We start from the raw sequence: 53,951 nt of genomic DNA on the forward strand, positions 1-53,951 counted from the left end.
GCGACCACCCCTTTGATCAACTCTGCCGACAGTGCGGCATCCAGCATCGCCTGACCAAGCCCTACCATCCGCAGACCAACGGACTCGTCGAACGTTTCAACCGGCGCATCGCCGAAGCCATTGGCCGCGAAACAAAGCGTGGCAGCGCCCGGCGGACCTTCATCGATCACGCCGATCGAGACACCTTCATCGCCAAATTCGTCCACGACTACAATCGAACCAGGCTCAAATGCCTCCGCTACCAGGCCCCAATGCGGGCCCTCGCCAATCATACGGGACCAAACACGAAAGCAGGGACGACAGCGCGTTTTCCGGAGACGACGTCGTGATTGGACGCGCAGGGACGGTGGCGGTGAAACCGTCCTACGCCGCCCGCCGCCGTTCGCGCAGCGCGTCGCCGAAGGCTTCGAACAAGGCGCGGTTGATCGGATTGCGCTGCGGATCGTATTCGGCGTGCCATTGGACACCCAGCGCAAAACCCGGCGCATCGGCGATGCGGATCGCCTCGATGGTGCCGTCCTCGGCGATGCCCTCGATCACGACGCGCTTGCCGGGCTCGAGGATGCCCTGGCCGTGCAGCGAATTGACTCGAATGGTCTCCCGGCCGAGGATTTTTGCGAACGCGCCGCCCGGCGTCAGCGCGACGTCATGACGGTCGGCGAACACAACGGTCGGGTCAGGATGGATCTCGCCGTTCTCCAGCCGCGGCATCCGGTGGTTCATGCGGCCCGGAATCTCGCGGATCTCCGGATGCAGCGAGCCGCCGAAGGCGACGTTCATCTCCTGCAGGCCGCGGCAGATACCGAAGATCGGCACACCGCGCGCGACGCAGGCTTCCGACAGCGCCAGCGCAACGTCGTCGCGGTGGATGTCGTAGGGCTCGTGGGCGGCGCAAGGTTCGGTATTGAAGCGGGTCGGATGAACATTGGCGCGGGCCCCGGTCAGCACCACGCCGTCGACCACGTCGAGCAAGGCACTGACCTCGGTGATTTCGGGGCTGCCGGCGAACATCAGCGGCACCGCGCCCGACACCTCGGCAACCGCGCGAAGGTTGCGCTCCCCGACCATCTGGACTGTGAAACGATTTTCGATGCGATGGGCGTTTCCGATCACGCCGACCACGGGCCGTCTCATTATTGAAGTCTCGCGCAATGATTCTTCTAAGTTTGCGACGTTGCGGAGACGATCATGCCTTCGAGTTCCCGCCGGATCAACTGTCTATATCTGCACAGGGGGGCTTGCAGTCCTGCACAGATTCGCGCCCCTCGGGACCCAAAGCCGGCCAGATGCCACCGATCGCGCCCGGCCCCGCACCCCGCCAGCGGCGAACCGGCACGGCCCCGCCAGCTTGATCCCGGCGGGGTTTTCGCCAAAGACTGCTCGAAACACCGTCGCGAAGGGGGAATCACCCGTGACAGACTCGGCTGACAATCGCCTGCAAGCCCGTAACGACTTGGCATGGGCGATCGCCGCCGGCGGCATCGGCGTGGTGCTGTTCGCCGCCCTGCTGACCTTCGCCTGGCATTTTGCCGCGACCCTGTTCCTGCTGTTCGCCGGCATGCTGCTCGGGGTCGCCCTCAATGCCATGACCACCCTGCTCGGCCGGCTGACCAAGCTGCCCCACGCGTTGCGGCTTGCGATCGTCTGCCTGGCGATGGCCGGGCTGCTGTCCGGCATCGTGTTCCTCGGCGGCACCACGATCGCGCAGCAGGCCACGGTGCTGAGCAACACGATCAAATCGCAGCTCGGCAGCGTCAAGGACTTCCTCGAACAGCACGGGGTCGACACCAGCTATCTCGATTTCACCAATGCCGCGGGCGAGGCGAAGGGCGAAGGCAGCGCCGTGACGACGACGACGCCGCCCCCATCGTCGCAGTCCCATGGCATCCCCGGCGCCGGCGCGCTGGCCTCAAGCGGCGGTGCCATCATCAGCCAGACGCTGAAGGTGCTGCTCGGCACCGTCAGCGTCGTCGGCAACTTCTTCATCGTGCTCTTCCTCGGGCTCGCCTTTGCGGCCCAGCCCAGCATCTACCGCGCCGGGCTGTTGTTCATCGCGCCGGCGAAGTACCGCGCGCAGGCGACCGTCATCGTCGACCGCATCGGCGAGACGCTCGAGCGCTGGCTGATCGCGCAGATCATCACGATGACGGCGGTGTTCCTCGTCACCTGGATCGGGCTTGCCATCATCGGCATTCCGAGCTCGTTCATCCTCGGCATCCAGGCCGGCCTGCTCGCCTTCATCCCGACGGTCGGCGCGATCCTCGGCGGGCTGATCGTCGTGCTGGCGAGCCTGGCGACCGGATGGATCGCGGCGCTGTCGGCCTTCATCCTGTTCCTCGGCGTCCACGCGCTGGAAAGCTACGTGCTGACGCCGATCATCCAGCGCCAGGCGCTCGACATCCCGCCGGCCACGCTGTTCGCGTTCCAGATCCTGCTCGGCGTCGTGTTCGGCATCTGGGGGCTGGCGCTGGCGCTGCCGCTGATGGCGATCGCCAAGGTGATGATCGACCACTTCAAGACGGAGGATCCGGCGCGGGCCGCGTGACCGCACGTCAGGAGAGCAGCAGCACCGTTCCCGCGACCATCAGCATCACGCCGGCCAGCATCACCATCGGCCAGCGACTCTTCGGCGGCTGGTATCGCCCCTGCGCGCGTCGTTCGGCGATCAGCGCGGTCTCGTATTCATGCGAGTCCGAGAACAGGCAGGCGAAACCGCTGCGCGCCGAAACCGCGTCGGCTTCGAGCGACATCAGGGCTGACTGCGGATTGCGGGTGCGGATCGACTCCATGCCCGAAAGCATGGGATCGAATGGTTAACCACTCGTTACCGCACTCATGCCCGCACGCTCGCCGGCTTTTGCCGCGCCGAAGCCGGCAGGCCCGCGGTCTTGCGCCGCCAGTTCTCCAGCGAGAGCGGCAATTCCTCCGCCGCCTCGACGCGGTTGCGGCCGCCGCGCTTGGCCTGGTAGAGCGCGGTGTCTGCCGAGGCCAGCAGCACCTCGAGCTCGGTCCCGGCGGGGCCGCCGGCGACGCCGATGCTGACCGTGGTGTCGACCGCGCCTTCCTCGCAGGTGATGTTGCTGTTCTCGAAGGCTTCGCGCACGCGCTCGGCGACCAGCACACCCTCCTCCAGCGAGCACGGCAGCAGCGCCGCGAATTCCTCGCCGCCGATCCGGCCCGACAGATCGCTGATCCTGAGGCTGTTGACGACGACGGCGGAGAACAGCTTCAGGATCTCGTCACCCGCGGGATGGCCGAAGCGATCGTTGATCGACTTGAAGTGATCGATGTCGAAGATCATCACGGTGACCGGCCGGCCGGCAATGGACTCGCGCTCGATCACCCGCGCGCAGGCCTCGGTGAAGCCGCGGCGGTTGAGCATGCCGCTCAGGGGGTCGATCGACGCGGCCGTCTTGTGCACGGCCACCGCGCGGTCCGACACCATCATGAAGATCACGAACACCGTGCCGATCGCGTACAGCACGAGTTCGATCGAAAACAGCGTGACCCAAAAGCTGGAGACGAAATTCTGGCCGTTCAATCGCAGCAGGTCGCCGACCAGGATCGGCAGCATCAGGACGCAACCGTGCGCGACCGGGATGACGATCGCAAGCCAGCGCCGTTGCATCGCGCGGCGGCGCTCGCTCCACAGTTCTGATGCGGTCAACGCGGCGTAGATCGCGACGATCCCGGCGCCGATCGTCAGGCGCATCGCGGGATCCTCAACCGTCGTCACCGCCCCGATCCATGCGATCGGGCCGAGCACGAGGCCCAGCAAATTGGCCTTGCGGCCGTGGAAAATGCGCGCGGCATTCCAGACCAGGCCGCAGGCGGCGAAGCCGATCGCATTGAGACCCAGCAGAACCATCGGATCGAGCGTCGAACTACCGACCGTCCAGACCGCAACCGAGGCCGCGCCGAGCAGATAGGCGGTGCCCCACCATTTCAGCGCGGAAATGTTCTCCTGCCTGCCGAACAACCACAGCATGGCGCCGAGCATGCCCGCGACCATGGTGGCGAACAAATAAAGTGTCGATGGATCGAACGACATAAACTCACCCCAGCCCGGTGTGATGCAACGTTCGCAGGCGCAAATAAATACGGTGATGCAGCGCCATTGCGAGCCCGCAAGCTAGAAGGTGCGAGTTCCAATTTCGTTTGCACGCACACGCAAGTTTTCATGAAAAACTGCGCTAATTCGCGCCGAAGCATCGCCGGTCGGACGCAGCAAAAAGGGCGCCTCGCGGCGCCCTCTGCAACTCGATGCCCGCGGCAATTGCCGCGAATTTTAGAACTCGAATTAGCGCTTCGAGAACTGGAAGGACTTGCGGGCCTTCGCCTTGCCGTACTTCTTGCGCTCGACCGAACGGCTGTCGCGGGTCAGGAAGCCGCCCTTCTTGAGGACGCCGCGCAGCTCAGGCTCGAAGTTGGTCAGCGCCTTCGAGATGCCGTGGCGGACAGCACCGGCCTGGCCGGAGAGACCGCCGCCGGCGACGGTGCAGATCACGTCGTACTGGCCGTTACGGGCGGCAGCGACCAGCGGCTGCTGGATCATCATGCGCAGCACCGGGCGGGCGAAGTAGACTTCGAACTCGCGGGTGTTGACCGAGATCTTGCCGGAGCCCGGCTTGACCCAGACGCGGGCGACCGCGTCCTTGCGCTTGCCGGTGGCGTAAGCGCGGTTGTACTTGTCGACCTTCTTGACGTATTTCGGCGCGTCGGGAGCGGCCGGCTTGACCTGCGAGAGCTGGTCGAGGGACTGCAACGTATCGGACATTATGCGGCCCTCGTGTTCTTGCGATTCAGGGAAGCGATATCGACCTTCTCGGGGCTCTGCGCTTCATGCGGATGATCGGCACCCGGATAGACGCGCAGATTGCCCATCTGCATACGGCCGAGCGGACCGCGCGGGATCATGCGCTCGATCGCCTTCTCGACGACGCGCTCCGGGAAGCGACCCTCAAGGATCTGCTTCGCGGTGCGCTCCTTGATGCCACCGATGAAGCCGGTGTGCTTGTAGTAGGTCTTCTGGTCGCGCTTGCGACCGGTCAGCACCACATGCGCGGCGTTGACGATGATGACGTTGTCGCCGCAATCGACATGCGGGGTGTAGGTGGGCAGGTGTTTGCCGCGCAGGCGCATCGCGACGAGCGTGGCGAGACGACCGACGACCAGACCTTTGGCGTCGATCACGACCCACTTCTTCGTCACTTCGGCGGGCTTGGCCGAGAACGTGCTCATGTGTGAAATCCGTGAAAAAGAAATCGGCGCCGTATGCGCCGAACTGGCAGCTTTCTAGAGAAGCCACGATCGCGCGTCAACGCCCACGCGCTCAAATTACATCAGAAAAAACAATGGTTTGCAAATATGGTGTAATAATACCATAGAAAAGCCTATTGATTTGGAATGGAATAGGTCGCCGTGACATGGGCAATGGGATCGGGAGACGAGCCGGACAGCAGGTTGACCTCGCCGACCGCGAGCCGCTTGCCGAGCTTGAGCAGCCTCGCCACCGCGAGCACGTCCTGCCCCGGCTGGCCCTTGCGCAGGAAATTGATGTTGAGGTTGGTGGTCACGGCAAGGCCGACCGGCCCGATCGCCGACAGCAGCACCACGTACATCGCGAAATCCGCCAGGCCCATCAGGGTCGGCCCGGACACCGTACCGCCCGGCCGCAGCATGCGCTCGCTGAAGCGCTGGCGCAGCAGGGCCGTCTCGCCGTCGGCGCTTTCGATCCGGACATCGTCATGGACGAACGCCTGCGGGAATTCCCTCCGCAGGAACTCCTCCACGTCAGCCACGCTCATTTTCGCAGTCGCCATGCCGTCCCTGCCCTCGCTTCAGCCTGCCTGTTACATTAAGTTGTCACAGAGACCAAAGTGGAATTTCACCATGTCCGCCCAAGCCGCCCGCGCCGAAGCGCCGCAACACCAGCCGATCCTGCTGCGCGAGACCGTCGGCAGTATCGCGCTACTGACGCTCAATCGCCCCGGAGCGCGCAACAGCCTCTCCGAGGGCCTGATCGGCGAACTGCACGCCGCCCTGAACGAGATCAGTGGTGACAAGGGCATCCGCGCCGTCGTGCTCGCCGCCAACGGCCCGGCGTTCTGCGCCGGCCACGACCTCAAGGAGCTTACCGCGCGCCGTAGCGATGCCGACCGCGGCCGCGCCTATTTCGCGCAAATCATGAACGCCTGCAGCGCGATGATGCAGGCCATCGTGCGCCTGCCGAAGCCGGTGGTCGCATCCGTCCAGGGCATCGCCACCGCGGCCGGCTGCCAGCTCGTCGCAAGTTGCGACCTCGCGGTCGCCTCCGAAGCGGCGGCGTTCGCGACGCCGGGCGTCGACATCGGGCTATTCTGCTCGACGCCGATGGTGGCGCTGTCGCGCAACGTGCCGCGCAAACAGGCCATGGAGATGCTGCTGACCGGAGAGCCGGTCTCGGCGGCAACGGCGCAGAGCATCGGCCTCGTCAACCGCGTGGTATCCGCGGGCACCGAACGCGACGCCGCGATCGCGCTGGCCGAGAAGGTCGCGCTGAAATCGGCCTACACCGTCAAGCTCGGCAAGGAAGCGTTCTATCGCCAGGCCGAGATGAACCTCGCCGAGGCCTATCGCTTCGCCGCCGAGGTGATGACCGAAAACATGATGGCGCGCGACGCCGAGGAAGGCATCGGTGCCTTCATCGAGAAGCGCGATCCGAAGTGGCAGGACAAGTGACGACCTGAGGTCGTCATTCCGGGATGGTGCGTTAGCACCAGACCCGGAATCTCGAGATTCCGGGTTCTCGCTGCGCGGGCCCCGGAATGACAAACCCGGAAGAAAAATGAATCACGACGCCTACGACGACAACTACATCCGCAGCATTCTGAACAACGTCAAGACCATCGCGATGGTCGGCGCTTCGCCGGTCAACGTGCGGCCGAGCTATTTCGCGTTCAAATATCTGGCGCAGCGCGGCTACGACATGATCCCGGTCAACCCCGGCCATGTCGGCAAGACGCTGATGGGCAAGCCGTTCGTCGCCTCGCTTGCGGACATCGATCGGCCGATCGACATGATCGACATCTTCCGCAACTCAAGCCACATCATGCCCGTGGTCGAGGAGGCGCTGAAATTGTCGACGCCGCCGAAGGTGATCTGGATGCAGCTTGGCGCGCGCGACGATGCCGCTGCCGAGAAGGCGGAAGCCGCGGGCCTCAAGGTGGTGATGAACCGCTGCCCGAAGATCGAGTATGGCCGGCTGTCATCGGAGATCTCGTGGATGGGCGTCAACTCGCGCACGCTGAGTTCCAAACGCGCGCCGGTCCCGACGCAGGGCATGCGGCTGTCGCTCAATCGCACGAGCTTCGGCGGCGGACAGACCGCGGCATCCGACCGCGCGGCAAAGAACAAGACCGAGACGACCTGACATCGCGGCGGAATAATCGCTGCGATCATCCGGTATAGCGCGGATGCCCCTCCAACCGGCGGTGTGCCCAACTCGCTTGACGGCGGGCGCCGTCGCCATCAGCATGCCGCGCGTTTCGACCAGGCCACAACAGGATACTAAAGAATGACCGATCGCCTTCCGGGATTTTCCACCCTCGCCGTGCACGCCGGCGCGCAGCCTGATCCCACCACCGGCGCGCGGGCGACGCCGATCTACCAGACCACGTCATTCGTCTTCAACGACGCCGACCATGCGGCCTCGCTGTTCGGCCTGCAGGCATTCGGCAACATCTATACCCGCATCGGCAACCCGACCAATGCCGTGCTCGAGGAACGTGTCGCAGCCCTCGAAGGCGGCACCGCGGCGCTCGCCGTCGCTTCCGGTCACGCGGCACAGGTCGTCGTGCTGCAGCAGCTGTTGAAGCCCGGCGATGAGATCATCGCGGCACGCAAGCTCTATGGCGGCTCGATCAACCAGTTCACGCACGCCTTCAAGGCGTTTGGCTGGAATGTGGCCTGGGCCGACCCCGATGAGATCGAAAGCTTCGAGCGCGCGGTAACGCCGCACACCAAGGCGATCTTCATCGAGTCGATCGCCAACCCTGCCGGCAGCATCACCGACATCGAGGCGATCGCGGCCGTTGCGCGCAAGGCCGGCGTGCCGCTGATCGTCGACAACACGCTGGCCTCGCCTTATCTGATCAAGCCGATCGATCACGGCGCCGACATCGTCGTGCACTCCCTGACCAAATTCCTCGGCGGTCACGGCAATTCGCTCGGCGGCATCATCGTCGATGCCGGCACCTTCGACTGGTCGAAGGACAACAAATACCCGATGCTGAGCGAGCCGCGCCCGGAATATCACGGCATCCGGATCCAGGAGACCTTCGGCAACTTCGCCTTCGCGATCGCCTGCCGCGTGCTCGGCCTGCGCGACCTCGGCCCCGCGCTGTCGCCGTTCAACGCCTTCATGATCCTGACCGGCATCGAGACGCTGCCGCTGCGCATGCAGAAGCACTGCGACAACGCCAAGGCGGTGGCGGAATTCCTCTCCACCCACCCCGCCGTGTCAGCGGTGAACTATGCCGGCCTGCCCGGCGACAGGTACAACGCCTTGCAGCGCAAATATGCGCCGAAGGGAGCCGGGGCGGTGTTCACGTTTAGCCTTAAGGGCGGCTATGACGCCGGCGTCAATCTGGTGTCGAACCTGAAGCTGTTTTCGCATCTCGCCAATGTCGGCGACACCCGCTCGCTGGTGATCCATCCGGCCTCCACCACCCACAGCCAGCTCGACGACGCCGCCAAGGTGAGGTCGGGCGCGGCGCCCGAGGTGGTGCGGCTTTCGATCGGCATCGAGGACAAGGAAGACCTGATCGCCGACCTCGACGAGGCCCTGCGCGCCTGATCCCGCAATTGTTCCGGAGCGGTGCGCCGCATCGCTCCGGCAACTTGCCCAAAGCGACCGACCTCCCGTTAACGCTTAATATCGACGGGCCTCTCGTTAACGTTCAATCCGGCTTAAAGTGGCAGTGATAGGCTCCGGATGATTCGGGAGACCATTGATGCTGCGCTGGACATTGCCGCTCGCGATCGCATTGTTTGCGATCCCGCCTGCTGACGCCGCCGACGGCCCGGCCGTCGCCAAGAGCACGACCGTCAAGGCCGCGCGCCAGCTGCCGGCGGGTCTGCCGCGCCGGCATTACGCCTACCGCACCACGATCACATCGCCGACCTATGTGCGGCGCGGACGCCAGCTCGTGGTCGTCGAGCAGCCCGTGGTGATCCCGCTCAATTCCGAGCCGTATATCCCGTTCGTGCCCGGCGAACCGCTGCTGCCGGGGTCGTCGTCGCTGCCCGGCTATTACGGCAACTGGCACTCCTACAACTATTTCGGCCCGTACTACGGCGGCGCCTATGTGACCTATTGGGATCGCCTGCCCTACGCCTGCGGCGTCTACGGCTACTGCTAGCGCGGAACGATCGGGTGGCCAGATCGCCGCAGAAATCCAGCGCACCGGCTTCGGGGAACGCGGTGACCGCCGATCTCGTCGCGGTGCTGGTTGCCGTCACCGAGGGCACGCCGAAGATCATGACCATCGCCGGCGGCTCCGCGCTGCCGAGCGGCCCGTTCGAGTTCACCCATCGCTCGCTGCAGACCGCGCTGCGGGCCTGGGTCGAAGCGCAGACCGGCCACCCGCTCGGCTATGTCGAGCAGCTCTACACCTTTGCCGACCCTGGCCGCTCCGGCGACGCCAAGGGGCCGCACAGCGTCTCGATCAGCTATCTCGGCCTGACCCGCGAGGATCGTGTCGGCGAAGGCTTTGAGGCGCACTGGTCCGGCTGGTACGACTACTTCCCCTGGGAGGATCATCGCGCCGGCGCGCCGGCCTTCCTGGCGAAGACGATCGCGCCGAAGCTGAAAACGTGGGCGAAGGCGGCGCCGTCACCGACGCTGCAGCGCGAGCGCTGGCAGCGCTGCGCCATCACCTTCGGTCTCGACGATCGCGACTGGAACGAGGAGCTGGTGCTGCAACGCTATGAGCTGCTCTACGAGGCCGCGCTGATCCCGGAAGCCGGACGCGGGCATGGCCGCGAGACGCCGGTCGTGCCGGGCAAGCCGATGACGGCGGATCATCGCCGCATTCTCGCGACCGGGATCGCGCGGCTGCGCGCCAAGATCAAATACCGTCCGGTGGTATTCGAGCTGATGCCGGCCGAGTTCACCCTGCTGCAACTGCAACGCAGTGTTGAGGCGCTCGCAGGCCGGCTGGTCCACAAGCAGAACTTCCGCCGGCTGATCGAGCAGCAGGAACTCGTTGAAGAGACTGGCGCAATGGCCGCCGATACCGTCGGCCGGCCGGCCAAGCTATTCCGCTTCCGCCATGCCGTGCTGGCCGAACGGGCCGTCGCCGGCACCAAGCTCCCGCTTTCGCGCACTTGACACGCCTTATGCTCAGGATAAGTATAAGCCATCTTATGCTCACGGAGAGTATAAATGGTTGCACTCGATACCGATCTGCTCACCCGCACCGCGCCGCTCTATGAGCGCGTCAAACGCGTCATCCCGCCGTTCGAATGGGCCACGTTCGCCGAGGACGTCGATGCGATCCTCGCGCTGAAACGCCGCCGCAATGCGGTGGTGCTGGCGCATAATTACCAGACGCCGGAGATCTTCCACGGCGTCGCCGATATCGTCGGCGACAGCCTGTTGCTCGCGCGCGAAGCAACCAAGGTCGATGCCGATGTCATCGTGCTCGCGGGCGTGCACTTCATGGCCGAGACCGCGAAGCTGCTCAATCCGGCCAAGACCGTGCTGATCCCCGACCTCAAGGCCGGCTGCTCGCTGGCGGATTCCATCACGGCGGAGGACGTGCGGCTGATGCGCGCGCGTTACCCGGACGCACCGGTCGTCGCCTATGTCAACACCTCGACCGCGGTGAAGGCCGAGTCCGACATCTGCTGCACCTCGGGCAATGCGCTGAAGGTGGTTGAATCGCTCGGCGCCGAGCGCGTCATCATGCTCCCTGATGAATATCTGGCGCAGAACATCGCCAAGCAAACCAGCAAGAAGATCATCGCCTGGAAGGGCCACTGCGAGGTGCACGAGCTGTTCACCGCCGATGACGTGCGCCAGCTGCGCGAGGATCATCCCGATGTCACCATCCTGGCGCATCCGGAATGCCCGCCCGAGGTGGTCGCCGAAGCGGACTTTGCCGGCTCGACGGCTGCGATGCAGTCGTTCGTCGAGACCAAACGTCCGCCGCGCGTCGTGCTGCTGACGGAATGCTCGATGAGCGACAACATCGCCGCGCTAAATCCCGGTGTCGACTTCGTCCGCCCCTGCAATCTCTGTCCGCATATGAAGCGGATCACGCTGAAGAACATCCGTCACGCGCTGGAGACCAACCAGCACGAGGTCACTATCGACCCTGCGATCGCCGATCGCGCGCGCAAGAGCGTCGAAAGGATGCTGGCGATATGAGTATTGATATCTCCGATCTCAACGGCCGGCCGGTGATCATCGGCGGCGGTGCCGCGGGGCTGATGACCGCGCTTCAGCTCGCACCCGAGCCGGTCGTGCTGCTGTCGAAGTCGCCGCTCGGCGCGGAAGCTTCCAGCATGTGGGCTCAGGGCGGCCTTGCGGCGCCGGTCGGCGCCGATGACAGCCCTGCCCTGCATCTCGCCGATACGCTCGCGGCCGGCGCCGGCCTTTGCGACGCGGCCGCTGCGAGCCGGATCGTCCACGCCGCGCCGGCCGCCGTCGAGCAGCTGGCGAGGCTCGGCGTCGCCTTCGACCGGCACGCCGACGGCAGCTGGCGCCTCGGGCTCGAGGCCGCACACCGCCGCAACCGCATCGTGCACGCCACCGGCGACGGCACCGGCCGGGAGATCATGCGCGCGCTGATCGCGGCGGCCCGCCAGACGCCGTCGATCACACTGTTGGAAGGCGTCGAGGCGCGCCGGCTGATCGTCGAGGACAATGCAGTCAGGGGCGTGCTTGCAGCGAGCGACCGTGGCGCGCTGACGATCACGACCAATCGCGTGGTGATCGCAACCGGCGGCATCGGCGGGCTGTTCGCCGACAGCACCAATCCCGGCGGATGTTTCGGCCAGGGGCTCGCGCTTGCCGCACATGCCGGTGCAAAACTGTCGGACATCGAGTTCGTGCAGTTTCATCCGACCGCGTTCGACGGGCCGTCGCGCCCGATGCCGCTGCTGACCGAGGCGATCCGCGGCGACGGCGCGGTCTTGATCGACGAGACCGGCGAGCGCTTCATGGCCGATCAGCCCGGCGCCGAGCTTGCGCCACGCGACATCGTCGCGCGCGCCGTCTGGCGCCACCGCGCCGCGGGGCATCGTACCTTCCTCGACGCGCGCCAACATCCGGGCGCGGAGTTTGCGCAGCGCTATCCCGTGATCAGCGCGTTCTGCAAGATGGCCGGCATCGATCCCGCCCATGATCCGATCCCGATCCGGCCGGCGGTTCACTACCACATGGGCGGCATCACGGTTGACGGTTTTGGCCGCAGCACGCTGCAGGGCCTGTGGGCCTGCGGCGAGGCCGCGCGCACCGGGTTGCACGGCGCCAACCGGCTCGCCAGCAACTCGCTGATGGAAGCGATCGTCTGCGCGCGCTGGGTCGCCGAAAGCATCGAAAGCGTGAGTGCGGGCCCGCGCACCATGCTGCGCGACGACGCGATGCCACAGGCTTCCGATCCCTCTGCCGTGCGACCGATCCTCACCCAGGGCCTCGGCGTCCTGCGCGACCGCGACGGGATCGCCCGCGCGATCCGCAGTCTCTATCCACTCGCATGCGGTCACAATGCGGCATCCGACGCAGCATTGGTCGGATTGATGGTCGCGGTTGCCGCCATCCGGCGTGAGGAAAGCCGCGGCGGCCACTTCCGCACCGATTTCCCGCACATTGCTGCGTCGGCCGTTACGTCGTCCCTTACCCGCGCCGATGCACTCGCCGCCGCGCGCGACATCGTCGAATCCACGCCATTTGCCAGGAGTGCCCTGTCATGACCCTCACCCCCCTGTTGCCGCTGATCTATGAGCCGATCGTGCACACCGCGCTGCGCGAGGATCTCGGCCGGGCCGGCGATATCACCGCAGATGCCATCGTGCCGGCCGGCCAGCAGGCGCGGCTGGTGATGCGGGCGCGGCAGCCCGGCGTGATCGCCGGGCTCGATGTCGCGCGGTCAGCTTTCCAGACGGTGTCGCCGGCCATCACGCTGCGCGCCGAACGGCCCGACGGCAGCGCGGTCGAACCCGACCAGGTCATCGCGATCATCGGCGGCCCGGCCCGCAGCCTGCTTACCGCCGAGCGGACCGCGCTCAACTTCCTCTGCCATCTGAGCGGTGTCGCCACCGCAACCGCCACGCTGGTCAAGGCCGTGGCGGGCACCCGCGCGCAGATCGTCTGCACCCGCAAGACCACGCCGGGACTGCGTGCGCTGGAGAAATATGCGGTGCGCGCCGGCGGCGGCGGCAATCACCGCTTCGGCCTCGACGATGCCGTGCTGATCAAGGACAACCACATCGCGCTCGCCGGTGGCATCCGCACCGCGATCGAGCGCGCCAAGGCCAATGCCGGCCATCTCGTCAAGATCGAGGTCGAGGTCGACACGCTGTCGCAACTCGAGGAGGCGCTGACGCTCGGCGTCGACGCGGTGCTGCTCGACAACATGACGACCGAGCAGCTCAGCCAGGCGGTCGACATGGCGCGCGGCAAGGCGATCACCGAAGCTTCGGGCCGCATCACCGCGACGACCGCCGCAGCGATTGCCGCAACCGGCGTCGACCTGATCTCGGTCGGCTGGGTAACCCACAGCTCGGCCGCGCTCGATATCGGGCTCGACTATCTGTCCTGATCGATCAACCGGGCTGGCCGACCGCAACGAGGGTCGGCTGGTCCCGCTCGGTCCGGCGCGCGGCGAAGCGCTCGGCCTGCAGCACCGCGAGCGTCAGCACGACGATGGCGACGGCCTGGTGCGTCAGCGCCAGATCGATCGGCACCTGATGCAGCAGCGTCAGGATGCCGAGCGTCGCCTGCAGCGTGATCGCCGCCACCAGCCACCAGGCACCCGCGATGACAGCGCCGCCGGCGCGCGCGCGCATGGCATCGATCGCATGTGCGATCGCCAGCGCGAACAGCAGATAGGCGGTCATCCGATGTTCGAACTGCACTGTCAGCGTGTTGTCGAACAGATTGCGCCACCACGGTGTCTCGAACCAAAGCCGGTCAGCCGACGGAATGAAGCCGCCATCGATGTCGGGCCAGGTATTATAAACCCTGCCCGCGCGCAGCCCCGCGACCAGCGCGCCGAAATAGAGCTGCACGAAGGTCAGCACGAGCAGCACCGCGCTCGTGATCTTCAGCCTGAGCGGCGCGATCACGCTTGGGCGGTCGGTCAGGCGCCGCAGCGTCCAGACGATCGCCGCAAAGATCAGCAGCGCCAGCACCAGATGCGTCGCCAGCCGATACTGCGATACCTCGATCCGTTCCGAGAGGCCGGACGCGACCATCCACCAGCCGACGCCGCCCTGCAGCGCGCCGAGGCCGAAAATCACCCACAGCCGCCGGCCGAGCTCGCCGCTCACTGCGCCGCGCCACAGGAAATACAGGAACGGCAGCAGATAGGCCGCGCCGATCACGCGACCAAGCAGCCGGTGGCCCCACTCCCACCAGAAGATCGTCTTGAATTGCTCGAGCGTCATCCCGGCGTTGAGCTCGCGATATTGCGGGATCCTCTTGTAGCCCTCGAAGGCCTGCGTCCACTGCGCATCGGTCAGCGGCGGCAGCGTGCCGGTCACCGGCTTCCATTCGACGATCGACAGGCCGGACTCGGTCAGCCGCGTGGCGCCGCCGACCAAGACCATCAGGGCGATCAGGGCGGCCACCGCGACCAGCCATACCCTGACGGCGCGGAGCTGCGATGTCTTTGCGGAAATACCGGCCATTTCGCCCTGACTTGATTGGATTTTCGGGCCCCTTATAGTCCGCCGCGCCCGCGGCGCAAGCGCCGCCCGGAGCCTCGTTCCGATCCAGCCGGAAGGAAGCTCCAGAATGTTGTTTTGACGCGTTTTCTTTGCGCGAACCGGTGACCGCTTCGCTCGAAAACGCCCTGGATCACGAGTTGCAAATATCCGCCATGGCCATACGCACCCGCAAACTGCTCGGAACCATCTTCCTGTTGATCCTGGTAGTGGTGTGGTCGCTGCTGGGCATGACGATCGCCCAGACGCCGTGGCTTGCCAATTCGGGGCTGCTGCAGGCGATCTTCTACGTCGTCGCCGGCCTCGGCTGGGTGCTGCCGGCGATGCCGATCGTCGCCTGGATGTCGCGGCCCGATCGCGCCTAAGTAACGTTCTGGTCGCGCGCGCTGCGCGTCGGCCGCACCGGCGCGAACATCACGCCCGACAGCAGCACCCGCATCATCCGCAGCGAACGCACGCGGCCGTCCCATGCGATGCGCGGCAGCGCGTGGAGGTTGGTGCGCCCCTGCGCCTCGACGACCCCTGGTATGGTCGACACCGCGCTGGCAAAGCCGGCCTCCTCGGCCATCACGACATGCGGACGGCCGAACGCATCGCGGTCCCCGAACGGGAATGCGAAATGCCTGACCTGCCGCCCAAGCGCGCTCTCGGCCACCGCCTTGCCCATCGCCATCTCGCGCTGCGCGTCGGCATCCCTGAGGCTCGACAGCGCCGGATAGTTCACGGTCGCGCTGCCGAACGTCACGTTCGGATCGGCGGCAAGCTTCGCCAGATCCTGCCAGTCGAGTGACGCATTGCGTGACAATTGGGCCGCGTCGGCCGAATAGCGCCTGGCGAGATCGTTCTGCGCGTAGGACAGGTCCGACGGCGGCAGCTTGCGCAGCCAGCCGGACAGGAAATCGAACAGCTCGTATTTGTCCGAGAGATTTGAAATCGCGAAGTGCCGCTCCCGGCCGTCGATCATCATGCTGATGCGGTTTTCGCGCGCGATGATGTCCTCCAGGACCAGCCACCACGCCACGCCGACGCCATCGGGAAAGGCTGTCGGGAGATAGAGCGCGAAGGGAACGCCGTGCCTAGCGAGCACCGGCCAGGCATGGGTGACGATGTCCTTGCTGGCGCCGTCAAAGGTCAGGCACGCAAAGCGCCGGCGCTCTGGCAAGGTCACCGCGCGGCGGCAAGCCTCGTCGATCCCGACGATGTCATACCGCCAGCGCCTCAACGCACGGATCGTGCGATCGAGGAAAGCCGGCGTGATCTCCTGGGACTTCAGCGGCTGAAACCGGCCGCGTCGCGCGGGACGAACGCGGGCGAAGCGCAGGATCACCCCGGCGCCGCCGCTCTCGCGTTCCCGCAGCCTGAAGGCGCCACTGAAATACGCGAGCTCCATTCGGGCCCGTCGCAAAATCCCGCTGTCCGGCGCCAAGATCCCCGTCCTTGTCAGGCGGTTCCCGCACACCGCCGCGGCATTGTTATTACTCTTTGTTGACATTTCCCTGCGAAGGTCGGCCCCAGCCGAGAACTGTAAATTGATACCCTAAAATTTCGGGTTCCGAGATGACCATGGCGGCGGCAATCGAAGGCCAGACGGCTGAGACGCGGGCGTGGCCGAACGCAATCCGCGTTGCCGGCGTCGACATCTTTCATGATCTCACCGCGGCCGAAGCGACCTGGCGCGGCTTCGAGACATCGCAGCACAGCTACACGCCCTATCAGCGGTTCGATTTCCTCGCCAGTTGGCAGCGCCAGGTCGGCGAGCGCGAGGGCCTACGGCCCTTCATCGTCGTCGCTCATGACAGCGAACGCCGGCCGCTGCTGCTGTTGCCGCTCGCAATCGAATCCCGCCTCGGCGCGAACTGCGCGAGCTTCATGGGCGGCAAGCATGCCACCTTCAACATGGCGCTGTGCGAGAAGGATTTCGCCGCCAACGCGACGGAAGCCGACATCGCGGCTCTGATCGGATCGATCGCCGAACGTTCCCGCACCGACGCGCTCGTGCTCTGCCAGCAGCCGCTGCGCTGGCGGGACCTGCCGAATCCGCTGGCGCTGCTGCCGCGTCAGCCTTCGGTCAACGACTGCCCGGTGCTGGCGATCGAGCCCAGCGCCGCGCCCGCGGCGCTGATCAGCAACTCGTTCCGCCGCCGCCTCAAGGGCAAGGAGCGCAAGCTGCAGGCGCTGCCCGGCTATCGCTATTACGTCGCGAGCGAGAGCGCCGATGTCTGCCGCCTGCTCGACTGGTTCTTCCGCGTCAAGCCGCAGCGCATGGCCGAGCAGAAGCTGCCGAACGTGTTCGCCGAGCCGGGCATCGAGCAGTTCATTCGTGCCGCCTGCCTCGCGCCGCGCGCCGACGGCAACGGCTATGCGATCGACATCCACGCGCTGGAGTGCGACGAGGAAGTGATCGCGATCTTCGCCGGCGTGTCCGACGGTCATCGCTTCTCGATGATGTTCAACACCTACACGATGTCGGCCAATTCCAAGTTCAGCCCCGGCCTGATCCTGATGCGCGACATCATCGATCGCCATGCCGGCCTGAACTACCGCGCTCTGGATCTCGGCATCGGCTCGGACGAGTACAAGCGGCTGTTCTGCAAGGACGATGAAGCCGTCGTCGACAGCTTCATTCCGCTCAGCTTGCGCGGCAAGCCGGCGGCCAGTGCGCTGTCGGCCATCAATCACGCCAAGCGCGCCGTGAAGCAGAATCCGGCGCTGTTCGAGATTGCCCAGAACCTGCGCGGCATGTTCCGCTGAGTGTTCAGCTCGCCGCGTCGCCCTGCTCTGCGCCGCCATTCGGTACGCCGAGCCGCTTCATCGCGTCGAACAGCAGTGCCGCGGCGGGTGACAGCGCACGCTTGCGCAACTTGATCAGGCCGTAATTCTCCAACAACAGCCTGTCGCGCAGGCGCAGCACCTTGAACCGCTGCGGATCGACCAGATCGAACACCAGCATGGGGACCGGCACGATCGCGTCGATGCCCGCGGCAATTCCGACCGAGGCGAAAAACGACTCGGTGTTGATGACCCGACGCGGCGGCGTCACGCCGCGGCTCATGAACAGCCTCTCGAGCGCTTGACGCATGAAGGATTCGCGCGGCTGGCAGATCCATTGCTGGTCGACCATGTCCTCCAGCTCGACCGTCTCGCGGCCGGCCAACGGATGCTCCGCGCGAACGAGCAGCACCGCCTCCTCCGCGCCGATTTCGTAATAGTCGAATTGCCGGGGGTCGATGCCGGCGGGAATCCTGGCGACGACGAAATCGAACTCGAGCGCCAGCAGTCGCGTGATCAATGGCGGGCTGGTGCTGACATCGAGCGAGATGTTCACCCGATGCAGCTTCTCGCCGAGATACTGGATGACGTCGACGACGAGGTCGATGCTGGGCTTGGCGACTGTTCCAACGGAGACCGTGCCGAGCTCACCGGATTTGTAGCCCGCGAACTCGTCGGTGACCTGGTCGAGATCGGCCAGCACGCTCTTGCCGCCACGGATCAGGATCGACCCATAGGCCGTCGGTTCGACGCCGCGCGCCGTGCGCTCGAACAAGGGAACCCGCGCCAGCGCCTCGATTTCGGCGAGCATCTTCGATGCCGCGGATTGGGTGATGTTCAACCGCTCGGCGGCGAGCTGCAACTTGCGCTCATTGTCGAGAGCGACCAGCAGGCGCAGCTGGCGCAGTTTCAGATTACTGATCACGGCCCGCCACCATCCTGCCCGGAAAGAGCCTCTTCCGCTCCGACTAAACCGGAACGGGGCTCCAGATTCTGCTTTGAGGCGTTTTCTTGACGCGAGCCGGCAGCCGCTTCGCCGGAAAACGCTCCAGGGTTCCCGCGTTTATACCGCGGTGCATCATGACAGTTTCGCCGTGGCTCCATTCCCAAATGCCATTAGTCACGCGGCAGTCGATTACACAACAATGAAGAAGACTTGCAAGAGCAACGCGACGAACCGCTGCGGGTGCGCCAGGTGCCGCCCCGAACAGCGCAGTGATCGTCTGCCGAATCGAAAAACAGGAAGGGATGGGAACGATGAGCGACGATGTCGAGAAGCGCGCGATCGGAAAGATGATGCGGCGGCTGATTCCGTTCCTCATCCTGTGTTACTTCGTGGCCTATCTCGATCGCGTCAATGTCGGCTTCGCCAAGCTGCATATGAACGCGGCGCTCGGCCTCAGCGAGGCCGCCTACGGGCTCGGCGCCGGCCTGTTCTTCATCGGCTACTTCTTCTTCGAGGTGCCCTCCAACATCCTGCTGGAGCGGTTCGGTGCGCGGCGTTGGATCGCCCGCATCATGATCAGCTGGGGCATCGTCTCGGCCGCATTTGCCTTCATCCCGCAGATGTCCGCGGCGAGCGGCCTGTCGAGCGAATGGATCTTCTACTTCCTGCGCCTCCTGCTCGGCGCCTGCGAAGCCGGCTTCTTCCCGGGCATCATCTTCTACCTGACGCTCTGGTTCCCGTCGGTGTACCGCGCGCGCGTCATCAGCCTGTTCATGCTCGCGATCCCGATCTCGAGCATCATCGGGGCGCCGATCTCGGGATTGCTGCTCAACCTGTCGGGCGCCGGCCTGACCGGATGGCAGTGGCTGTTCATTTGCGAGGCATTGCCGTCGGTCCTGGTCGGCTTCGCTGTCCTGACCTTCCTGCCGGACTTTCCGCGCCAGGCAAGCTGGCTGCAGCCGGACGAGGTCAAGTGGATCCAGACCACGCTTGAGCGCGAGCGGCAGCAAACCGAGGCCGTGGAGCATATTTCCGTCCTGCAGTCGCTCACCGACTCGCGGGTCCTTGCCTGCGCCTTCGTGTATTTCTGCCTCAACGCGGCAAGCTACGGCGTCGCATTCTTCCTGCCCACCATCATCAAGGCGTTTGGCGTCACCGACACCCAGACCGGCTTGATCGCGGCCCTGCCCTTCGTGTTCGGCGCGGTCGGCATGGTGCTGCTCGGCCGCCACTCCGACAAGACCGGCGAGCGGCGATACCATGTCGCCGGCGCGCTGACGCTCGCCGCCGTCGGTATCGGCCTTGCCGGACTGGTATCGAATCCGGTGCTGATCGTCGCCCTGCTCTGCCTTGCGCAGATCGGCGTGTCGGCGGTGCCGCCGATGTTCTGGCCGATGCCGGCCGGCATTCTGACCGGCGCCTCGGCGGCGGCAGGCATTGCCGCGATCAACTCGCTCGGCAACCTGTCAGGCTTCGCCGGCCCATTCGCCGTCGGCTATCTGAAGGACCTGACCGGCAGCTTTACGGCAGGGCTGCTGCTGCTCGCCGTGATGGGACTGATCGGCGCGCTGGTCACGATCAGGCTGCGGATCGATCCGGTGCTCGAGCGAACCGCGCGCGCGCCGATGATGGCGCACTAGACATCGGGCGCCTGCACCGGAAGGGAACGGCGCCTGTAATACCCGTCACCTGCCGGCGGCCGCCTTGCTTGCGGCCGCCTTGGCGACCTCGCGGATACAGGCGATGAAGATCTCGGCGGTCGGACCCAAGGTGCGGCCTTTCAACGTGACGATCGCAGCCGAGACGGCGGCCGCCCGCGGAAGCTGAACCGGAAGCACCTTCAGGCCGAGATCGCCGCCGGCAAACCGCGCGACCGAGCCCGGCAGCACGGTGATGAAGCGGCCGGTCGCGGCGAGCCGGCAGCACAAATGAAGCGACAGCGTCGTGATCGGCGCGCTTGGTGTCTGCATTCCGAATTCGCGAAACATCTCCGCCACCGCGGCGCCCGGAAACGTGTCCGGCGGAGGCAACACCCAGCGCTCGTGTGCGAGGTCGGCCAATTCGAGCCTGGATGCGCGCGCCCATTTGCTTCGCCTACCCGCGACCACGACGCGCCGATCATCGAGCAAGGGCTCGACCGCCAAGTCCGTCTCGTCAAACGGCGTCGGCGTCCATCCAAGCAACAGATCGATGTTACGTTCGCGCAGTTCGCGGTAGCGTAGATCGCTGAGAACGGTCTGCGCGATATTGATGCGGATGCCGGGATGCTGCCGCGTGAAGCGGTCGATCGCCACCGGAAGCAAGCCCGCTGCGATGCTCTCCGTGCTGCCGATGCGCAACTCTCCGATGCTCGGATCGGCCAGAAACTCGAGCTCCTGCAAGCCTTGGGTAAGCTCGTCGAAGATCGAGACCCCGCGTCGCACCAGAGCATGGCCATAGGCCGTCAGTTCGATGCCGTTACGGCAACGATCGAACAGCCGAAGGCCGAGCACTTGCTCCATGTCGCTGACCGCCCGCGATATCGCCGGCTGCGACACCGCGAGCTCCGCGGCAGCCTTCGCCATGCTGCCGCGCTGCGCGATGACGAGCAGGATGTGCAGGTCGCGCAGCTTGATCCGGCGTCGGGCACGCTCGATGTCCTGCATCAGCGATTCTTACCAAAACGGTTATGGACGCCTCAGACACTAGCATTGGACGTTTATCCCCGCCTCACGCATCCTCCGCGTGCGATGACGCAGATCGTCGCGCCCCGGACGGCGCGGCTCCACGACCATGGAGGCATGCATGTTGACCCGTCGCGACGTCCTGAGCGCGTCAGCGGCCGGTGCCGCACTCGCCGCCGCGGGTCTGGTCCGGCCAGTCGGCGCGCAGCCCCGCCTGAAGACCGCCCATATCCTGACCGGCTACACGCCCGGATTGCCGGACGCCGTAGCAAGGCTGGTTGCCGGGCAGATGAAGGATTATGCCGATTCCATCGTCGTTGAGACCCGGCCCGGCGCGAGCGGCCGGATTGCGATCGAGGCGGTGAAGAACGCCGAGGCCGATGGATCGGTCATGCTGCTCGCGCCGCTTGGGTTCATCGCGCTGTTTCCACACACCTACAAGTCGCTCGCATACGCACCGCAGGACTTCACGCCGGTATCGACCGTCGGCTCATTCGCGACGCTGCTGGCGGTCGGCCCGAAAGTCCCGAACGACGTCAGGAGCCTCGCCGACTTCGTCGCCTGGTGCCGCGCCAACCCGAGACAGGCGACCTACGGCACGCCGGGCGTCGGCACCACGCTGCATTTCATCGGTGCGATGCTCGGCCGAACCGCGGGCTTCGACTATCTCCACGTGCCCTATCAAGGCAGAGGGGCGGTCCAGGATCTCCTGAAGGGCGAGATCGCGTCGGCCGTGATGCCGATCGACAGCCTGCTGGGCCAGGTCCAGTCCGGACAGCTTCGCGCTCTGGCGACGACCGGTCCCAGCCGTCTCAAATCTCTCCCCAATGTGCCGACGGTGGCGGAAGCCGGTTACCCCGGGCTTCAGGACGTGACCTGGTTCGGCATCTTCCTGCCGGCAAAGACGCCCGCGGCAATCGTCGCGCAACTCAACAGCGCGATCCAGGCGTCGTTGCGCACCAACGAGGTCAAGTCCGGCATGGCCAAACTGTCGGTCGACGTCGACGCAATCGCGATGAATGACTTTGCGCAACTGCTCGCCACCGAATCCGATCGCTGGAAAGGGATCGTGCGGGCGACCGGATTTACCCCGACGGGCTGACGGTGGCGCTCAGGCGGCCACCACCCGCGGGCCCCCTACGACCACTTCCGACGCCGTGCACGGCTTGCTCAGCATCGTCACTTCGGCAAAGCCGACCGCCTTGAGTTGCTCGACCATCGAGCGGCGGGCATCCTGCGCCATGGCGGCGTCCGGCACGACGACCGCCTGCGCCTTCGCGGTCAGCAATTCGGCCGGCAGGTCGACGGCCGAACCGGCGTCGAGCAGCACGTGGTCGTAGACCCTGAGCAGCGCGTCGATCGCAAGGGCGAGCCGCGGCGATTGCAGATGCGAGCGATCGAAGCCCGGACGCCCGGCGCTGACGATCTGAACACGCGACTGCCGATCCTTGGTGATGATCTGCGCGAAGGTCGCCTCGCCCTGCATCAGCTCGGCAAGGCCGGGCGCCGCCGGATCGACGGTCGCCGACGTCAGTACCGGCGAGGACGCGACGAGATCGACGACGACGACCTTGACCTGGCGCGCCATCAGACGCGCCAGCGTCAGGGCGGTCAGCGTAACGCTCTCAGCCGCGGCCGGGCCGAGCACGGTGACCTTGTGGGCGGCGGGACCGGCGGCGACGAGGCGCTGGGCGAGCTCATCGATCTCGTCAACCGTCTGGGCGGCCGCAGGCTGCGGCTCATAGGCAGCCACAGGCTCCAGCGGCAGTTCGGGCTCCACCGCCAGCCTCGGCGCGACCGGCGATGCGAGCGCGGGTTCAGGCGACAGCGCCGGCGCGGGCTGGTCCACGGTTGCGGCATCCATGACCGGCTCGCGGCGCCTGATCACGGCAGCCGCCGGCGCGAAGGCGCGGCCAACCGCACCGGGCGCGGAGATGCGCAGCAGCTCGCCGGTGATGATGATGCCGGACGACAGCAGCAGCGTCGCCAGCGTCGCGATCAGCACGATCGGCAGCTTCTTCGGATAGGCCGGCGTATTCGAAACCGAGGCGCGCGAGATGATGCGACCGTCGGTCGGCGCGGCCTCGATGTTCTCGCGCGCCGTCGCCTCGCGATACTTGGCGAGATATGCCTCCAGCAGGTCGCGCTGCGCCTTGGCTTCGCGCTCCAGCCCGCGCAGTTGCACGTCCTGGCTATTGCTCGACGATGCCTGCTTCTTCGACTGGTCAAGGCTCGCCTGCAGCGCCATGACACGGCCATCGGCGACGCGGGCGTCATTGTCCAGCGAGCGCGAAACCTTGCCGGCTTCCTCGCGCAATTGCCGGTCGAGATCGGCGATCTGCGCCTTCAATTCCTTGATGCGCGGATGGTTGTCGAGCAGCGTCGACGACTGCTCGGCAAGCTGCGCGCGCAGCGTGCCGCGCTGTTCGGCGAGCCGGCGGATCAGCTCGGAATTGAGCACTTCCGACGCCTCGATCGGCTTGCCGCCCTGAAGCATCTCCCGGATCAGCCGCGCCTTGGTCTCGGCATCCGCCTTCAGCGCGCGGGCATTGTTGAGCTGCGTGTTCAGCTCACCCATCTGCTGGTTCGACAGCGGGATGTTGTTGGTGCCGACGAACAGGCTCGACTTCGAGCGGAATTCCTCGACGCGCGAATCCGCGTCCGCGACCTTGGTGCGCAGCTTGTCGATCTCGCCGAGCAGCCATGTGCTGGCGGATTTGGCCTGGTCCTGTCGCGCGGCCTGCTGCAACACGAGATAACCGTCCGCGATCGAGTTGGCGACGCGCGCCGCAAGCTCGGGATCTTCCGACTGGAACTCGATCACCATGACGCGCGACTTGTCGACCGCAAAAGCCTGGAAGCGCTCGTAATAGGAATCAAGCACCCGCTCTTCCGGCGTCAGGCTGAACGGATCACGGCCGATGCCGAACAGCGCCAGCAGCGACTTCAACGGCGAAAAGCCCCTCAGCACCGGATCGAACTCCGGACGCTCGGCCAGCTTGTTCTTCTTGATGATGTCGCGCGCGAGATCGCGCGACAGCAACAGCTGCACCTGACTCGTCACCGCCTCGGCGTCGAGCGAGGTGCGCTCCAGGTCGCGCTCGCCGTTCGGACGCAGGAAGGCGTTCTCGCGATTGTCGATCAGAATTCGCGCTTCCGACTTGTAGCGCGGCGTCACGACATTGACCGCGGCAAGCGACAACGCGAACACCAGCACGGTCGGCCCGATGATCCAGCCGCGCTTGCGCGCCAGCGCGCGGCCGAGCACGTGCAGGTCGAGATCGGCCGCCTCCGCCGGACGCGCCGGCTTGTCAGGAGCCGATATCGGCGCAGCCGGCTTCACGACGGCCTCGTCGGCAACGGGCGCAGACTTCGGCAACGCCCGTTGCACGACGGCCTCATCCTTGCCTCTACGCCAGAATGCAAAACGCATAACGAACTCCCGCGGACGCCGCGACTCCACCTCAATGGCGGCGATTACAGTCCATTAAGGTTGCCGCTGGGTTAATCGGCGGGGTTGACGGACATGGCTGCTACCACCCGCCCCGTCATTCTTTGTTAACCATGAGTGCCGTTAATCGGGGCCGATCTTGTCGCGGGATTCCTCACATGCGCGATCTGCGCGCTCCCCTTGTTTGTCTGGTCGCTGCGCTCGCTCTGTCGGGCTGCATGGGCCGGTCGTCGCCGGTCGCTGGCGACCCAGGCCTCGATTCGATGGCGTATGCTACCCCGGTGGCCTATGCCGAGCCCGCGCCGACGCTCGGCGGCTATAATCTCGGCCCCGGCGACAAGCTCCGCGTCGTGGTCTACGGCCAGGAAGGCCTGACCAATTCCTACGCGATCGACGCCGCGGGCGCGATCACCATGCCGCTGATTGGCTCGGTGCCGGCACGCGGCCGCACGCCGGCCGGGCTTGCCGGCGAAATCTCGGCACGGCTGCGCAACGGATTTATCCGCGAGCCTTCGGTGGCGGTCGAGATCGAGGCCTACCGGCCGTTCTTCATCCTCGGCGAGGTCCAGGCCCCCGGCCAGTATCCCTATGTGCCCAACATGACGGTCGAAAGCGCGGTCGCGATCGCCGGCGGCTTCTCGCCGCGCGCCAGGCGCGACGAGGTCACCCTCACCCACACCGATGCATCGGGCGCGGGCCGCTTCGTCGCTCCGCTGGGCACGCCGATCGGCCCGGGTGACACCGTGTTCGTCGGCGAGCGCTGGTTCTGATCGATGGCGCAGGATCAAACCCAGCAACCGCCGCTCCGCATCCTGCATGTCGTCCGTGCCCCGGTCGGCGGCATCATTCGTCATATCCTCGACGTCGCCAACGGCCAGATCGAACGCGGCCACCATGTCGGCATCGTCGCCGACAGCCTGACCGGCGGCGCGCGGGCCGACGCGGCGCTTGCCGAGATCGAGCCCCGGCTCAAGCTCGGCGTCCACCGCGTCGCGATCCGCCGTGAGCCGCGCTTCGCCGACTTCATGGTCTGGGCCCACATCGCCGGCCTGATCCGCAAGCTGAAACCCGATGTCGTCCACGGGCATGGCGCCAAGGCCGGCGCCTATGTCCGGCTGCGGCGGCGGTCGAGCAAGGTGATCCGGGTCTACACGCCGCATGGCGGCTCGCTGCACTACCCGCTCGACACCTGGAAGGGCCGCTTCTACAGCCAGCTCGAGCGCACCCTGATGAACAGCACCGACCTGTTCCTGTTCGAGAGCGCGTTTGCCCGCGACACCTATCAGCGCACCGTCGGCAAGCCGGCAGGCCTCGTGCGCTGCGTGTTCAACGGCGTCACCGCGGAGGAATTCGAACCGGTCCCCGGCGCCGACGATGCCACCGACGTGGCCTATGTCGGCGAGTTCCGGCGCATCAAGGGCGCCGATCTCCTGATCGACGCGGTGGCGAAGCTGCGCGCCGAGGGCAAGCCGGTGACGTTGACGCTCGGCGGTGACGGCGAGGAATTCGAGCGCCTCAAGGAGCAGGTGAAGCGGCTGTCGCTCGGCGAGGCCGTCCGCTTCATCGGTCACGTCAAGGCGCGCTATGGCTTTTCGAAGGGCAGCCTGCTCGTGGTGCCCTCGCGCGGCGATTCGATGCCCTATGTAGTGATCGAGGCGGGCGCGGCCGGCGTTCCGATGATCGCCGCCGATGTCGGCGGCATCCCGGAGATCTTCGATACCCAGACCGACGCCCTGTTCGCGCCGAGCAATGCCGGAGCGATGGCCGACGCGATCAAGGCCGCGCTCGACGATCCCGCCGCGACCGCGGCACGCGCCGAGAGACTGCGCGAGCGGATTTCGGAACATTTCTCGCAAAGCGCGATGGTCGAGGGTGTACTGGCCGGCTATCGCGACGCATTTGCCAAACGTTAACCACTTCTTGCACACGTAACCGTTTCTTCCGATTTGTCCCCTTAAGTCACGTCCGGGGGAATTTTCGTGCTGCGCGCGGATGCCCATCTGCATGCGCAGGAATGGACGTGGACTCGTGGAACCGTTTAACGCACGCTCGATGCTGGATGCCGCTGCGTCTGCGACGGCCGCTCAGCCGCAGATCGAACGGCGCCGGCGCCTCTCGCCGGCCGCGCTCGCCGTTACCAACCAGAAGGTTCGCGGCGCTTACTCGCCGGTCGTGATCGCCGGCGTGGTTCGCCTCGCCGACTTCGTGCTGCTCAGCCTGGTCGGCGTCGGGCTCTATCTCGCCTATGTCAGGCCGCTCGCCGGCGGCAGCATTCACTGGGGATATATCGCATCGATCCTCGGCATGTCGGCTGCCGCCGTGGTCTGCTTCCAGGCCGCCGATATCTACCAGGTGCAGATCTTCCGCGGCCAGCTTCGCCAGATGACACGCATGATCTCGTCATGGGCCGTCGTGTTCCTGCTGTTCATCGGCATCTCCTTCCTGGTCAAGCTCGGTGGCGAGGTCTCGCGGGTCTGGCTGTCGTCGTTCTTCTGCGTCGGCCTTGCGGTGCTGATCGCCGAACGGCTGCTGCTGCGATCGATGGTGCGCGCCTGGGCGCATGACGGCCGGCTCGACCGCCGCACCATCATCGTCGGAGCAGACCACAATGGCGAGCAGCTGATCGAGGCGCTGAACGCCGAGGATGATTCCGACATCCATCTGCTCGGCGTGTTCGACGACCGCAATGACGATCGCGCCACTAATACCTGCGCCGGCTCACCGAAACTCGGCAAGATTGATGACATCGTCGAATTCGCCCGCCGCACCCGCGTCGACCTCGTGCTGTTCGCGCTGCCGATCTCGGCGGAGACCCGCATCCTGGAAATGCTGAAGAAGCTGTGGGTGCTGCCGGTCGACATCCGCCTGTCGGCCCATACCAACAAGCTGCGCTTCCACCCCCGTTCCTATTCCTATATCGGCAAGGTGCCGACGCTCGATATGTTCGAGGCGCCGATCACCGACTGGGATCTGGTGCTGAAATGGCTGTTCGACCGCGTGGTCGGCGGTCTGGCCTTGCTTGCGGCGCTGCCAGTGTTGGGATTGGTGGCGCTCGCGGTGAAACTCGACAGCCCCGGCCCGGTGCTGTTCCGCCAGAAGCGCTTCGGCTTCAACAACGAGCGGATCGACGTCTACAAATTCCGCTCGCTCTACCACCACCAGGCCGACCCCACCGCTTCCAAGGTGGTGACCAAGAACGATCCACGCGTGACCCGCGTCGGCCGCTTCATCCGCAAGACCTCGCTCGACGAATTGCCGCAACTGTTCAACGTCGTGCTGAAGGGCAATCTCTCGCTGGTCGGCCCGCGCCCGCACGCCGTGCAGAGCAAGCTGGAGAACCGCCTGTTCGACGAGGCAGTCGACGGCTACTTCGCCCGCCACCGCGTCAAGCCCGGCATCACCGGCTGGGCGCAGATCAACGGCTGGCGCGGCGAGGTCGACACCGACGAGAAGATCCAGAAGCGCGTCGAATACGACCTCTATTACATCGAGAACTGGTCGGTGCTGTTCGACCTCTACATCCTGCTCAAGACCCCGTTCTCGCTGCTGACGAAAAGCGAGAACGCGTACTGAAGGTTGAGACTTACTGACGTCGTTGCGAGCGCAGCGAAGCAATCCATATCGCGGCTCGGGGATAGATGGATTGCTTCCTCGCTTCGCTCCTCGCAATGACGAAGCAATGTGTTGAGTGCTTGTACCAAGTTGCGTGAGTATCCGATGGCCTATGCGGCGACAGTCGGGACGTCCCATTCGCTGACATCAGCACCAACGGGCGTGCTGGCGCTGCAGCGGGCGCTGGTGTGGCTGGCCGGCGCGTCCGGCGCCATCGTGTTCATCGAGCCGAGCCCGTATGAGCTCGTCACGCTGACTGCCTGCGTGCTGTTCTTCGCCACGGGCCTGCGCATGCGGCTCGTGTTCATGCCGCTGCTGTTCACATTGATCGTGCTCAATGTCGGCTACAGCATCGGTGCGGTGCCGTTCCTCGACAAGCCGGAGGTGGTGAACTGGATCCTGACCTCCTGGTACATGGCCATCACCGTCATCTTCTTCGCGATGGTGATGTCGGAGGATACCGAAGCCCGCCTCGACATGCTGCGCCGCGGCCTGATCGTCGGCGCGATGATCGCTTCGCTCGCCGGCATCGCCGGCTACTTCCGTCTGGTGCCCGGCGGCTACGACCTGCTGACGCTGTATGACCGCGCCCGCGGAACCTTCAAGGACCCGAACGTGCTCGGCGCCTTCCTGATCCTGCCGGCGCTGTTCACGCTGCAGAGCGTCGTCTCCGACCGCTTCGGCAAGGCATTCCGCAACGCCATCGCCTTCGGCATCATTTCGCTTGCGATCCTGCTGTCGTTCTCCCGCGCCGCCTGGGGCGGCCTCGTCATCACCGCGGCCTTCATGCTGGCGCTGATGGTGTTCACCAGCCGCTCGCAGGCGCAGCGCTCGCGCATCATCGTGATGACCCTGATCGCCGCGATCCTGGCCGTGGCGCTGATCGCGGTGCTGCTCTCGATCGGCTCGGTCGCCGACATGTTCAAGCAGCGCGCGAGCTTCGACCAGAGCTATGACGAAGGCCGCTTCGGCCGGTTCGGCCGCCACATCCTCGGCGCCCAGATGGCGCTGGAGCTGCCGTTCGGCATCGGGCCGCTGCAATTCCACACCTACTTCCCCGAGGACACCCACAATTCCTATCTCAACGCCTTCATGTCGGGCGGCTGGATCTCGGGGATCTGCTATCCGGCGCTGGTGTTCGTCACCGCGATCATCGGCTTCCGCTACATCTACATGCGGGTGCCGTGGCAGCGCGGCTATCTCGCGGTCTTCTCGGCGTTCCTCGGCTTCGTCGGCGAGAGCTTCATCATCGATACCGACCACTGGCGGCACTTCTGGATGATGCTGGGCACGATGTGGGGCATGTATGCGGCAGCCGAGCACTACCGCGCGACGTCGGCACGGATCATCGACGAGTCTTCGGCGGCATCTTGAGACTGGCGCGCTGCTCCGGCGGCATGTCGATCACCGCCTTCAATGCTCCGGTCGCTTCCAGCACGCCCTTGTAGCCGTCATTGGCGAAACGCAGCAGCAAGCGCAGTTCGTCGTCGGTGTAGCTGCTCCACAGCTTGAGCATCGCCTCCTGCATCGGCACGTAGAACTTGCCGATCTCCGCCGCTTTTTCCTCCACCACCGAGATGAAGACCTTGCGGCGGTCGCTCTCGTCCCGCTCGCGGCGCACGTAACCCGCTTTCTCCAGACGATCGACCACGCCGGTGATCGCGCCGGTGGTCAGCCCGGTGACCTCGGCGAGGCGCCCCGCGGTCACCCGCCCCTCGAGGTGCAGGATGTCCATGCATTCCATGTCGGAATTGGAAATTCCGGCCATGTTTGCAACGGCTTGGCCATACATCACGCCCTGCGCGGATGACCGGCGCATTGCCTCCTCGAGTTCCTGCATCAGCGCTTGGCGCGACGTCATGCTTGACAAATCGGTTCCTATATCTTACTCGCCTAATATCTTATACACTAAGATAATTAGAAACTGACCTTTCCTATCCCACACGGATGCATGGAGCAAGGCATGACCTCACGTCCCCGTAAAGCTCTGATCATCGGCGCCGGCATCGCAGGTCCTGTCACCGCGATGTTCCTGACCCGCGCCGGAATCGAGACCGAGCTCTATGAAGCCTGGCCCTACTCCACCGGGATCGGCGGCGGGTTGCAGATCGCGCCGAACGGCATGCATGTGCTGGCCGAGCTCGGCCTCGCCGACGAGTTGATCCGCAACGGCTCGATCGCGGAGTCCTTCGACTTCTATTCGCAGGGCGGCAAGAGGCTCGGCTCGCTCAATCAGAATATGCAGCAACGCTTCGGCCAGCCCGCCGTGAACATGTGCCGCGCCACGTTGAACGAGACGCTGATCGACAAGGCCTGGGCCTCCAACGTGTCGGTGTTCTTCGAGAAGAAACTGGTGAAGATCGAAGACCGCGGCGACCAGCCCGTGATCGCCTATTTCAACGACGGCACCACCGCCGAGGGTGATTTCGTGATCGGCGCCGACGGCGTGCACTCTGCGGTGCGGCGCCACGTGATCCCTGACGGCCCGGCGCCGTTCGACACCGGGCTGATCGGCTTCGGCGGATTCGTGCCCCGCGCGGTGATCGAGAAGCTGCCGATCGGCCGGAGGGTGGCGACCACGTTCGGGCAAAGCGGCTTCTTCGGCTATGGGATGTGCAGCCCCGATCCGGACACGGGCGCGATGTGGTGGAGCACGCAGCCGTCGCACGGCATGACCGCGGCGGCCTACCGCCTGCGGAGCCAGGACGCAATCAGGCAGCATCTGCGCGATTTCCACGCCGGCTGGCACGCGCCGATCCCCGAGATCATCGAAGCCGCCCAGAATATCGTGGTGACCGACACGCTCGACGTCGCGACGCTGCCGACCTGGTCGCGCAAGCGCACGCTATTGATCGGCGACGCCGCGCACGCGACGAGCCCGCATGCCGGCCAAGGCGCATCGCTGGCGCTGGAGGACGCGCTGCGGCTCGGCATCCTGATGCGCGACGGCCAGGAGCTCGGCATGACGTTCCAGGCCTTCGAGCACGAGCGGCGCCCGCGCGCCGAGAAGATCGTGGCGATCGCCCGCCGCAACGGCAACAGCAAGCGCGAGTTCAGCCCGACCGGCGCCTGGCTGCGCGATCATATCCTGAAGCTGCTGCTGCCGGTGTCGTCCAAGGGCATGGACTTCATGTACGCGTATAATCCGCGCGCGGCCGCGTAGCGCCTCTCCCCGTCCTTCACGGGGTCGAGACGAGCGAAGCTCGCTCTTAGAGGGTTGGGGTGAGGGGCTCTCTCCACGAGCAATGCGATCGGACGGACCTGTACCCCCTCACCCGGATCGCATCTGACGATGCGATCCGACCTCTCCCCGCAAGCGGGGCGAGGTAAGCGAAGTTACTTCTCGACCTCGAACGTCAGTCCGGCGTGATCGACCAGGCGCTTGATCAGCTTGTGCTGCATCGCGGCTCCCGGCGTCCAGAAGCCGGCGGCGACGTCGGGTGTATCGCGCAGCAGGCAGATCGCGCATTCCGAGATCATCTTCGAGGTCGAGCCGTAGCCGGGATCGCGATCGCCCTTGATGCCGGCGCGGACCATGCGGCCGTCAGGCGCGACCGCGAGATAAAGCAGATCGTAGCGGCCGTTCTCGCGCTCCTCCTTTGACGGCCCCTCGCCCGGCTTCGGCGCGCTTGGGCCGGTCTTCTCGGAATTCAACGCCATCACCTTCTTGGCGTTGGCCTCGCCCTTCTCGCCCGGGCCGGTCAGGACCATCTCGTCGTAGACGAAGTCCTGTCCGTAGGGAAAGCCCATCAGCATGTTGGAGCGGTGCACGTTGCGCGTGTTGATCAGCGCCATCATGAACGGCGCGGTCCAGGAGTGCAGATCCTCGTCGTAGCCCGGCTTGCTGCCGCGCGGCTGCTTCGGACCCTCGAAGCCCGGCGTCAGCGCGAACGGGTTGTTGAGGATCGCAACCAGGCTGAGGTCCTTGGCGACCGCATCGAAGGTCGCCTTGGCGCTCGCCGCGGTGCCGCCGGACAGCGTGCCGCGCATGTCGCGCACGCGGCCCTTGATGCGCGGCGCCGGCGCGCCGAACACGCGCCTCGCTTCCTCCTGCACGAAGAACGCGCCCAGTTCGAACGGCACCGAGTCGAAACCGCAGGAGAACACGATGCGCGCGCCGCTGGCCTTCGCGGCGGCTTCGTATTTGTCGATCATCTGCCGCATCCAGATCGGCTCGCCGCAGAGATCGAAATAGTCGGTGCCGCTTTCCACGCAGGCCGCGATCAGCTCGTTGCCATAGAGCTGATACGGTCCGACCGTCGAGATGACAGACCTGGTTTGCGCAAGCATCGCCTTCAGCGAGGCGGCATCGCCGGCATCGGCGACGATCAGCGGCGTGTCGGCGGGCGCGCCGATCGCGTCGCGAACCGAGGCGAGCTTGTCCTTGCTGCGCCCGGCCATCGCCCATTTCAGGCTGCCGACGCGATAATGCGCCGCGAGATATTCGGCGACGAGCTGGCCGGTGAAGCCGGTCGCACCGTAGACGACGATGTCGAGTTTCGACGAGGACATGGATCAGGCTCCCTGCGCAGCGAATTGGGCGCCCTTTTGTCATCGCGGGCGCGGCGACGCAATCGGCTATTTCTTGTACGAGACGCCCATGCCGGCGCGCACGTCGGCCTGGATGCCGTAGGGCGCGATCGGGTAGCGCAAACCGTTCTTGGCGAGCTGCTTCATGCCGGCGATCGCCTTCACCAGATAGGCCGGCGGCAGTGCCATCAGCATCTCCTCGTCCGGCACGCCGCCATAGCGGCGCTCGGCGAAGCACGGCAGCGACAGGCTCGGCTCGCCGGTCTTCAGCGCCCGCCCCCACGAATCCGCGCAGGCGGTCTCGCCGACCACGCCCCATTCGAACTTCTTGTAGCCGGTGTACTGCAGCCCGTTGATCAGGATGATCATCTGGCCCGGCGTCGCATAGACCAGGCAGATGTCGGGCGGGTTGAGCCGCCCGCTGGTCAGCGGGCTGACCGCCATCGCCTGGTACTGACCGTACGGCACCACGTCGAGCGCCTCCTGGCGCTTGCGCGCGTCTTCGGCAGTGCCGTGCCAGACGCCGACATAGTTCTCGCCGGCAAGCCATTTCTCATCCTGCGGCGCGAGCCCGATCACGGCGCGGCATTGCGCGCCGACCAGATCGTCGCCGGTGATGCCGACGGTCCAGCCGAGCCGCGAGGCCATGCTGACGATCTGGTCCGTGGTGTGGACCGCCGACGGACGGCGGATTTTCGGGATCGCCTCCATCTCCTCGGCGCGCGCGAACATCTTGATGCCGATCACCGTGGTCTTCAGCCGCAGCAGATTGTTCAGATCGGTGACGATCGCGCCGAGGTCGAACTGTTCCGGCGGTGTCTGCTGTTGCATGGCGTGAACTCCCGTGATCGGCGGCTTGGCGCCGCCTGTTGCGTCGATGTTAGGATTGGCCGTTGGAGGCGACAAGTGCCTACGCCTCAGCGCGCGGCCGGCCCCGGCAGCAAATCATCGGTTCGGCCGGCCAGGTGATAGGCCAGAAGCCCGATCCACTCGCGTGTGCCGAGATCGGTGCGCGACAGGCCCTCGATCGCAAGCGTCGCGAAGCTGAAGACATTGCCGACGCGCCAGTCGACCGGATAGGCCTCGACGTTGAATCCCGCCTTGCGGAACAGCCCGACCGAGCGCGGCATATGGTAGGCCGAGGTGACGAGCAGCCAGCGCTCGCCCGGCTTGGGATCGACCAGTGCCCTGGAGAACTCGGCGTTCTCCACCGTGTTGCGGGAGCGGCGCTCGATGATCAATCGCGACCTGGCAATGCCGAGCCCCTCGAACATCTCGGCGGCATAGTCGGCTTCGCGCGCATCGTTCGAGATCAGGTTCGCGCTGCCGCCGGTGAACACGAGGCGTGCATTCGGATATCTGCGCGCGAGCGTCGCCGCCGCGATGACGCGATCGGCCGCGCTGCGCACCACCGGCGTGCCATGCGCAACCGACAGATCGGCATCGATCGAGCCGCCGAGCACGATGATGCCGTCCGGCGCGCCGCGCGAGGCATCCCATGGCGGGAAGCGCTGCTCCAATGTGGAGATCAGGACATTGCCGAGCGGCGAGAAGCCGCAGATCGCGAGCAGCAGCAGCGCGGCCACCATCAACCTGCGGCCGAGGCGCGCAAACCGCGTCAACAGCAGCACGGTGCCGATCACGCCGATACCGATCAGGAAGTTGATCGGCAACAGCATGATGCCGAGCGTCTTGGAGAGCACAAAAAACAAGAGAAGCCCCTGCGAAGTTCTGCTACAGCGTCATACGCTGCTGGGAAACTAATCAAAAGCCGTCACATGACCCATCATCATCTGAAGTCGAGCCCTGAAACCTGCCATTGGGGCTTCTTTGAAGCCAAGCTGAAACCGGTTCTGACCGTTGCGAGCGGCGACGAGATCACGATCGAGACTGTCAGCGGCGGCCCGGACGTGGTGCCCGACCGCGGCAAATTCTTCGTTCCGCCGGAGCTCGACGAGATCCATGCGAAGTGCGAGCGGATGGTACCCGGACACATTCTGACCGGCCCGATCGCGGTTGCCGGCGCCGAACCCGGCGACGTGCTTGAGGTCGATATTCTCGACGTTCAGCTGCGACAGGACTGGGGCTACAATCTGATCAAGCCATTGTCCGGCACCCTGCCCGACGATTTCCACGAAACACGCGTCCTCAACATCCCGCTCGATCGCGGGCGCATGGTCGGCCGCATGCCCTGGGGGCTCGATCTGCCGCTCAAGCCGTTCTTCGGCGTGATGGGCGTGTCACCGCCGCCGGCATGGGGCCGCATCTCCTCGCTGATCCCGCGCGCGATGGGCGGCAATCTCGACAACAAGGAGCTCGGCGCCGGCGCCAAGCTCTATCTGCCGGTGTTCGTTCCGGGCGCGCTGTTCTCCTGCGGCGACGGCCATGGCGTGCAGGGCGACGGCGAGGTCTGCGTCACCGCGATCGAGACCGCGCTGACCGGCCGCTTCCGCCTCACACTGCGCAAGGATATCAAGCTCGCCTATCCGCGCGCAGAGACCGCGGATCATTACATGACCATGGCGATGGATCCCGATCTCGACCAGTGCGTGGTGCGGGCGCTGCGCGACATGATCGTGCTGCTCGGCGAGAAGCGCAATCTGTCGCGTGAGGACGCCTACACGCTGTGCAGCCTGGCTGCCGACCTGCGCGTGACGCAGACGGTCAACGGCTCCAAGGGCATCCACTGCATGATCGCCAAATCCGTGGTCCACGGCTGAGATCGTCATTCCGGGATGGTCCGAAGGACCAGACCCGGAATCTCGAGACTCCCCGGTGCGCAATTCGCGCACCTGGGGTTCGGCTCGGCGAGCCGCCCCGGAATGACTGAGTGCTATGGCCGCACTTGTGTTCCGCGAGCACGGCTCGATACAATCCCCGTCCCAACGAACAAGAATGGACGGGGACGGATATGCTGAAGGACAGGCTTTCGCGGGCCGACGAGGCTGCGCGCGACAGGGAGATGCAGGAGACGCTCGCCGCCTGCCCGCGCATCCTCGACCTCATTGCCCGCGGCCCGCAGGGCGCACCGGACGCTGAAGCCGCGATCTATCTGCGCTCGCCGCTCGATCCCAACCCGGTCGTGATCTCGAACGATCATTTGATGGGCTGCATCAAGGCCGCTGAGACCTATTTTCGTAAGCTCGGCATCGGCAAGGACGATGCGGTGGCTGTCCTGCTCCCGGCGTGCCCCGCGACCGTTGTCGCGATCTTCGGCGCTGCCGCCTGCGGTGTCGCCGAGCCGCTCAATTTGCTGTTCACGCGCGAAGCGATCGTCGCCCAGCTCAATGCGATCAACGCAAAGCTGTTGCTGGCGCCGCCGCCGGGCATGCCGGGCGGGCTCTATGAGCGGGTCGAGGGCCTGCAGCGCGAGGTGCCGTCCCTGAAGCGCATCGTGATCGTGCCGCTCGACGGCAGCATCGCCTTCGACGGCGAGGTGCTGCAGCCTGATCCCGCCTGGCGCGACGACTACGGCAAGTCCAAGGACATGAGCGAGGCCGACCGCGTCGCCGTGATGCTGCCGACCGGCGGCACCACCGGCCATCCCAAAGTGGCGCGGCTCACCAATCGCGCGATGGTCGCCTCCACCGTATCCTCGCGGATGGCGCTCGATTTCCATCGCGGCGAGCGCGCGATGATCACGATGCCGCTGTTCCATGTCGGCGGCCTGTTCTGCACCACCGCCAATTCCCTGGCGGCCGGCACGACGATGGTCATCCCCGGCCCCGCCGGCGCGCGCGATCCGGCGCTGGTCCGGCACTTCTGGCAGATCATCGAGAAGTACCGCATCAACATCGCCGGCAACGTGCCGACGATACTCGGCGCCCTCGCCGATATCCCGGTCGCGGACAGCGACATCTCGACCCTGCGCGTCACTGCCACCGGCGCCTCGATCTGCCCGCCGGAGATCGAGCGGCGTTATCTTGCGACCTGGGGCGGCCCCTGCATCCAGCAGCTCTACGGCATGACCGAGCTCGCCGGTGCCATCACTCACGATGTGCACGGTGTGAAGCCGCGCGCCGAGAGCGTCGGCACCCGCAATCCGCTGGTCGAACTCGCGATCCTCGACGGCGGCAAGCTCCACACGGGACCGTGGCCTTCGCCGGTCGGCGAACTGCTGACCAGGGGCCCGCAGGTGTTCGCCGGCTATGTCGACAAGAAGCAGACCGAGGAGGCGTTCCGCGACGGCTGGCTGCGCACCGGCGACATCTGCCGGATCGATGCTGACGGCTTCGTCTACATCATGGGCCGCGCCAAGGATGTCATCATTCGCGGCGGCCACAACATCGATCCGCGCGCGATCGAGGACGCCGCGCTGGCGTTTCCGGGCGTGGCGCTTGCCGCGGCCGTCGGACGTCCCGACACCTACGCCGGCGAAGTGCCGATGCTGTTCGTCTCGGCGCAGCCCGGTACCCATATCGATCCGAACGCGCTTGCCGCCTTCGTGCAGGACAACATCCTGGAGCCGCCGGCGCGCCCGCGTGTGGTGTCGGTGATTCCGGAGATGCCGGTGACTCCGGTCGGCAAGATCTTCAAGCCGAAGCTGCGCGAGATCGCCGCCGGCGAGGCCGCGCGCGAGCTGCTGGCGCTGGAAGGATTGTCCGGCGAGGTCAGTGTCGACGCGATCACCGATCCGTCCCGCGGGCTGTACCTGAGCGTGAGCGCGCCTCCGGACAAGGCCGAGAAGGCTGAGCGGCTTCTCAAGAAGTTCCCGGTCAAGGTCGAGTTACGGCCCTAACACGTTCATCTATCTTAATAATTCGATGCGCCCGCGCGCTGGAACTCGCTTCCAGCGCGCTTGGGGCGGCTGGCTGCTGCTTGCCGCCCACGGCTTGACGAACTGCCTCATTCCTAAATAGACTCTAAATAGATACTTTTCAGTACAGGCGTTCGGGGTTAAGCGTTTCACCATGGCTACGGAAAAGGCCGAAACCGACCGCGTCCCGGTCACGCTGGCGCTCTCGACCATCGGATACCTCGAGAAGCTGGTGCGACAGGGCACCCACGGCACGAGCGTCCCGGGCGTCGCACGGACATTGATCGAGGAAGGCATTCGGCTCGCCATCAAGGACGGGTTGCTTGCAATCCGCGACAACGGCCGCACGCCCTGAGAGCATGATCCGGAAATGTGGAAACCGGTTTTCCGAACAGATCATGCTCAAGAACTAAGGGCGCGTGTGCCGGCGCGGCGGTTCAACACAGAACGTGGAACCGTCAGATGATTGCCATCCAAGAGACCTGGACGCCGGAGCGCGTCGACCAACTCAAGATCTACTTTGAAGCCGGCCTCTCCTGCCGCGACATCGCCGTCAATATCGGCGTCAGCCGCAATGCGGTGATCGGCAAGCTGTCGCGGCTGAACCTCACACGCACGACGCCGGACGAACGCCGGGCGCGGCGCAAGAAATCCGCCGCCCACGCCGCGCAACGGGCGACCGCGAAACAGCAGCTCCGGTTGCTCCAGGCGGTCTACGAACAAGAGGCCAACGACGCACCGATCGTCAGCGCCAACAGCTGCTCGCTGTTCGAACTGAGCGAGCAGCGCTGCCGCTGGCCGATCAGCACCCCAGGTGCCGATGATTTCTGCTTCTGCGGCAACACACCGCTCGGCGGCATGCCCTATTGCTCAGGACATTACCGCCTCGCCTATCAAGCGGGATCGCGCCAACGCGCGATGCGCGGATAGCGCTTGAGTGAAGCCGTCCCGCACGCGATGCGGGACGGCCGTTCAGCCGACCTTCCAGCCGGTCGCCGCTACGATGTTCTGGTAGAACTCCGGCGTGTAGGCCTGTTCCGGCGTCTTGCGCACGCACTCGTCGAGCAGATGCGCATCGTCGCCGACCAGGATGCGCCAGCGCTCGGCCTTCACGCCGTCGAGGATGATGCTGGCGGCGGCCGCCGCCGAGGTCGGCGCCTCGTCGTGGAAGATGCGGGCACGATCGAGCGCGAGCTGCTGGATGTCGGCGTCCGACATCTTGGCGACGTCGATGCCCTGCCCCTGCAGACGCTGACGGGCCTGCTTGAGCTCGTCGGCGTTGAGCTGGTCGGAGCCGTTCTGGACCTTGCGCGAGTTCGACACGATCGAGGTGCCGATGTGACCGGGCATCACGACCGAGCACTTCACATGCGGCGCGTTGAGCCGAAGATCGTTGATCATCGCCTCGGTGAATCCCTTCACGGCAAATTTCGCGGCGCTGTAGGCGGTGTGCGACACGCCCATGCCGACCGAGGCCCAGAAACCGTTGACGCTCGAGGTGTTGACGATGTGCGCCTCGTCGGCCTTCACCAACAGCGGCAGGAAGGTGCGGACGCCGAGATAGACGCCGCCCCAGCAGATGTTGAAGGTGCGCTCCCACTGCTCGCGCGTGTTGGAGAACAGGCTGCCGCCACCACCGATGCCGGCGTTGTTGAACAGCAGGTGGATCTTGTCGGTCGCCTGCTGCTCGATCAGCTCATCCCGGAAGCGCTTGTAGTGATCCTCGATCGAGACGTCGGCAACGTGTGTCGTGATGCGCAGGCCCTGCGGCAGCTTCTCGACCTCGCAGAGCCGCTTGGTCTCGGCCATCGCCTCGGCCGAGACGTCGCACATCGCGACGTTGCAGCCCTCGGCAACGAGCTGCCGTGCCAGCTCGCGCCCCATGCCCGTGCCGCCACCGGTGATGACGGCAATCTTTCCGGCGAAATCCTTCATGTGAGATCCGTTCCTTCCCTTATTTTTTTCTTGCCCTGTTCTTCTTTGTCCGGCCGGAGCGCGGATCGCAGCCCCAACCGCTTGGCTGAGGCACCTTACATCACCGAATTGTCGCCCAGCAACGGCGCCTTCTCACGCGCAAGTGAGCCGCTTGCAGCAGGTTGAGACGGTGGCCGCGTAACGAAATCATTCCGCGTTGCGAACAATCCGACATCGACAATTGGAGACGATGATCGTGCACATCCTGAACAGATTGGTCGCGACAACGCTGATGGCGATCGCGGCCGGAATTTCCACCGCGGCCGCTGCCGCCGAGGTAACACCAGCGAAGCAGCGCGACAGCACCTGCACAGATGAACTACGTTGATCGCAATCCGCGCACAGCGCAGCGCGCGGCGTGGCACAGCGTGCGATCGTCATGGGCGAAGCTCTGACAATGTTGCGATCACGTCGTCCGAACTCGAACACTTGTTTGCGAAGCGCGTGAGCCTCACGCGATGATCTCGCGCATCCTGGCCGCAGGCCACGCCGCGTCATGACGCGGCCCCGCGCTATTCGGCTGTCTCGATGCGCACGGATGCGCGCCGCCGCAGGACGCCTGCACCCGCGCTCAGGGCCAGCTTGAGCAGGCCGCGCCACGAGAAATCGATGATCACCTCATGGTGCCGCAATCCCTTGCCGCCCTTCACCAGCCCGAGATCCCGGATCAGGCAATAGTGGCCGCTACTCATGCGCGCCAGGCGGCTGTTCTTGAAGGGTCCCATCAATGGCGAGAATGCACTGCGGATCGATTCCGTCAAATCTTGACGGCATCGAATCGGCAAGGCGACGGCAACCCGCGCCACCATCGTCAACGCCGGCTCGGCCCTTGAATCAAAAACCTCCGGCAGGGCATTGCCGGAGGTTTGGGAGGCTTAGCAGCTAGCTAAGAGCCATCATTCAATGTGTTGGCCGTGGCGTATATAGTTTAGTAGATCAGGTAAGTAAATAAGTCTGCGGCGAATGAATCGCATGGCTCGTCTTCGTCGTTCGCGTGGACCGAATTGACGCAGCGCAGCTCTCCTTAGAATCTTTCGCAAAGAAAAACCCCGGCAGTTGCCTGCCGGGGTTCTGTTGGATCGTGATCAGATCAACCGGAATTACCAGTTGCGCTGAGCGCGGAAGAGCATCTGGACAGTGTCCTGATCCTTCAGCTCGTAGGTCGCAGTCGGCTTGCCGATAGCAGTCGACGACGTGGTGATGATACCGGCATACTTCTGATCGAGGTGCGAGTAGGTCACGTCGGCCGAGAAGGTCAGGTTCTTGACCGGGGTCCAACGGGTGATCACGCCGATCTGCGCGATGTTGTAGTCGGGGTTGCAGGCGGTCACGCCAGCGCCGCCAGCGAATGCGGCACGGAACGAACCACCGACGCCACCAACGCCGCAGATGAGCGACTTAGCCGCATCGTTGTACGAAACAGCGGCGAACGCACCGTACAAGCTGGTGTTCCAGTAGGGATCCCAGTTGTGGGTGTACGCACCGCGCATACCCCAGGTCTTGATGGACTGCTGCTGACCGCCGGGGCCGAACACCGTGTCGGGTGCCGTACCGAAGCCAACGCTGCCATAGACGCCCGGCAGGCTCGAACCGCCGAAGATGGCGATCGCGCCGGCCTGGCTGGCCAGTTCCTGGATGTTGTAACGGGTCGCACCGTCGGTGTAGACGCCCTGGATGTTGATGGTGTCGCCGGGTCCGGTCGGGATGTTCTTGATCGACAGGGCCAACGCACCAGCCCAACCCCACTTGTCGTCGGGATGACCGGTCAACTCGGTGCCGCCGTAGTAGGCAGCGTGGTTGTCATGCGCGGCGACCGACGCCTGGAAGATACCCCAAGCCTGGTCGACCTTGAGCGAAGCGACGAAGTCCGGAGCGATCGTGCCGGCGTAGTCGCTGGAGCCGTAAGCACCACCGACGCTGAGGTTGTTCACGCCAGCCTGCATGTAGGCAACCTGGTCCTGCGCCGACAGAGCCAGCGACACGCCGTTGCCGAACTGCGCGGTGTAGGTGAACTGGTTGATGCCGTTGGTGGTGTTCACGCCACCGACGAGTGCGTCGTAGTTGTTGCCCGGATAACCGTTCCAGGGGGCAGCGAACTGCGAAACCGCCTTACCCATCGTGAAGCCGGCGAACTGGATGAAGGCGTAGTAGACGCCGACCGTACCGGCAGCCACGTTGCCCGAACCAGCGTTGTTCGGCGCGGAAGACGAGCCGATCGCCGAGTACACGGTCGAGCCGTTGCCCTGGCCGGCATAGGTGTCGGAGGTCCAGGTGAACACCGCATCGAAATAGGTGCGGACCACGCCGTATTCGGTCGCGGTGCGCGTATCGATGTTGAAGTCTTCACGCGAACGCCAGGTGTAGCCGTTCGTGAAACGGTTGTTGGCACCGCTGGCGCCGTTGTAGTTCGCGCCGTACACGCTGTTGCCGTTCACCACGACGTCAGCACGCACATAGCCGCCCAGCTTGATGCAGGTGTCGGTGCCGGGGATGTAGTAGAAGCCCGGACCGTAAAGCGAGCAAACCTTCACGTACTCGACCGCTTTGGCCTTGACGGGAAGATCGGCCGCCTGTGCCCCGCCGACCGCGACCAGCGCAGCCGTCGAGCCCAGGATAAGGCTCTTCAAATTCATATTAAACCTCCAAGTTGCTCATATGCGGAGAGTCCGAGGCCGCGAGCGCCCCGTGATCCTCCCGCATTGTCCAAGACCGTTTTCCCCAAACCCCGCACCCTCAGATCAATCTGTGGTGTGCGACGGACTTGAACGATCACCGCAACGGGACGATCGAGATTCCCCTACCGCCGGGTTCAATATGCATTGGCGAGTTCGCCAATCAAAATAGTTTATAAAGTCAGGAATGCGAATGCGGCCACACTGTGTCTCGCCGGCAACGCTGCCTGTAAGCCCTTTGCCTACCTGAGAAAACTTGTCACATCCCAAATAGTCCAACTGTCACACGACCATCATAATTACTTTACGTTCACTTGCGTTCGTTGGCGGCTTGCGGGAAAAAACCTACTGCAGCGCGGAAAACAAGAAATAAATCAGCACAAAGCTGAGTCGGCGCCCGAGGGAAGAGGAAGCTGTGTCAGTGACAAGGAAGGATTCGACGCGCCAGCGCGCCATCGAACATCTCGACATCATCAAGCGGTTCACGCTCGAGATTTCGGCCATCAACTCGCATCTGGAGCGCGTCCGTCAGTTCTGGGGCAAGTCGCTTGGCGTCAGCGGTCCGCAATGGATGATTCTCATCGCGATCTCGGATCTCGACAAGGATGACGGCGTGCCGATCAACGTGGTGTCGAAGCTGCTGCACGTTGATCCGTCGTTCGTGACCACGCAGTCCAAGCTGCTCGAACAGAAGGAACTGCTGCGGCGCGCACCCTCCCCGGCCGATGCGCGCGTGGTCCGGCTGTCGCTGACCGACAAGACCAAAAAACACCTCGCGGGCCTCGCCGAACAGCACAAGGCGTTCAAGAAAACCGTGTTCGAGGAGTTCAGCGAGGCTGAGCTGGCCGAGTTCACGGCCAAGCTTTCGATGCTCACCAACCGCCTGGAAAAGGCCTGCCTGATTGTTGCGATGGAAGCCGAGGCCTGAGGCGACCGGCTCTGCAGCGGACGGGACGACTGGCAACCGGCACGATCGCGCCGCTCACCTCGCGAAGCGTTGGAAGCGGAGACTTATCGGTGTCCGCGCCCCGGCGACTGGAACGCCAGGAAAGCGAGAACGCTCAGCAGCGCAGCCCAGACCAGGAAGTGTTCAGCAATCATGTTGGCCCCCCATTTGCCCCTCAATGGAAAGCATGAAACGGGCCAAGCCGCGGTCGATTCGTGAACGGGCCATGGAAAAGGAGCCCCGGCGCTGACGGCCGGGGCGCCGCGAAACCAACCTGGCAGTGTAACTATCTGGACTTGGTCGAGCTGCCTCCGGTCATCCCGCTGCCCGAGCCCGTCGTCTGACCAGGGGCGTAGCCAGAGGCTCCTGGGCTCCCGGCTTTCGATCCTCGTGCCTGCATCTCGTGCCCGGGTGCATAGCCCGAAGCGCCGTGACTGCCCTTCTTGGAGCCCTTCTTTTGCATCTCGTGTCCAGGTGATTTGCTCGAAACGCCCTGTGCAAAAGCAACCGGGGTGGAAGCGATCAGGCATGCCGCGGAAAGGACGATGATTGCGTGCTTCATTTTGTCCTCCAAAATGCGCCCCGCAACTAACCGCCTGAAATCAGTGACGTTCCATGAACGCTTGTTCATCGACACGACAGCCGCCGGTGCGATCGGCTAGGTGCTGCCTCTTCAACGAGCGTTTGCTCGATATTGACGGCAGCGTGTTGGCTTCCGCGCATAGCTTTCCGTGATTGGCAACAACATTGGCAACCAATCGCAAGCCGGCGGCGCGCGACGCGCGTCCGCTTCAAACCGCACCGAACGAATTTTGAGAAAATGGTCGGAGCGAGAGGATTTGAACCTCCGACCCCTAGTCTCCCAGTTTGATTTTCCGGTCTTCCGTCGCATTCACGCGCTTTCTTCCTCTGTCAACACTCTCGAATAATCCCTTGTTCTCAGAAGGTTATTCGATTACCCGAATTGACGGGCATTCCGCTCGCTTCCTCTCGCCGTGCTTACACGGTGCTTACACGGGGAATTTAGGGGGCAAAGATGGCGCGATTGACGAAGACCTTCGTCGACGGACTAGGGCAGCGCGACCGGACCTTCATCGAATGGGATGACGACCTTCCCGGCTTCGGCATTCGCGTGACGACGACCGGCGCGAAGTCGTGGGTCGTGCAGTACCGCGCCACCGGCGGCGGCCGCGGCGCCCCGACCCGGCGCATGACGCTGGGGTCGCTCGCCACGCTGACCAGTGAGAAAGCCCGCGGGGGCGCCAAGGATATCTTGGCGACCGTTCGATTGGGGGGCGATCCTGCCAACGATATCGCCAAGGGCCGCGAAGCGCCGACCATCAAGGAATTGTCGCCGAAGTTCCTGCGAGCCGACGCCAAGGTCGGCCGCAAGGCGTCGACGCTCGCGCTGTACAGCCTCTACTTCAAGGTTCACATCCTGCCCGCGATCGGTGGCAAGCGGGCTAAGGACGTCACCGAAGCCGAAATCCGGAAGCTACATCGCCAGATCGGGATCGACGCCGACAAGCCGTCAACCGCGAACCGCGTCGTCGCCACGCTGTCGGGCTTCTTCGCATGGGGCATCAAGGCCCGGGAGATTGACCGGACTGACAACCCGGCCCGCACGATCGATCTGTTCAAGGAAACCTCCCGGGAGCGTTACCTGACGACCGAAGAACTGGCACGTTTGGGTACGGCGCTGCGCGAAGCCGAAACGGTCGGCCTTCCCCACCTTGTCGACGAAACCAAGCCAACGGCAAAACATGCCCGCAAGCCCGAGAACCGCCGGACGATCATTGATCCGCACTCCGCGGCGGCAATTCGCCTGCTGATCCTGACCGGCGCCCGGCTCCGGGAAATCCTGCACTTGCGCTGGACCAGCGTCGACCTTGAACGCGGCATGCTGTTCTTGGACGACAGCAAGACCGGCCGGAAGCCGATCGTCCTGAACGCGCCGGCTGTGCAAATCCTGACTGCCCTGCCCCGCGTCGGTCAGTTCGTGATCGCCGGTCGATCCGCCGGGACTGAGGAAGAAGCGCCCCGGTCCGATCTTCATCGGCCGTGGCGCGCTATCACCAAGCGGGCCGACCTTCAGGGTCTTCGAATTCACGATCTGCGGCACACCCATGCGAGCGTCGGAGCCGGCGCTGGCGTCGGCCTGCCAATCATCGGCGCCATACTGGGCCACGCCGACGCGGCCACGACGGCGAAATACGCGCATCTGGCGAACGACCCGGTCCGGCGCGCGTCGGAGCGCATTGGCGGCGACATCGCCGCTGCGATGGGCGAAGCGCCGCCGGCTCCTGACAACGACGTCATCGTCCCGATAAGGGCGCGCCAATGACCATGGCGCCTGCAGGTCCATCACGTCCCTATCAACCAAAGGATTGCACCACTTCTGGGGAAAACGTTCCCGGGAGCATGCCCGGCCCACGACGAGGCGAGTAATGTCGTCTCTACAACTGGGGGCGTCATGAGCATACCGGACTACGTATACACCGCGGGCGCAATGGCGTTCGGCGGCCTTGGAATTGGAGCCTTCGCCGTCCGGCGCGGGCGCAGCTTCCTCTGGTGGCTGCTGTTCGGTGCCATGGTCCCCATCGTTGCGCTTCCGTGGCTGCTGCTCACCAAGTCCGACCGCCAGCCAAGCGATCCGCCGCCTGCCGGGATGCTCCCCTTAGCAATCATGTCTGGCATCGCGTTCGTCGCCCTGATCGGAATTCAATTCGCTTCCGCGCCAGCAACGATACCGACCTGCGATGGCTACTTCGCCCAATCCGATCTGAAGAACGTCGTCGCCAATTCGCCGGCAGGTAAGGCTGCCGGTCTGGCGATCGTAACTTTGACCGACATAAACGAGGTGAGCAAAACAAGCAGCGAAATTCGCTGCACCGCAACGTCCCGACTGAACAACGCCAGTGTCGTTTCGATGAACTACCGCTTCTTCATTGAAAGCGGCAAACTGCTTGTCGAGGCTCGCTGGTCTCCCGTCTCAGGCGGTTGACCGCAACATGCGTTTCGCAAGGAATTCGCCGTGGTGACCAGCGATCGTTTTCCCTATGAAGCCTCGCGATGGTCAGCAGGGCGGCCCGAGCAGGCCGAGAGATGACGACGCCGGATAGTTCGTCGAACCGCTGGGTTCAAAGGCTCTGTTCGGTCCCGGCCGGCGACGGCCGTTCCCTAGACGTATCCAACGAGGCCCCGCCGACGCCCATGAACGTGATCCAACAAACGCCCTGGGGCTTCAGCTGATGGATCGCCTAGCCGGAAAGCAAACGCCGCGTCGCCGCTTCCGCGGCCCGCGGCTGCCCGTCGATCCGCTCAACCTATCGCTGACCCAAGCCGCGACGCGACAGGTCGATGCAGCAATTGATGCCCTCGAACGCGGCAAGTTCGATATTGCCCTAACGCTCGCCGGCGCGGCCGAAGGGATGATCGAGCGCGAGGGCAATCATCTGTTCGCCGGCTTACGGGACAATCCGCGCGCTGAAGAGAGATTTGCAAAAAAGAAGGACTGGATCACGCTGCTCAACCGAGAACGCGACTGGTTGAAGCACGGCGGCGACAACGAGATGCAAATCGAGTGCTTCGACGCTGCCATGATGATCGCGCGGGCGGCGTCGAAGCTGGAGGTCTGGACGCCGAAGATAGAAGACTTCCGCGCCTGGTTCCTGAAGAGCTTAGACGCCTTTTGAGCCTCGCGGGCGTTTGACCTGCGTCCGTGGTTTTGCTCGGCGATGGTGTGCGCGGCGCCAATCCTCTAGCGGCCGACCTTGCCGGCCGTCACTTCATCAAAATTCCTCGTGACCGAAACGTTTGCTCGGCAATATCAAATGCGCGCTGAACCTCAGAACACGAAGCGCCCTTGCCAGCGCGCTGCATGCTCACGCCCTCCTTTATGACATCGTCCGCCAGCTGCAGGGTATCCCTATCGGCCCTCAAGGCTCGCAATACGGCGGTGGACGAGGCAACCAGTCGGACCACTCTCTCTTGATCTACGCCGCAAGCAGCGGCCTGCCCCATCATGGTGCGAGCCATGACCGTGGCTTTAATCGGACCCTCACTCAACCGAGAGTACCTTATTGCGGCGTCCGTAAAGCTGGCAGTGTATTCCGTGGCGTTCACAGAAGCCGGATGGCTACTGCCGTATATGCTGATCGACAGGATCACAATGATCACAATCAGAACAGAGCAGGTGATGGCAAATAGCCACTGGCTCATCCCTCGCCGTTCAGTGGCCTCGCTCGACACTCTCGTTCTCCCGCTTTTTGTTTCGCCTTCTAGTTGATGACGGAACAATCAACCGCGCAAGGGAGAAAACGGGCTATCCTTAAGGGCAATGCCCGGGCCTAGCCCGGGCATCTCCGGGAGAGGCGCGGACGGACACGAGGCTTGACGGATCGATAGCCTGGTCGTCCGATCATGCCCCAAGGTATAGCGGCTTGCCTCACACGCCCGATCCGCCCATCCTTGCGGCCATGGGCAGCAAATCGCGAGAAAGCATCTACGGCGGCGCCGTTCGGGCCAAAGCTGAGCGCGCGGCGGACGCGCGTAGAGCCGCAGATCGGCTGGCCTGCGAAGCGTGGACAGCTCGCATGCTTGCGTTCCAGGGGCCGGCGCAGCCGTCCCCTGCCCTGGGTGACGCGCTGAACGCCGGCTATCGCTACCTCGAAGTGAAGTGCTTGGGTTGCGATACCCATCAGACCGTGGCGCTCGATATCGTTCGGCGGCCGAAGACAACGCCGATCCATGAGTTGGAGCGATACATGCGGTGCAAGCAGTGCTCCGAGCAGCGCGGCTATCCATTCAAGCGCAGCCATCTGATCGCACTGCGCGCGACCAAGATTTCAGCTGACGATCCACGATCGACATGGTGGCCCGGAGAAAGGTGATCCCGAAGATGACCGGAAGCACGCTATATCTCGTCCTCACAGAGGACGAGCATGCAATGCTCGGTGAGTTGGTAGAGATTATGGGCTTGATCGAAAGCGTCCTGTTTTCATCAGCAAATCGCGTCGACCCTGTCGCTTCAAAAAAGATACGGAACGCGACGGCCGGTGGCCAAGGTCAACTTTGGGCGACTGCCATAAAAGGCCGAGTAGCTGATCCTCAGATCGCAGCGACCGTGCCCCAAGCGGAACGAGAACTAAGACAACTCGCCGAAGATCGAAACGACTTCATTCACGCGCTATTTGAAAATGATTATGTCGAAAGGGGATACATGGAGCCCGGAATTCAAACCACGTCTGCAACGCGAAGCAAGACAGGCGTGGCGAGGCCCACAAGCGATCTGGAACGCATCCGTAGCCGAGCGGAAGCAGTGTTCTGCCTGATCGACCAAATTGCGCGTTCAGTCAGATAGGCGCACCCAGCGTGTGCAATCTCTATTCGATAACCACGAACCAAGCCGCCATCGCCGCCCTCTTCCGCGTCGTCAATCGCTACGTCGGCAACCTGCCCGCAATGCCCGGCGTCTTTCCGGACTATCCTGCCCCCGTTGTTCGCAATACCGACGCCGGGACCGAACTCGCGCTGATGCGCTGGGGCATGCCGCCGCCGCCACGCACGGGCGGGCCGCCGGTGACGAACATCCGCAACACGTCATCACCGCACTGGCGAGGCTGGCTGAAGCCTGAAAATCGCTGCCTTGTGCCGTTCAACAGCTTCGCCGAATACGCTCCGGAGCCAGACCCTGAGACGAAGAAAAAGGACGTCGTTTGGTTTGCGTTGAACGACGACCGGCCGCTGACGGCTTTCGCCGGCATCTGGACCGTGTTTAAGGGCGACCGCGGCACCAAGTCGAAGCCTATTGCCGGCCCTCATGACGTCTACGGTTTCCTAACGACGGCGCCGAACGCCGTCGTCGAACCGATCCATCCCAAGGCCATGCCGGCCATTCTGACGACCGACGAAGAACGCGACGTGTGGATGCGCGCGCCCTGGGATGAAGCAAAGGCACTTCAACGCCCGTTGGCCGATGAAATGCTCAAGATCGTGATGCGCGGCACCGAGAAGGAAGATCGCGTCGTGGCCTAAAGTGCAGAATGCTCCATCTGCAACCTAATGATGCTAAGCTCCATCCTTTGGGGAATATTTGGGGGCTTGGTTGATGGCAAAGGGTACGTTGCTTGGCATTGGGATTGGCGCGGTCGCAGTTAGCTTCTTTGCCGGGTATTTTGCGGCTGCGCCCTTGCGCGGCGGTCTGATCATCGCGTTACAGCCCATCTTGACGACACCCTCGTCAGCGGCTGCGCTAATTGCGGCGCTTGTCGCGCTGATCGTTGGGCTCGTTAGCCCGATCATCACGTACAAGATGGGCTCGAAACAGGCAGCTATCGCAAAAACCGCTGCCGATGCCGCCATGATGACAGCTAAACAGGCCGGGACCAGAGCACTCGCCAACGTTCGCCTTGAGTGGCTCAAATCGTTGCGCGACAGCCTATCGGAATATCACTCGATCCTGATGAGTTGGGAAGATGATGACCCTGCCAAGACCGACGCCGACTACCGGAGGCTTTCATATCTCGGGACGCAGCTCGATCTGTTGCTGAACCAGAGGAAGAAATATCAACAAGCGCTTTGGCAAGTGAGTGACGACATTCTCAAATTAGACACTCAGAATGAACGACAGGCGCAAGACGAGCGGCTGGTCACCGCCGCGCGAGAGGTGCTTGATTTCCATTGGCGGAAGATCAAGGCCGAAATAGTTGGCAGCAAACCCTTGCAAGAACCCCCATACGAACGCCCTACGCAAAGCGCGGATGCCGGACACTAACCGAACTGCAGTTCTCGCGCGCGCGGCATCTCGTCAAACGTGCGCCCACGATAGTGCCGCCCTGTACTCTTCTTACGGACGCCGCCCCACTGCTTGAAGAAAAACGCCGTCTTTGCGGCTCGGCAGGCGACCTCGATCTCTCTGACCCATTCCTCGGACATCGGCCGAGAGCGCGGGCCGCTTTCGCCGCCGACGATTGCCCAATGAATTCCGGATAGATCGGCCTGCGCGACCGAGCCGAGCAGCGGCTCAAAGGAAACGAACCGTACCGAGGCGTTGACGCGCCGAAGATCGTCAATGCGTCCAATATAGTCACCGTTCTCGACGCTCGTCCCGAGCCAGACGTTGTGCAGCACGGGCAGCGGAACCGTGATGTCCGCCATCCGGTCTGGCCGCTTCGTCAGGATTTGGAATGTGTGCTGCGGCGTGGCCTGCATCGCGGTCCAAACGGCTGCGACGAATTCCGCAGGCACTGCCTCGTGGAATAGGTCCGACATTGAATTCACGAAAATCCGTCGCGGCTTTTTCCATCGTGCCGGTATCCCGAGCGCCTCGCGATCAAGCCTGATTTTTCCGGTCCAGACCGCACGCTTGCCGCTCTTGCGGGTCAGGGAGCGATACTTTTTCACGCCCATCGCATCGAGCCGAGCCGCCATGCGCATCGCGTAGCAATTGGTGCAGCCCGGTGAGATCACCGTACAGCCAGCGACGGGGTTCCAAGTCGCGTCCGTCCATTCGATTGAAGTGTCGGCCATCAGAAATCCATCGTGGTTTGTTTCATGGGATCGCGGATCGCGTCCCAGAGCTTTTGCGCAAGACTGTGCGCGCTCACGAACACTAGCCAATAGAGCCGCTGCCTTTTCGAGCCGACGATCAGTTCGACGCCCTTGGCGGGCATTGTACCAAGCTTTCTAATCTCGCCCAACCAATACTCCATGAGCGCCGCGCGAAACGAATTGATTGACTGCTTCGTGTCGACGTGATCGTACCATCCGGGTGCGAAGCGGTCGAAGACATCGCCGGGCCTGCTGTAGTCGTCAAGGTTGCGCTGCAGGTCCTGCACGCTGACGTGAATGAGCATGTCGACGCGCTGGAGCCTTGCAAGCTTCTTGATGATCTCGAACGACAGGCCATCGAGATTGAAGGGGTCCAAAAAAGCGAAATGAAGCCCCGCCGGGTTGATCGCGGCGATGATCCGATCGACGGCGATCTCTGCTGGCTCGCTGTAGGTGGCTGGAATGACGCCGAGCGCCCGAAGTCGCTGGTCGACAGCGGCCGTCATCGCCGGGTCGCTGTCGTTGAGGTGCATCGCCGTGAACGGGACGTCGCTTGTCAGTGCCGCGCTATGTGCCACCAGGGGGCTGCCATCGATAATGCGCGAAGTGTCCCGAATGAGCGAGCGGCCTGGCCCCGAGAACAGTTCGATATAGCTCGCCCCGCCGCGCCAGTTTGGCGGCGGCACATACAGGGCGCGTGCCTTACTCGCGATCTCAATATATCGCTGCACCCTTGCGTGCTTCTCAGACGCCCATTCTCCGACCTCGGAGACGACCAAACCATCGGCCGGGTCTAAAATTGTTGGCTTCTTGGCCACCGGACATAATCCCCAAAATCGGTACTACATCACATCGCCACAACTTATGGGTTAACGGGGAACCGGAAGCGCCGGAAGCTCATTTAATAGGCGGCGGCCGAAGCGGCCGACCGTGATATTGTGGGCAACCTGCCTGCTACTCCGAAGCCTTCATTGCCTTTCGCAAGCGATCGAGTGCGGACTGTTCCGTCGGATTTATTGATCCGTCGACGGACGCTAAACGTTCGGCACAATCCAACACGAGCTTTCCGTAGGCTGGATCAGTTTTAACTGCTCTGATCGCCGTCTTAAACGTGCTTTCCGGCACAGCAAGCCCGCGCGCAATATCGGTCATGGCCTTGGTCAACTCTGCATCTGAGCTGTAGCCGCGAGTTGCGAGCCGGGCTTCAACAAACGAGCCCTCGATATTTGCTTCATCTTCAGTCCTGACGCCGTCAGCCAGTGCGATATACGCGAGAATGCGCAGGCCAGCGATGCAGTCAGTTCTGGCATTGTACGCTAGCTGCTTTCGCGCCAGAGCGGCTTCCCGGTTGCGCTTCACTTGTTCGGCTGCCGCCTGCTCAGCTGCGTGCTGATCCGCAAGGAACCTCTCGAAATAGGCGATGGGATCGGAGATTTGCGTACCGGTTCGCATTTCACAAAGATTGGTCATGCGGTCGGGGCGGAACGTACGCATTGCTTCGCGAAGCGTGCAATAGCCGCGCACGTAGAGGGCTCCGTACTCCTCCCAGCATTTCGAGCACAACAGCATCCGACGGCTAGGATTGTCAGATGCATCACGGTAACCGAACGACACCAAGGCCCCTTCAACATGATCGGACGCGGTTTGAGGATGGATCGTGACCATTTCGCCAGTGTCTTCGTCCAGCGCGTCGTGGACGCCGTCCGTGAGCAGCTTGCGCCAGGGCTCCTGCTCACTCCCATGCCAATTGGCGTTACCGGTCGACCGGTGCTCGTTGCCAAGCCTCGATGTCGCCGCGATCGCTTGCTGCACCTCTGCGTAATCATTATCGAGCGCCGCAGATCGCTGTCGTTCCTGAACCGCAGCCGCCTTGCTTCGATTGTTGACGATGGCGTACGCCACCACTCCAACGCCCACTAGCATCAAAAGAATGATTAGGTTCATACCCGCCTCCGCCCGACGGGAAGCCTACCAAGTGCTCGCCCTAAAGGGGAGTGCTGCCTTAGGCTGAGGTTTGATCTGGACAGAAGGCTCAGCGCTATGTTGCTCCGGGGCAGCAACCTGACGGGGCGGTGAAATTCCCGCTTCGCCCGGTCACCTTCCCGGTTGTACCCGGTCGCGCTCATCCGTTAATCAAAGCAGACCGCAGGCAGCGCTAACTGCCTGCGGTCCTGACCTGCAACACGATAGGATAGATCATGCAGCAAGCTGCCAGCACCATACCCCAACTCTTTCGGGGCTATCAAACTGCGAACGCTGAAAAGCGCCGCGTCTACGCACTAGCCGAGCAAGCCGCCGACAACGACGAGGCAGCCGATGTCGCCTGCGATGCAGCACACGCGGCTGCTGAGACGGTCGCCGATGCCATTTTTGCTACGCCGTTTGCGTCCCCCTCCGATATCGCAACGAAGGCTCAGCTGCTACTTGCGCGTGGCGATGACCCCGCTGACCTGTTCCACTACCGACCGGATGACCTTGTGCGCTTCCTGAAGGAAGTCATCGATTTCGCCCGGCGATGACGAACGCTGACCGCGACAAATGCGTTAGAGCGCCCGGCGGCTTGACGCTGGGCACTCTGCGCCGGTGCGGGAAGCATTGGCCCGCGATCCCGAAGGCCCGGCGGCGGGTCTGGGGCCGCCTGCGGCAGCGCTGGCGCCGCTATGGGCCGGAAGCCGGGGAGCATTTCCCCGCGCGTTGGTGGCGCGTCTGGGGCCGCCTGAAGCGGGCCGCGATCGAAGAGGCCGCGAGGATCAGCTGATGACCGACGGGCTTCCATACTGGCCGGCGGCGCTTAGGCAGGATCAGGCCGCCGCCTATTGCGGACTGTCGGTCGACACGTTCGTCGAGATATGCCCGGTCAAGCCGATCGAGTTCACGCCGTCCAGCCGGGGCCGGCGTTACCTTCGGGTGCGGTTGGACGCTTGGCTTGACGGGCTTGACCCCAACCCCGGAGTGCCGCGGCGCCGCAAGTTCGGCGGCATGATCGTCGGTCAGATCGGCTCATGACGAAGCGCTTCCGACCGCTACACGAGCTGCCGCTTTTCGCTGGCGAGGATGATTTGGCGATGGCCGTCTTAGGACCCCGTCAGCTTCGCCATTGGAAACAGGTCGTCCAGCTTCTGGAAGAACGCGGCTTTCCGAAAAGAG

57 protein-coding genes (1 of these 57 running past the window's edge) are annotated in these 53,951 nt (G+C 64.3%); 35 read left to right on the forward strand and 22 right to left on the reverse strand.

What is annotated here, in order from left to right; translation table 11 throughout:
• On the forward strand, positions 1-329 hold a 329-nt coding region (locus J6525_RS12045), incomplete at its 5' end, for an integrase core domain-containing protein (protein ID WP_225644617.1).
• Positions 330-363: 34 nt separating this feature from the next.
• Here J6525_RS12045 and J6525_RS12050 read toward each other — a convergent pair.
• Positions 364-1,134 carry a gamma-glutamyl-gamma-aminobutyrate hydrolase family protein gene (locus tag J6525_RS12050; RefSeq protein ID WP_057020651.1) on the reverse strand — a complete coding sequence of 257 codons (771 nt, stop codon included), beginning with the start codon at positions 1,132-1,134 and terminating at the stop codon, positions 364-366.
• 277 nt (positions 1,135-1,411) lie between these two features.
• On the opposite strand from J6525_RS12050, the gene J6525_RS12055 reads away from it, so the two are divergent.
• Positions 1,412-2,545, forward strand: a complete 1,134-nt coding sequence (locus J6525_RS12055) for an AI-2E family transporter (RefSeq protein ID WP_225644619.1) — start codon at positions 1,412-1,414, stop codon at positions 2,543-2,545.
• A 7-nt stretch (positions 2,546-2,552) separates the two neighbouring features.
• Here the strand turns inward: J6525_RS12055 and J6525_RS12060 are convergent, their stop codons facing one another.
• From J6525_RS12060 to J6525_RS12080, 5 genes are all read right to left on the reverse strand, one after another.
• A complete protein-coding gene (locus J6525_RS12060; protein WP_028333932.1) occupies positions 2,553-2,789 on the reverse strand; it encodes a hypothetical protein in 237 nt (78 codons plus the stop codon).
• A gap of 44 nt (positions 2,790-2,833) precedes the next feature.
• Positions 2,834-4,051, reverse strand: a complete 1,218-nt coding sequence (locus tag J6525_RS12065; protein WP_057020653.1) for a GGDEF domain-containing protein — start codon at positions 4,049-4,051, stop codon at positions 2,834-2,836.
• A gap of 249 nt (positions 4,052-4,300) precedes the next feature.
• Complete coding sequence (gene rpsI, locus J6525_RS12070) at positions 4,301-4,777, reverse strand: 30S ribosomal protein S9 (protein ID WP_028333930.1); 477 nt, start codon at positions 4,775-4,777, stop codon at positions 4,301-4,303.
• Positions 4,777-5,241: a 50S ribosomal protein L13 gene (rplM, locus tag J6525_RS12075; RefSeq protein ID WP_016840522.1), complete on the reverse strand. Its 465-nt coding sequence runs from the start codon at positions 5,239-5,241 to the stop codon at positions 4,777-4,779. Before rplM ends, rpsI begins: the two co-directional genes overlap by 1 nt.
• Positions 5,242-5,393: 152 nt before the next feature.
• On the reverse strand, positions 5,394-5,822 hold the full coding sequence (locus J6525_RS12080) for a PaaI family thioesterase (protein ID WP_028340177.1): 429 nt from the start codon (positions 5,820-5,822) through the stop codon (positions 5,394-5,396).
• A gap of 70 nt (positions 5,823-5,892) precedes the next feature.
• Here J6525_RS12080 and J6525_RS12085 point away from each other — a divergent pair, with 70 nt between their 5' ends.
• The 8 genes from J6525_RS12085 (at position 5,893) to nadC (ending at position 13,808) form a co-directional block, all read left to right on the forward strand.
• Positions 5,893-6,720 carry an enoyl-CoA hydratase gene (locus J6525_RS12085; protein ID WP_225644621.1) on the forward strand — a complete coding sequence of 276 codons (828 nt, stop codon included), beginning with the start codon at positions 5,893-5,895 and terminating at the stop codon, positions 6,718-6,720.
• A 106-nt stretch (positions 6,721-6,826) separates the two neighbouring features.
• The gene (locus J6525_RS12090; RefSeq protein ID WP_092077894.1) at positions 6,827-7,411 is read left to right on the forward strand and encodes a CoA-binding protein; all 585 of its coding nucleotides are present in this window, start codon (positions 6,827-6,829) and stop codon (positions 7,409-7,411) included.
• A gap of 144 nt (positions 7,412-7,555) precedes the next feature.
• Complete coding sequence (locus tag J6525_RS12095; protein ID WP_092077897.1) at positions 7,556-8,836, forward strand: O-acetylhomoserine aminocarboxypropyltransferase; 1,281 nt, start codon at positions 7,556-7,558, stop codon at positions 8,834-8,836.
• A 157-nt stretch (positions 8,837-8,993) separates the two neighbouring features.
• Positions 8,994-9,401, forward strand: coding sequence for a hypothetical protein (locus J6525_RS12100; RefSeq protein WP_225644623.1), 408 nt, complete (start codon positions 8,994-8,996; stop codon positions 9,399-9,401).
• Positions 9,402-9,520: 119 nt separating this feature from the next.
• Positions 9,521-10,372: an NUDIX hydrolase gene (locus tag J6525_RS12105; RefSeq protein WP_249796014.1), complete on the forward strand. Its 852-nt coding sequence runs from the start codon at positions 9,521-9,523 to the stop codon at positions 10,370-10,372.
• A gap of 54 nt (positions 10,373-10,426) precedes the next feature.
• Positions 10,427-11,413: a quinolinate synthase NadA gene (gene nadA, locus J6525_RS12110; protein ID WP_092077907.1), complete on the forward strand. Its 987-nt coding sequence runs from the start codon at positions 10,427-10,429 to the stop codon at positions 11,411-11,413.
• On the forward strand, positions 11,410-12,960 hold the full coding sequence (locus J6525_RS12115; RefSeq protein WP_225644625.1) for an L-aspartate oxidase: 1,551 nt from the start codon (positions 11,410-11,412) through the stop codon (positions 12,958-12,960). The genes nadA and J6525_RS12115 overlap by 4 nt, the downstream gene beginning before the upstream one ends.
• Positions 12,957-13,808: a carboxylating nicotinate-nucleotide diphosphorylase gene (gene nadC / locus J6525_RS12120; RefSeq protein WP_225644627.1), complete on the forward strand. Its 852-nt coding sequence runs from the start codon at positions 12,957-12,959 to the stop codon at positions 13,806-13,808. Before J6525_RS12115 ends, nadC begins: the two co-directional genes overlap by 4 nt.
• A gap of 4 nt (positions 13,809-13,812) precedes the next feature.
• On the opposite strand, the gene J6525_RS12125 is transcribed toward nadC, so the two are convergent.
• On the reverse strand, positions 13,813-14,898 hold the full coding sequence (locus J6525_RS12125) for a COX15/CtaA family protein (protein ID WP_225644628.1): 1,086 nt from the start codon (positions 14,896-14,898) through the stop codon (positions 13,813-13,815).
• 191 nt (positions 14,899-15,089) lie between these two features.
• Here J6525_RS12125 and J6525_RS12130 point away from each other — a divergent pair, with 191 nt between their 5' ends.
• A complete protein-coding gene (locus J6525_RS12130; RefSeq protein WP_211986540.1) occupies positions 15,090-15,299 on the forward strand; it encodes a DUF2842 domain-containing protein in 210 nt (69 codons plus the stop codon).
• Here the strand turns inward: J6525_RS12130 and J6525_RS12135 are convergent.
• Entirely contained in the window at positions 15,296-16,324 is a 1,029-nt protein-coding gene (locus J6525_RS12135; protein ID WP_225644630.1) for a polysaccharide deacetylase family protein, read from the reverse strand. The two genes, J6525_RS12130 and J6525_RS12135, sit on opposite strands and share 4 nt — an antisense overlap.
• A 167-nt stretch (positions 16,325-16,491) precedes the next feature.
• Between J6525_RS12135 and J6525_RS12140 the strand changes: the two genes are divergently transcribed.
• A complete protein-coding gene (locus J6525_RS12140; protein ID WP_225644632.1) occupies positions 16,492-17,685 on the forward strand; it encodes a GNAT family N-acetyltransferase in 1,194 nt (397 codons plus the stop codon).
• A gap of 4 nt (positions 17,686-17,689) precedes the next feature.
• Here the strand turns inward: J6525_RS12140 and J6525_RS12145 are convergent, their stop codons facing one another.
• Positions 17,690-18,628: a LysR family transcriptional regulator gene (locus tag J6525_RS12145; RefSeq protein ID WP_225644634.1), complete on the reverse strand. Its 939-nt coding sequence runs from the start codon at positions 18,626-18,628 to the stop codon at positions 17,690-17,692.
• 323 nt (positions 18,629-18,951) lie between these two features.
• On the opposite strand from J6525_RS12145, the gene J6525_RS12150 reads away from it, so the two are divergent.
• Complete coding sequence (locus J6525_RS12150) at positions 18,952-20,289, forward strand: MFS transporter (protein WP_092077925.1); 1,338 nt, start codon at positions 18,952-18,954, stop codon at positions 20,287-20,289.
• 45 nt (positions 20,290-20,334) lie between these two features.
• On the opposite strand, the gene J6525_RS12155 is transcribed toward J6525_RS12150, so the two are convergent.
• Positions 20,335-21,294 carry a LysR family transcriptional regulator gene (locus J6525_RS12155; RefSeq protein ID WP_225644638.1) on the reverse strand — a complete coding sequence of 320 codons (960 nt, stop codon included), beginning with the start codon at positions 21,292-21,294 and terminating at the stop codon, positions 20,335-20,337.
• A gap of 139 nt (positions 21,295-21,433) precedes the next feature.
• Here J6525_RS12155 and J6525_RS12160 point away from each other — a divergent pair, with 139 nt between their 5' ends.
• Positions 21,434-22,414, forward strand: a complete 981-nt coding sequence (locus J6525_RS12160; protein ID WP_225644640.1) for a Bug family tripartite tricarboxylate transporter substrate binding protein — start codon at positions 21,434-21,436, stop codon at positions 22,412-22,414.
• Positions 22,415-22,423: 9 nt separating this feature from the next.
• On the opposite strand, the gene J6525_RS12165 is transcribed toward J6525_RS12160, so the two are convergent.
• The gene (locus J6525_RS12165) at positions 22,424-24,745 is read right to left on the reverse strand and encodes a GumC family protein (RefSeq protein ID WP_225644642.1); all 2,322 of its coding nucleotides are present in this window, start codon (positions 24,743-24,745) and stop codon (positions 22,424-22,426) included.
• 176 nt (positions 24,746-24,921) lie between these two features.
• Between J6525_RS12165 and J6525_RS12170 the strand changes: the two genes are divergently transcribed.
• The 4 genes from J6525_RS12170 to J6525_RS12185 all read left to right on the forward strand — a co-directional run bounded on the left by J6525_RS12170 (position 24,922) and on the right by J6525_RS12185 (position 29,749).
• Positions 24,922-25,533 (forward strand): polysaccharide biosynthesis/export family protein, encoded by a 612-nt coding sequence (locus J6525_RS12170; RefSeq protein WP_225644644.1) that lies wholly within the window; start codon positions 24,922-24,924, stop codon positions 25,531-25,533.
• 3 nt (positions 25,534-25,536) lie between these two features.
• Positions 25,537-26,676 (forward strand): glycosyltransferase family 4 protein, encoded by a 1,140-nt coding sequence (locus J6525_RS12175; protein WP_225644646.1) that lies wholly within the window; start codon positions 25,537-25,539, stop codon positions 26,674-26,676.
• Positions 26,677-26,791: 115 nt separating this feature from the next.
• A complete protein-coding gene (locus J6525_RS12180) occupies positions 26,792-28,336 on the forward strand; it encodes an undecaprenyl-phosphate glucose phosphotransferase (RefSeq protein WP_092077940.1) in 1,545 nt (514 codons plus the stop codon).
• Between the two features lie 144 nt (positions 28,337-28,480).
• Positions 28,481-29,749, forward strand: a complete 1,269-nt coding sequence (locus tag J6525_RS12185; protein WP_225644840.1) for an O-antigen ligase family protein — start codon at positions 28,481-28,483, stop codon at positions 29,747-29,749.
• Here J6525_RS12185 and J6525_RS12190 read toward each other — a convergent pair.
• Positions 29,721-30,236 carry a MarR family transcriptional regulator gene (locus J6525_RS12190; RefSeq protein ID WP_225644648.1) on the reverse strand — a complete coding sequence of 172 codons (516 nt, stop codon included), beginning with the start codon at positions 30,234-30,236 and terminating at the stop codon, positions 29,721-29,723. The two genes, J6525_RS12185 and J6525_RS12190, sit on opposite strands and share 29 nt — an antisense overlap.
• A gap of 102 nt (positions 30,237-30,338) precedes the next feature.
• Between J6525_RS12190 and J6525_RS12195 the strand changes: the two genes are divergently transcribed.
• Entirely contained in the window at positions 30,339-31,538 is a 1,200-nt protein-coding gene (locus J6525_RS12195; RefSeq protein WP_225644650.1) for an FAD-dependent oxidoreductase, read from the forward strand.
• A 173-nt stretch (positions 31,539-31,711) separates the two neighbouring features.
• Here the strand turns inward: J6525_RS12195 and J6525_RS12200 are convergent, their stop codons facing one another.
• From J6525_RS12200 to J6525_RS12210, 3 genes are all read right to left on the reverse strand, one after another.
• Entirely contained in the window at positions 31,712-32,887 is a 1,176-nt protein-coding gene (locus J6525_RS12200; RefSeq protein WP_225644652.1) for a saccharopine dehydrogenase family protein, read from the reverse strand.
• A 66-nt stretch (positions 32,888-32,953) separates the two neighbouring features.
• Entirely contained in the window at positions 32,954-33,736 is a 783-nt protein-coding gene (locus J6525_RS12205; protein ID WP_092077950.1) for a DUF169 domain-containing protein, read from the reverse strand.
• 86 nt (positions 33,737-33,822) lie between these two features.
• The gene (locus J6525_RS12210; RefSeq protein WP_225644654.1) at positions 33,823-34,617 is read right to left on the reverse strand and encodes a YdcF family protein; all 795 of its coding nucleotides are present in this window, start codon (positions 34,615-34,617) and stop codon (positions 33,823-33,825) included.
• 66 nt (positions 34,618-34,683) lie between these two features.
• Between J6525_RS12210 and J6525_RS12215 the strand changes: the two genes are divergently transcribed.
• The 4 genes from J6525_RS12215 (at position 34,684) to J6525_RS12230 (ending at position 38,591) form a co-directional block, all read left to right on the forward strand.
• Positions 34,684-35,625 (forward strand): acetamidase/formamidase family protein, encoded by a 942-nt coding sequence (locus J6525_RS12215; RefSeq protein WP_057020673.1) that lies wholly within the window; start codon positions 34,684-34,686, stop codon positions 35,623-35,625.
• Between the two features lie 191 nt (positions 35,626-35,816).
• Entirely contained in the window at positions 35,817-37,643 is a 1,827-nt protein-coding gene (locus J6525_RS12220) for an AMP-binding protein (RefSeq protein WP_225644656.1), read from the forward strand.
• A gap of 172 nt (positions 37,644-37,815) precedes the next feature.
• The gene (locus J6525_RS12225; protein ID WP_016844973.1) at positions 37,816-38,016 is read left to right on the forward strand and encodes a hypothetical protein; all 201 of its coding nucleotides are present in this window, start codon (positions 37,816-37,818) and stop codon (positions 38,014-38,016) included.
• A gap of 107 nt (positions 38,017-38,123) precedes the next feature.
• The gene (locus J6525_RS12230; RefSeq protein ID WP_225644842.1) at positions 38,124-38,591 is read left to right on the forward strand and encodes a GcrA family cell cycle regulator; all 468 of its coding nucleotides are present in this window, start codon (positions 38,124-38,126) and stop codon (positions 38,589-38,591) included.
• 42 nt (positions 38,592-38,633) lie between these two features.
• On the opposite strand, the gene J6525_RS12235 is transcribed toward J6525_RS12230, so the two are convergent.
• Positions 38,634-39,596, reverse strand: a complete 963-nt coding sequence (locus J6525_RS12235; protein ID WP_225644658.1) for an SDR family oxidoreductase — start codon at positions 39,594-39,596, stop codon at positions 38,634-38,636.
• A 229-nt stretch (positions 39,597-39,825) separates the two neighbouring features.
• Between J6525_RS12235 and J6525_RS12240 the strand changes: the two genes are divergently transcribed.
• Positions 39,826-39,963 carry a hypothetical protein gene (locus J6525_RS12240; RefSeq protein WP_225644660.1) on the forward strand — a complete coding sequence of 46 codons (138 nt, stop codon included), beginning with the start codon at positions 39,826-39,828 and terminating at the stop codon, positions 39,961-39,963.
• A gap of 184 nt (positions 39,964-40,147) precedes the next feature.
• Here the strand turns inward: J6525_RS12240 and J6525_RS12245 are convergent, their stop codons facing one another.
• Positions 40,148-40,327, reverse strand: coding sequence for a hypothetical protein (locus tag J6525_RS12245; protein WP_050999539.1), 180 nt, complete (start codon positions 40,325-40,327; stop codon positions 40,148-40,150).
• A 408-nt stretch (positions 40,328-40,735) separates the two neighbouring features.
• Entirely contained in the window at positions 40,736-42,268 is a 1,533-nt protein-coding gene (locus tag J6525_RS12250; RefSeq protein WP_225158933.1) for a porin, read from the reverse strand.
• Positions 42,269-42,722: 454 nt separating this feature from the next.
• On the opposite strand from J6525_RS12250, the gene J6525_RS12255 reads away from it, so the two are divergent.
• From J6525_RS12255 to J6525_RS12270, 4 genes are all read left to right on the forward strand, one after another.
• Positions 42,723-43,235 carry a MarR family winged helix-turn-helix transcriptional regulator gene (locus tag J6525_RS12255; RefSeq protein WP_076834347.1) on the forward strand — a complete coding sequence of 171 codons (513 nt, stop codon included), beginning with the start codon at positions 42,723-42,725 and terminating at the stop codon, positions 43,233-43,235.
• A 1,054-nt stretch (positions 43,236-44,289) separates the two neighbouring features.
• Positions 44,290-45,597 carry a site-specific integrase gene (locus tag J6525_RS12260; protein ID WP_225644662.1) on the forward strand — a complete coding sequence of 436 codons (1,308 nt, stop codon included), beginning with the start codon at positions 44,290-44,292 and terminating at the stop codon, positions 45,595-45,597.
• Between the two features lie 129 nt (positions 45,598-45,726).
• A complete protein-coding gene (locus J6525_RS12265; RefSeq protein ID WP_225644664.1) occupies positions 45,727-46,257 on the forward strand; it encodes a hypothetical protein in 531 nt (176 codons plus the stop codon).
• A 247-nt stretch (positions 46,258-46,504) separates the two neighbouring features.
• On the forward strand, positions 46,505-46,948 hold the full coding sequence (locus tag J6525_RS12270; protein WP_225644667.1) for a hypothetical protein: 444 nt from the start codon (positions 46,505-46,507) through the stop codon (positions 46,946-46,948).
• 88 nt (positions 46,949-47,036) lie between these two features.
• On the opposite strand, the gene J6525_RS12275 is transcribed toward J6525_RS12270, so the two are convergent.
• Positions 47,037-47,504 (reverse strand): hypothetical protein, encoded by a 468-nt coding sequence (locus tag J6525_RS12275; RefSeq protein ID WP_225644669.1) that lies wholly within the window; start codon positions 47,502-47,504, stop codon positions 47,037-47,039.
• Positions 47,505-47,731: 227 nt separating this feature from the next.
• Here J6525_RS12275 and J6525_RS12280 point away from each other — a divergent pair, with 227 nt between their 5' ends.
• The 4 genes from J6525_RS12280 (at position 47,732) to J6525_RS12295 (ending at position 50,028) form a co-directional block, all read left to right on the forward strand.
• A complete protein-coding gene (locus tag J6525_RS12280) occupies positions 47,732-48,145 on the forward strand; it encodes a hypothetical protein (RefSeq protein ID WP_225644843.1) in 414 nt (137 codons plus the stop codon).
• Between the two features lie 8 nt (positions 48,146-48,153).
• Positions 48,154-48,615 carry a hypothetical protein gene (locus J6525_RS12285; RefSeq protein WP_225644671.1) on the forward strand — a complete coding sequence of 154 codons (462 nt, stop codon included), beginning with the start codon at positions 48,154-48,156 and terminating at the stop codon, positions 48,613-48,615.
• Positions 48,616-48,626: 11 nt separating this feature from the next.
• The gene (locus J6525_RS12290; RefSeq protein WP_225644673.1) at positions 48,627-49,289 is read left to right on the forward strand and encodes an SOS response-associated peptidase; all 663 of its coding nucleotides are present in this window, start codon (positions 48,627-48,629) and stop codon (positions 49,287-49,289) included.
• 73 nt (positions 49,290-49,362) lie between these two features.
• Entirely contained in the window at positions 49,363-50,028 is a 666-nt protein-coding gene (locus tag J6525_RS12295; RefSeq protein ID WP_225644674.1) for a hypothetical protein, read from the forward strand.
• Here J6525_RS12295 and J6525_RS12300 read toward each other — a convergent pair.
• The 3 genes from J6525_RS12300 to J6525_RS12310 all read right to left on the reverse strand — a co-directional run bounded on the left by J6525_RS12300 (position 50,025) and on the right by J6525_RS12310 (position 52,748).
• The gene (locus J6525_RS12300) at positions 50,025-50,783 is read right to left on the reverse strand and encodes a DUF5131 family protein (RefSeq protein WP_225644676.1); all 759 of its coding nucleotides are present in this window, start codon (positions 50,781-50,783) and stop codon (positions 50,025-50,027) included. The genes J6525_RS12295 and J6525_RS12300 overlap by 4 nt on opposite strands.
• Positions 50,783-51,622 carry a three-Cys-motif partner protein TcmP gene (gene tcmP / locus J6525_RS12305; RefSeq protein ID WP_225644678.1) on the reverse strand — a complete coding sequence of 280 codons (840 nt, stop codon included), beginning with the start codon at positions 51,620-51,622 and terminating at the stop codon, positions 50,783-50,785. Before tcmP ends, J6525_RS12300 begins: the two co-directional genes overlap by 1 nt.
• Positions 51,623-51,758: 136 nt before the next feature.
• On the reverse strand, positions 51,759-52,748 hold the full coding sequence (locus tag J6525_RS12310; RefSeq protein WP_225644680.1) for a WYL domain-containing protein: 990 nt from the start codon (positions 52,746-52,748) through the stop codon (positions 51,759-51,761).
• 254 nt (positions 52,749-53,002) lie between these two features.
• Here J6525_RS12310 and J6525_RS12315 point away from each other — a divergent pair, with 254 nt between their 5' ends.
• The 3 genes from J6525_RS12315 to J6525_RS12325 form a co-directional block, all read left to right on the forward strand.
• Entirely contained in the window at positions 53,003-53,323 is a 321-nt protein-coding gene (locus J6525_RS12315) for a hypothetical protein (protein ID WP_225644682.1), read from the forward strand.
• 238 nt (positions 53,324-53,561) lie between these two features.
• Positions 53,562-53,810, forward strand: coding sequence for a hypothetical protein (locus J6525_RS12320; protein ID WP_225644684.1), 249 nt, complete (start codon positions 53,562-53,564; stop codon positions 53,808-53,810).
• On the forward strand, positions 53,807-53,951 hold the 5' end (the start) of the coding sequence (locus J6525_RS12325) for a hypothetical protein (RefSeq protein WP_225644686.1). It continues 176 nt past the right edge of the window; only the first 145 of its 321 coding nucleotides appear in the window; it begins with the start codon at positions 53,807-53,809; the stop codon falls past the right edge of the window. The genes J6525_RS12320 and J6525_RS12325 overlap by 4 nt, the downstream gene beginning before the upstream one ends.

The organism is Bradyrhizobium australafricanum, assembly GCF_020329495.1.
Classification (GTDB): Bacteria; Pseudomonadota; Alphaproteobacteria; order Rhizobiales; family Xanthobacteraceae; genus Bradyrhizobium; species Bradyrhizobium australafricanum.

Bases quoted from the DNA above. Each gene is read 5' to 3' on its own strand.
- J6525_RS12245 (WP_050999539.1), bottom strand. From the start codon at position 40,327: ATGAGTAGCGGCCACTATTGCCTGATCCGGGATCTCGGGCTGGTGAAG.
- J6525_RS12060 (WP_028333932.1), bottom strand. From the start codon at position 2,789: ATGGAGTCGATCCGCACCCGCAATCCGCAGTCAGCCCTGATGTCGCTC.
- J6525_RS12295 (WP_225644674.1), top strand. From the start codon at position 49,363: ATGGCAAAGGGTACGTTGCTTGGCATTGGGATTGGCGCGGTCGCAGTT.
- J6525_RS12285 (WP_225644671.1), top strand. From the start codon at position 48,154: ATGACCGGAAGCACGCTATATCTCGTCCTCACAGAGGACGAGCATGCA.
- J6525_RS12315 (WP_225644682.1), top strand. From the start codon at position 53,003: ATGCAGCAAGCTGCCAGCACCATACCCCAACTCTTTCGGGGCTATCAA.
- J6525_RS12065 (WP_057020653.1), bottom strand. From the start codon at position 4,051: ATGTCGTTCGATCCATCGACACTTTATTTGTTCGCCACCATGGTCGCG.
- J6525_RS12190 (WP_225644648.1), bottom strand. From the start codon at position 30,236: ATGACGTCGCGCCAAGCGCTGATGCAGGAACTCGAGGAGGCAATGCGC.
- J6525_RS12165 (WP_225644642.1), bottom strand. From the start codon at position 24,745: ATGCGTTTTGCATTCTGGCGTAGAGGCAAGGATGAGGCCGTCGTGCAA.
- nadA (WP_092077907.1), top strand. From the start codon at position 10,427: ATGGTTGCACTCGATACCGATCTGCTCACCCGCACCGCGCCGCTCTAT.
- J6525_RS12260 (WP_225644662.1), top strand. From the start codon at position 44,290: ATGGCGCGATTGACGAAGACCTTCGTCGACGGACTAGGGCAGCGCGAC.
- J6525_RS12185 (WP_225644840.1), top strand. From the start codon at position 28,481: ATGGCCTATGCGGCGACAGTCGGGACGTCCCATTCGCTGACATCAGCA.
- J6525_RS12300 (WP_225644676.1), bottom strand. From the start codon at position 50,783: ATGGCCGACACTTCAATCGAATGGACGGACGCGACTTGGAACCCCGTC.
- J6525_RS12220 (WP_225644656.1), top strand. From the start codon at position 35,817: ATGCTGAAGGACAGGCTTTCGCGGGCCGACGAGGCTGCGCGCGACAGG.
- nadC (WP_225644627.1), top strand. From the start codon at position 12,957: ATGACCCTCACCCCCCTGTTGCCGCTGATCTATGAGCCGATCGTGCAC.
- J6525_RS12080 (WP_028340177.1), bottom strand. From the start codon at position 5,822: ATGGCGACTGCGAAAATGAGCGTGGCTGACGTGGAGGAGTTCCTGCGG.
- J6525_RS12095 (WP_092077897.1), top strand. From the start codon at position 7,556: ATGACCGATCGCCTTCCGGGATTTTCCACCCTCGCCGTGCACGCCGGC.
- J6525_RS12105 (WP_249796014.1), top strand. From the start codon at position 9,521: ATGACCATCGCCGGCGGCTCCGCGCTGCCGAGCGGCCCGTTCGAGTTC.
- J6525_RS12050 (WP_057020651.1), bottom strand. From the start codon at position 1,134: ATGAGACGGCCCGTGGTCGGCGTGATCGGAAACGCCCATCGCATCGAA.
- J6525_RS12090 (WP_092077894.1), top strand. From the start codon at position 6,827: ATGAATCACGACGCCTACGACGACAACTACATCCGCAGCATTCTGAAC.
- J6525_RS12320 (WP_225644684.1), top strand. From the start codon at position 53,562: ATGACCGACGGGCTTCCATACTGGCCGGCGGCGCTTAGGCAGGATCAG.
- J6525_RS12310 (WP_225644680.1), bottom strand. From the start codon at position 52,748: ATGAACCTAATCATTCTTTTGATGCTAGTGGGCGTTGGAGTGGTGGCG.
- J6525_RS12130 (WP_211986540.1), top strand. From the start codon at position 15,090: ATGGCCATACGCACCCGCAAACTGCTCGGAACCATCTTCCTGTTGATC.
- rplM (WP_016840522.1), bottom strand. From the start codon at position 5,241: ATGAGCACGTTCTCGGCCAAGCCCGCCGAAGTGACGAAGAAGTGGGTC.
- J6525_RS12225 (WP_016844973.1), top strand. From the start codon at position 37,816: ATGGCTACGGAAAAGGCCGAAACCGACCGCGTCCCGGTCACGCTGGCG.
- rpsI (WP_028333930.1), bottom strand. From the start codon at position 4,777: ATGTCCGATACGTTGCAGTCCCTCGACCAGCTCTCGCAGGTCAAGCCG.
- J6525_RS12195 (WP_225644650.1), top strand. From the start codon at position 30,339: ATGACCTCACGTCCCCGTAAAGCTCTGATCATCGGCGCCGGCATCGCA.
- J6525_RS12155 (WP_225644638.1), bottom strand. From the start codon at position 21,294: ATGCAGGACATCGAGCGTGCCCGACGCCGGATCAAGCTGCGCGACCTG.
- J6525_RS12125 (WP_225644628.1), bottom strand. From the start codon at position 14,898: ATGGCCGGTATTTCCGCAAAGACATCGCAGCTCCGCGCCGTCAGGGTA.
- J6525_RS12215 (WP_057020673.1), top strand. From the start codon at position 34,684: ATGACCCATCATCATCTGAAGTCGAGCCCTGAAACCTGCCATTGGGGC.
- J6525_RS12160 (WP_225644640.1), top strand. From the start codon at position 21,434: ATGTTGACCCGTCGCGACGTCCTGAGCGCGTCAGCGGCCGGTGCCGCA.
- J6525_RS12200 (WP_225644652.1), bottom strand. From the start codon at position 32,887: ATGTCCTCGTCGAAACTCGACATCGTCGTCTACGGTGCGACCGGCTTC.
- J6525_RS12150 (WP_092077925.1), top strand. From the start codon at position 18,952: ATGGGAACGATGAGCGACGATGTCGAGAAGCGCGCGATCGGAAAGATG.
- J6525_RS12170 (WP_225644644.1), top strand. From the start codon at position 24,922: ATGCGCGATCTGCGCGCTCCCCTTGTTTGTCTGGTCGCTGCGCTCGCT.
- J6525_RS12240 (WP_225644660.1), top strand. From the start codon at position 39,826: ATGATCGTGCACATCCTGAACAGATTGGTCGCGACAACGCTGATGGCG.
- J6525_RS12230 (WP_225644842.1), top strand. From the start codon at position 38,124: ATGATTGCCATCCAAGAGACCTGGACGCCGGAGCGCGTCGACCAACTC.
- J6525_RS12270 (WP_225644667.1), top strand. From the start codon at position 46,505: ATGGATCGCCTAGCCGGAAAGCAAACGCCGCGTCGCCGCTTCCGCGGC.
- J6525_RS12115 (WP_225644625.1), top strand. From the start codon at position 11,410: ATGAGTATTGATATCTCCGATCTCAACGGCCGGCCGGTGATCATCGGC.
- J6525_RS12235 (WP_225644658.1), bottom strand. From the start codon at position 39,596: ATGAAGGATTTCGCCGGAAAGATTGCCGTCATCACCGGTGGCGGCACG.
- J6525_RS12175 (WP_225644646.1), top strand. From the start codon at position 25,537: ATGGCGCAGGATCAAACCCAGCAACCGCCGCTCCGCATCCTGCATGTC.
- J6525_RS12265 (WP_225644664.1), top strand. From the start codon at position 45,727: ATGAGCATACCGGACTACGTATACACCGCGGGCGCAATGGCGTTCGGC.
- J6525_RS12280 (WP_225644843.1), top strand. From the start codon at position 47,732: ATGGGCAGCAAATCGCGAGAAAGCATCTACGGCGGCGCCGTTCGGGCC.
- J6525_RS12205 (WP_092077950.1), bottom strand. From the start codon at position 33,736: ATGCAACAGCAGACACCGCCGGAACAGTTCGACCTCGGCGCGATCGTC.
- J6525_RS12135 (WP_225644630.1), bottom strand. From the start codon at position 16,324: ATGGAGCTCGCGTATTTCAGTGGCGCCTTCAGGCTGCGGGAACGCGAG.
- J6525_RS12140 (WP_225644632.1), top strand. From the start codon at position 16,492: ATGACCATGGCGGCGGCAATCGAAGGCCAGACGGCTGAGACGCGGGCG.
- J6525_RS12085 (WP_225644621.1), top strand. From the start codon at position 5,893: ATGTCCGCCCAAGCCGCCCGCGCCGAAGCGCCGCAACACCAGCCGATC.
- J6525_RS12100 (WP_225644623.1), top strand. From the start codon at position 8,994: ATGCTGCGCTGGACATTGCCGCTCGCGATCGCATTGTTTGCGATCCCG.
- J6525_RS12250 (WP_225158933.1), bottom strand. From the start codon at position 42,268: ATGAATTTGAAGAGCCTTATCCTGGGCTCGACGGCTGCGCTGGTCGCG.